The following is a 57,671-nucleotide window of genomic DNA, read 5'->3' on the forward strand; positions in this document are numbered from 1 at the left end:
CCCCAATACAGGCGAATATCCTTGCCTTTCCCAGCAGTCAGGGCATCTGTGAGCAATGCTCGGATAGGCGCGATACCCGTGCCGGTCGCCAGCAGGATGGCCTGCCCCGCTTGATCGAATGAATTTGGCCACACGCACTGACCAAATGGGCCCCGCACCGTCAACAGACCCAACGCGTGGGCTCCTTGCTCAACACGCTGGGAAAACCGCCCACCCGTGTACAACTGCACATGCAGCTCTAACCGACCATCGACCTGCATGCCAGTAGCGGGAGAATAGGCCCTGAGCGTCCCATCGTTCAGTTCGACTGTGAGGTACTGCCCGGCACGATAGCGAAGTGCGGTCGGGCCTGCGGGCTCCAAATGCAGCACTGCCACACGTGTGCTGGCCCGTGTTACAGAGGCCGCACGGTATGAATGAACCGCCAGATTCTGTTCAAGAGCGCGCATAGGGCAAACCTTCGTCCAGTAAACCCAACCGGCTCATCGGCAATGCGCCCTGATGTGCCCTAAAACGGCTTCGTTGTCCTCGATAAAGCCGAACGAACCACTTTGCTCCAGAAACGCCAGTTCGACACGCGCACACTGAAACCCAAGTTGAAGGGCCGGATACAATGCGCGATCAAAACGTCCGGCCAACACCTTGGTCGGCGGCACCAGGTGTTCGAGCAACGGCCTGAAATCGGGGATCAGTAACACTTGCCCGCCAGTGGTGAAATCAACATCGGCACCGCAAAACAGCGGATAGAGTTCGGTGTTGCGTGAACCCGGCTCACTGAACAATTTGCTAGCGTTAGCCGGGTCAAAGAACCTCACGAGGGTGGTCGCCTGAGCGAACAGACCCTGCATACGCGGCGACGTGGACACTTCGCCCTCGGCGTGCAATTGGCTGATCTGCTCCCATACGTGAGGCAGTTGCGTGGCAATGACCTGATTGATATTTTCATGGTTCTGCTGCCACATCTGCGGGCTATGCAGCGAGTTGCACAGCAGTACGGAGCGCACGAGCTCAGGCCGATCCAATGCCACCTGAAGGCTGATCAGGCCACCGTAAGAGAAGCCGAACAGATGGGCACCCTCAGGGCAAAGTTGGCTAATCAGTGCGGCGATATCAAGCACGTCCTCTGCGAAGCTGATATCGCCTAAATGATCCGGTTTATCGGAGCGCCCACGCCCATAAAGATCGACATAGATAACCCGAAAATCGCTATGCAGGGCATCAAAATGCGGGTGAAACAGAGCGTGCGAACCGGCCGGGCCCAACCCGGATAGCAACACTAGGGGCTGCCTGTCCCCTGCCTGTTCAACCCAAAGACGTTTCCCGCGCACCTCGTGGAACGCGCCGGGAGCGTGTTGTATCAGTGAAGTTGTCATGCAACCCCCTGCATATCCTGCTGAAACACCTCGGCTTCGGCCTGTCGAACAGCCTCTAAATCCTTGGCGAGTTGCTGTGGGGTGTCGTTCGCCAGTACCACGAAGCCCAGTGCCAAGGTTGCGAACAGATCCTGCGTCGCCGGCACAGCTTGACCTTCTTTGACCTGAATGCTCGCATCGACATAACTGCGCAGCGCGGCAAGGGCGTACAGCTTGTCCAGATTGCGCACGATAGAAGGCGCCAGCGCTCGGAAAAAAACCACCGTCATCTGTTTAAGAAGGGTAAAGCGCTTGGGTGGTATAAGACCTTGGGCAAAATACCTCACTGCCCGATGCACCTGGCTATCGCCCGTGGCGATGAAGCACAGCGCCGGGTGACCACCGCCATGAGGCCTGGCGCCTAATTCGATCAGCCGTGGACCATCGACTGTCTGCATGATTTCAATATGAGCGTTGCCCCAGGCAATCTCGAGCGCATTAAGCACCTGTTCGGCATAGGCAGCCAGGGTTTCAATGATCGGGTCGTCTTGGCTGACCCACTCCATCCGGTCATAGATGGCCATGCCATGGGCGTTGGCCAGCTTGGTGTATTTGCATACGCTGCACAGGGTGTGAACACCTGCATAACTAAAGGTATCAACGACGTACTCCGTGCCGGCAAGGTACTCCTGAACTAACACCCTATCGTTAACAATGCCCAAGCGGTTGGGCTTATCGAGCAGTTGGGTAAATGCCGCCTGCAGGCTGTCATCGGGGTTGACCTTGCTGACGCCATCGGTACTCGCACTTTTGGGTGGCTTGACGACTAGATGCCGGTGGGCCAAGCCATTGTCCACGCGCCAACGTTGCACGCTGGCGAAGTCATCGGTGCATATCTGCTTCATCATCGGTACGCCCGCTGCAGAAGCTGCCGCAGCCATAAAGCCCTTGTCGCGTCGTGCGAGGGCAAGCTCCAGCCCATTGCTCGCCAGGGGCAACAGCATGGGCGCAAGACGTTCTGCCAGCTCTACCCCGGACTCGCAGCCGGTCAGCACGCAGATCGGCGAGTACTCACGTAACTCGCTGGCCAACGCCTCCAAATCAGCGGCAGGCGCTACATAGACCTTGAGGAAATCCTGGGGCCGATACGACGCGGCATAAACTTGCGCAGGTTCGGCGCTCGACAGCACCGCAATCAGCCTGACGCCGTCGCGCGCAAACTCCATGGCAAACTGATTGCCGGATGAATACGGATCGACAATTACGGCGTAACGCGTAAGAGAGGACGTCATGATACGACCCTCGCCATTTCGCTGATTTTGCTGCAGTAACGCGTCCATGCGTCCTCCACCGAGGGGCTGAGCGCGCGGGCACGGATGGCGGCGTGCACCATGCCGGGTTCAATGACCAATTCGACATTAATGCCATGTCGCTGTAAGGCTTGCGCGTAGAGTTGCGCATCAATCGCCAGCGAATCTTTCTCTGCGCCCATCACGTAGGCATTGGGCAAACCGCTGAAATCGCCGGCGATCAGGGGAGAGACATAAGGGTGCGAGGTAGTCGAGGGGTCCGGCGTATAGCAAGCCGTGTAGAACTCCATTTCACCCCCGGTCAGCAACGGCGCATCATCGCCGCCATTACGCCAGCGGGTGAAATCCAGTACCGGGCTTATCAGGGCCTGGCCGGCGAGCGCAGGACCCTTACGGTCACGCGCCATCATTGCAACCACGACTGCCATATTGGCGCCCGAACTGTCGCCTGCCAGGATGATTTTTTTCCGGTCGATACCCAGGGTGCGGGCCTGTGCGTCAGCGTAGATAAGTGCGTTGTAGCAATCTTCCAGGGCAACCGGGAATGGATATTCCGGTGCCAGGCGGAAGTCCACGGCCATCACTTTGATCCGGGATTTTGAAGCGATTTCCGCCGCGACAGAATGATGAGTGTCTAGGGAACCCATGACAAACCCGCCGCCGCGAATATAAATAACCAGACCCTCGCTCATCGCCTGCGACGGTTGGTATAGCCTAAATCGCAGGTGCGCATCGCCGTGGGTGACGTTGTGTTCTGTCCAATGCACATCCAGAGGTAACTCATAAGGAAACTCGACCACCAGGCTCTGGTACAGACGGCGCTGATCTTCCATGGCATAGGTGAAAAAATCGGCAGGCATAACGGCGTTACAACGATCAACGAACTCTTCGATACCCGGTGCGTAAGTCATCGCAATGGCTCCTGTCAGCTATGGGAGGAATCTGTACTAAAAGGGATATTGGGTTCGCGCAGATCCGCGAGTATTCCGCGGCGAATAAGAGGGAATAGGCACAACGCCGTGCCGATACCGCCGACCCAGAGTGTCCATTCAAGACCGGCGTATTTAATGATCAATGAGGTCATTACGCTGCCCAGAGGAATGGCCCCCCAGATCATGAAGCGCTGCACTGAGTTGACACGACCGAGCAAGGACAACGGGGTATCAGTCTGCCTCAACGTCAGGGACGTCGGACCAAACACGCCCTCCCCTAATCCGTGCAATACGCTGGCGGCGATCAGGCCCGCGATTGATCCCGACGCACCGAAGACGGCAATCAGAAACAACCCGCTGACCGACGTTGCGGCGGCAATCACCAAAGTGCGCGCCATGCCGAAGTGGTTGAGCAACCGGGCGGCGATCAGGTTGGCAATCGGAAAACCAATGGCTGCTGCACCGATCACCAGACCAATGACACTGGGCGCAAGCAGCAGCACGTCCTTGCAATAAAGCACCAGGCTGGTTTCGATAACGGTTAGGAACAGCACGTACACAGCACCGCATAAAAAAACCGGTTCCAACTTGGGATGCGCAAACACAAACTTCAGACCGGTCTTTATATCCGCCATGATAGAGGTACGGGCCGAGGGGGCGTGATGTTGCGCAGGTGCCGCCGATGCATCGCTGATAGCCCCTAAGGTAACGATCGACATTAGGAACGAGCAGCCGTTGAAAAGAATGGCCATGGGTGGGCCAAACAACGTGATCAACGGGCCCGCCCCAACAGGCCCCAGCGTGCGAGCAATCGACTCGGAGAAAAACAATTTAGCGTTGCCTTTTTGCAGGTCGGACGCCGTGGAGTAAATTTCCGGGAGGAACGAGTTGTACGCGACTTGGAAGAACACTGTGGCAATGCCGGCGATCAGGATCAGGCCCATCAGCATTGGGAATGTCAGCATGCCGCCCATGGCCATCAACGCCACGGTGGCGTAGACCAACATCTGCACAAGGTCCGCCAGGATCATGGTTTTTCGTTTGGGCAGCCTGTCGATCAAGGCGCCGACCGGTAGGCCAAACGCCAGGAAAGGTACAAACATTAAAAATGGCAAAAGCACGGCCTGTGCCGCCGACGCGCCCACTGTTTCAACCGCCAGGAACGGCAACGCGATCACTAGAAACTGATTGCCCAGCAGGCTCAGCGACTGCCCTGACCAGAGCAAATTGAAGTTTTTGTGATCGGTGCGTAGTAGCGGATCTTTTTGCTCAGCGTTCATGCACTTTCTCCTGACTCAAGAAAACCAACGTCGCTCGAGGCCGGTCGAACGACGCGGCCGGTCAACTGGCGATATTTTCAAATAGCCGAGGGGACAGTTCCTTGCCAAAGCGAACGCCGTCACAACTAAGGTTTAGCGAGACGCGGTAATCCTGAGACTTCCTAACGTAAAGAGGGCAATCAAATAGTTGAACGGCCTGCATCCAATGCGAACGAATATTGTGAGGGTCATTGGATAAACACGTATCTTGTTTGAGAAAAAGATCAAACCAAAATACAATGCCATGAGCCAGCGCGTTGGCATCTGCGGTAAAAGCCAGTTCCAGACTGGAGTCGAAAACAAACTCGCTTTGGAAATCAACACTGTAGAACTCCACCGTGTTACTGACTAGTCGATGCGGCCAGGTCTGCAGGCGCACTGGGAAATAACCAGTGGTTTGAAAACTATTGAATGCACTGACGTCGAGACCGAAAATATCATCATAGACATAATTTAGATTGGCCACCTCCTGGCTCGATAACAAGCAAGCGTGCAGCTTCACCGACTCGGGGATGATAAGGGCGCTGGGGCTGAGCAATTCACATTTTGCGTGAGCCAGCGCGTGGCCAAACCCTTCCCCAAAAAAGCCACAATCCACCGTTTCAGAAATCATAATCTCGATATTGCGCGGTATGTCCTCACCCGATATCAGATCAGTTGACAACTTGTTAATCACGGTAATGTTATGCTCTAGGCCATTGACCCGGATAATTTCCTCTGCCTTAGCCGCCACCAGTGGGTTGGATTCACAGGTGTAAACATGTCGAGCGCCTTTTCGGGCAATCAGCATCGCCAACAGGCCTGAACCCGTGCCAATATCGAGTACTGTTTTATCGGTAAAGTCGGTTGCATCGATCGCATCAAAAAAAGCCTTATTGCGTTGCTGGTCGTTCAACATGGGAAAATGCCAACGGGGGATGCTGGCGATTATGGGATCGTTCATATTAAGGGCGGTGGCTTTAAAGACAGCCTGAGTATTATGACTCAACATGCTTAATCTCCGAAGTTTGGCGAGGCGTCCAGTTCAGCGGGAGCGATCAGACGTTATAAATAAGCCGCTCAAAATCGTGAAGCCCAACCCAGACCGTGTCCGCGTTTTCCACGAAGGCAATATCCAGGTAGTGAATTCGGCACTTCTTAGTTTTTTTGCCATGCCAGGGACAGGTCACCGACTCAACATCTTCGGTGCCATGAGTCAGCGGCCCTCCTCGATGTTTGCAGGTCATGTCCTTGAACTTTATTTGCCCCGCTTCATCGCGCTGCATCTGTATATATTTGCCAGCTGTCTTGATAACGGGAGGTGTCTGAGATCGATCAAAGGCTATAATTTGCATAGTGGCGGTAATCCCCAATGGACAAAATTCGGTATTTGCAAACGTCAGACAATACCAACGCACCGTGCAGCCTATTTTTCGCGATCACCACACACTCGCCGGGCGAGAGATCACTGAAACACTCCGGACCGTGGCAAAACCGCAGCAGGCCTTCGTCAACAATACAAAACTCGTCACCGTCATGAACGTGCGGAACAGACAGCTCACCCTTCGGCTCATTCAGGTAGGCCACCGGGATATTTTCGATATTGCCCAGCACTTTGTGTTTGATATCCATCGCCAGTTGCCGGTAGAGGGGGCGCTGGTCCATCCAAGTGATTTGGGCGCACAGATCTTCCTCCATGATCTGCTGGAGCATGCAGGACATTTCAATCCCCCGCACAAACTCGGGGTACACCGACGGTCCATAGCGCTCCGCCAAGGGCAACAGAATTTCATTGAGGGTCATGGAACCGTGGAAGTCGTCGATGTGCACATGTTCGGTGTAATAGCGCGGGTCCACACCGGAAAAGTGTTGCAGCAGTAAGTTTTTGACCCTGCCACAATAGGGCCCGAAGGAATTTTCAGCATACGTTATGGCACCGACGTATTCAAAAAAACATTCCGGGTTTCGCGTCAACTTATGGAAATAATTATTGTTGAGCAGCGAGGAGGTCAGGTAGAAATTCCAATAAGCGTGAGAGTTATCCAACAGGCCCACCGACTTCAGTGTCGCCTTGAATAGCGTACTGTGTTTGGTCTCGTGCTTGCCATAGCCATACTCGTCGAGCAACACTCTAAATACGGCGGATTGTGTATCGCCATAATCGCCTTTAGCAAACCTCGCCATGTGTGATGACTCAGGAAGGAAATCCACCGCGTGTTGCATCAGCAATAGCTTTATCATCAGTTGAGGGTCACGGGCATTCTGAATCAGGCTCAGAGAATCCTGGCCCGTTTCTCTGCGGGGTTCTAGCTTCTCAGCGAGAAAGCATTTGAACAGCTCTTTATTCCACCCCCCGCCCACGTTGACTTGCCGCTGTAAAACACCGAGAACTTTTTCCTCCAGCGGAGTAATGAGCTCATTTGCCAGTATTCTAAGTGGCGTGCTGTAAGCCGTTTTCAGGTCCTCTATAATAGTGTCGGACGCGGCAGGAAGATAGAGAAAGTCTTGTTCGTACAGCGCAGTAAGCGTTCGATTCATCGTCAGGGATGAATAGTTTAACAGTGTGTTTTGCGTGACACTGTCAAATGTCGTATAGGGGAAGGCTTGTGGTCGAAGTGGACGTTTCCAGACAGATTCGAATTCCACCCAATCCTCGCCATCTTGGTAGAGCTCTATCTCACCCAAGCGCTCCATACAGTTTTCAAAGCTTTCAGCTACCTGAGCATGCATTGCACCACTCCCAAATGATTAGGTTTTTTGATATAACCAAAACATTTATCGCTAGGCCTTTCGCATCTTGCGACGCAGCAGCCTTGCACCGCGCGACAGCACTACGGGAGCAGCGAGCGGTAGGATCAAAATATTGCAGAATATTTCGCGGAAAACTCTGTTTCTTGCTCTGATATTTTTTATATTTAAATTATTTCATACTTCAAGCAGAAAGCTTCTGCGCTATGGGGGACCGGACTGACCCATATTTTAACTACATAAAAATGACATGCACGCGAAACTAATTAGCAGTCAAATTCTGCCAAATTTAGTACTTTATTAATTGGGGACATGGCTACAACTACAGTCTAGAATCGACGTTTTTCCGCTATCAGACCCTTGCCTCGGTGTCGCCCATTGCACAGCTTCCATTCACGATAACGAGCAGGCATGCACCTGCAGCACGGGCGATAGCCAGCCAATCGAGCGGTCTGTTCATCGATAAAAAACACCCGATTTGCCACATACCCACCTTTGCTCAGCGCCCGCAACGCAGCCGGGCAGTTCAAGAGCCCATAGATTCTGCTGCCCTTGTGTCCACCAAACTGGCCCGGCCTGTGGCTGAAGACGAATTTGCCGTAGGCATTCAAGACCTTCCACCGCTTCATCACGCGCCTTACCCCGTTCAGTGTTCACAAACGGTATTGAACCAACTCACCGGCGAGGTTCATACGCCAACCTGTGCCGTGTGCATGCCCTTCTCACGCTCAATTAACTTGCGCTTACGCTCTACTCCCCACCGGTAGCCCGACAAGGACCCGTCGCTGCGCACCACCCGATGACACGGAATAGCCACCGCCAGCTTATTGGCCCCGCAGGCGTTAGCCACTGCGCGGGTCGCACTGGGCATGCCGATTCTCGCAGCGACCTGGGCATAGGTCTCGGTCGTTCCTACGGGAATATCCCTCAGCGCCTGCCACACCCGTTCTTGGAATAAAGTACCGCGTATATCCAACGGGAGCGCCAGGCCAGTATCCGGCGACTCGACAAAACCAACGACAGTGGCCACCAACGCTTCGAACTCGGCATCGCCCCCCATCAAGTTGGCGTTGGGAAACTGGTCCTGAAAGTTTTCGACCAATGTATTAGGGTCATCGCCTAACAAAATGGCACAAATGCCGCGCGTGCTTCTCGCCACTAGAATTGAGCCTAGCGAGCTTTCGCCCAGCGCAAATTTGATATCCACATTGGCGCCCCCGGCTCGATACTCGGAGGGCTTCATGCCAAGGATATGTTGTGACGCCTCATAGAATCGGCTGTTGGAGTTATAACCCGCCTCATAAAGCGCGTTGGTGATGGTGCCACTGAGTGATAGCTGGTCTCTGACGCGTGAACGTAACGAGGCGACGCTGTAGGCTTTAGGTGTCAGGCCCGTAAGCTTCTTGAAGACGCGGTGGAAGTGAAAGCTGCTCATGCCCACCTGTTCGGCCAAGTCGCCCAGATTGGGGACAGTGTCTGACGTATCTATGAGCCGACACGCTTGCGCAACGGCTGCGGCGTGCTTCTGCGCAACCACTGCCGGGTTGCTGCTGTCGCGTTTGGAGGGGCGAAACCCGGCCCTTTCGGCTTCGGCGGCGGTGTCGAAAAATACGACATTCTCCGGCCGCGGCAGCTTGGTCGGACTGAACGGCCGGCAATACACCCCGGTGGTCAGCACTGCATAGACGAAATCGAGGTCCGCATCCGCCTGGCGGTTCACCAGGATATTCCAGCGCGGGTCCTCTTCGGCCTTGCACACGGGCCGTGTGGTCTGGTCTTTAGCGCAGTCCATGGTCATGTCCTATCTTCGCAATTTGCACCAGCCTATCGCTATCGACCCGCGCTAAAACTCCGAGTCTTGCTTTCAAATTCGAACGCTCCACTGCTCCATCATTGCGCATCATGGAAGATCACCCCGAGGGTAAACCGGTTCCCAGCCCGGACCTCACTGACGCCGTGGCGCGTAAAAACAGAGTAGAAGCCCCTGACGCCTTTCACAGGCCTGCGGTTGACGGAAAAGACCACAGCATCGCCCTGGCGCAAAGGCACTACGCTGACCCTAGACTGCATCCGCGGGCGCTGCTCGGTTAACACGAATTCACCGCCGGTAAAGTCATCATCGGGCTCGGATAAAAGGATCGCCATCTGCACAGGAAACAGGATGTCGCCATAAAGATCGCGGTGCAGGCAGTTGTAATCACCTGCACCATAGCGCAGCAGCAGTGGCGTGGGGCGCTCCTGGCGGGCGGCGTGGCACTGGCTGAGAAAGTCTTCGTGGCGTTCGGGATAGGCAGGCTCGAGGCCAAGTTTATCGTTCCAATAGTTCGCCAGCGGAACCAGCTGCGGATAAACGCAGGCTCGCAATGTGGCGATTACCGGAGGCAGCGGGTAGGCGAAATATTTATATTGCCCAGAACCGAAGCCGTGCCTGCTCATATCGATACACGACCGAAAGATGTCCGGCTCGGTGTAGCTGTGAATAAGTCGTTGGCAGGCGTCTGGGTCGAGCAGATTCTCGATGACGGTAAAGCCACTGCTGTTTACCCGATGGAGATGCTCGCTCCAGTTTTCACCGGCGAGCCTTGTTTCCAGTGCCGTGTCGACCATCAGACAGTCCCTTGCGGTTTGCGTAATTTTCAACATACCGCGGGCAGATGGTGGGCGCGTCCTGTTTGTTGCTATCAAATTGATTTGGGGGGCTGGGGCTGGATTGAAGAGGATAACCGGGCAACTAGCGCCCTCCAGCGACATCGCCCAGTGTTTCGTACGCATTCACCTGATCGACCAGCACGCTCAAACCTTCGACCCCGAGCACAGTATCGAGCAGGTGCTCCGCAATGAGCTGGGCACTGTCGAGGAGGGCCGCTTTCGCCAGGTCTTCGCCAACGCGGGGCTCGACGCCAGGCTTTCTATCCGCAGCTACGACAACAACTCGCGCCATTTCAGCGCTCCGGCATGGCATACCAATCCAGCGCCGCCTGCGTGAGCGAGCGATAGCGCTCTGCCGCATCGGGGACCTTCACGGTCACGGCGGCCACCAGCGCCTCCATCACCGCCAGCACGCTTGCGTCGGAGCTGGAACCCAGCGTGCGCTCGGCTACCACGTAGATACAGGCATCGGCCATAGACGCAATGGGTGAGCGCGGGCTGTCGCTAATAGCCAGCACTTTGATCCCACGCCGCTTGGCCAGGCGCACGATGTCCACCGTTTCGCGGAAATAGCGAGGGAACACGGTGGCGATGACCAAGTCACGCTCGTCAAATTCGTGCAGCCGCATCGCAGCACCCACCGCGCCATCCACATTCGCCAGCGATTCGGTGTTGCCGCAACGCATGTTCAGCTCCGAGGCGAGGATGGCACTCAAGTGCGCGGCGCGCTCGAAGCCGACCACGAAGCGCCTACGCGATTCCACGATCATCTTCACCGCTTGCTCTAAAACAGCGGGCTCCAGCGAGTTGCGGGTTGCCTCCAGATTGCGCTCGATGCCCGCGAGCGCGGAGCCGACGATGCTGGACACCTCACCCTGGTCGTGGTGCAGGGAAGACTCCATTCGCTCCACTGAACTGAGCACTGATTCGAAGCCTTCGATGAGCGCCGAGCGGAACTCTGGGTAGCCGACGTAGCCCAGCATCCGAGCAAAGCGGTTGGCCGTTGCCACCGAAACGCCAATTCTCGCCGCCGCTTCTTGCATCGGAGCGCGCGCCACGAACAAAGGCTCGCCCAGCGTCAGCTCGGCGAACTGACGCTGCGCTTCGGGAAGCGTTGCGTACGTTCTGGCGATCCGTTCCTTGACTGATTCGTAGCTGGTAGCTGCAGCGGTATCCATATTTCTCCTGTGGCGGCCTTAGTCGATTCCTGAGCTAGACGCCCGGCAAGCGCACTTTGCCCGGAACAGGACGCCGGCCGCCGCGCTGATTTTCTTGTAGGTGCCTCTTCAGACCGCATGATTATCCATTTACATGCAGTTTGAATTTGTGTAAACCTGTTTACATCATCATGTGATGGTTGCCTACCGCCGGAAACACAGGATATCAAGGAAATGCAAGTAGCTGCGGATCTGCTCATCGAGAACGCGCTGGTGATGGTCACCATGGATGACCAGCGCCGCGAACTGGCCGGCGGCTGGGTGGCGATCACCAACGGCCTGATCACGGATATCGGCGGGCCTGACCGCACCAAGCCGCAAGCGCTACGCAGGCTCGATGCCAGCGGCTGCATCGTTACGCCTGGGTTTATCAACACCCACCATCACATGTTCCAGAACCTCACGCGCAGCAACCCGCAGTCCCACGACGGCGACTTCTTTTACTGGCTGCGCACGCTCTATCCGATGTTCGCCCGCGTCGACGAAGAGGCGGTGTACGTCTCGGCCTGGGTGGGCCTGGCCGAACTGGCCCTGGGCGGCACCACCACCACCTCGGACATGCTGTACGTGCACCCCAAACCCTTTTTGATCGATGCGGAAATCCGCGCCGCGCAAGAGCTGGGTTTCCGCTTCCATCCAACGCGGGGGGTGATGAACCTGTCGGAAAAGGACGGCGGACTACCGCCCGAATCGGTGGTGCAGGACGACGAGACCATCATCGCCGATTGCGAGCGCCTCATCGCCAAGTACCACGACCGCTCGCACGGTGCGATGGTGCGCATCGCACTCGGGCCTGCGGCTATCTTCACCGTCACGCCGCAGTTGCTCCAGCGCTTGGCGGATCTGTCGGAAAAGCACGATGTCGGCTTTCACATGCACCTGGCCGAGTCGCACTTGGAAAACGAGTTCTGCCAGGAGCACTTCGGCTGCCACCCCATCGACAACTTCAAGCGATTGGGCCTGGCGTCGGACCGTGCATGGGGCGCGCACGTCATGTACGCACGCGACGAGGACATGGCCAAGCTTGCGCAATGGGGCGTGGGCGTGGCGCACTGTCCCAGCACCGTCTTTATGATGGGTGGGCGCCACGGCACCATCACCCCCGTACGCGAGATGCGCGACGCCGGCGTGAAAGTGGGGCTGGGCTGTGACGGCTCTTCATCCAGCGACAGCGCCTCGCTCTGGCTGGAAGCACGCACCATGCTCGGCCTGCAACGCCTGCGCTCGGGCGGCAAGCGCATGGGCGGCATGGACGATCGCGAGGCTATAGAGATTGCCACCCGCGGCGGCGCGGCCATCCTGCGCCGCACTGGCGAATTGGGCGAGTTGTCGGTCGGTGCGGTAGGCGACGTGGTCTGCTGGCCGGTCGACGGCCCCTCCTATGCCGGCGCCGTCGGCGACCCGGTGCGCGCCCTCTTCATGTCCGGCCCCAATGCCCCCCGCCACACCGTCATCGCTGGCAAGGCGCTGGTGGAAAACGGCCGGTTCATGGCACCGGGCATGCAGCAGATGCTGGAACGCCACCGGCGCATCGCGCGGCGCATCCAGGGTTATGAATCTCACGAGCCACAGTAACTTTCTTAACCCGACCCTCAGCGAGTCAACGCCATGGAAAACTCAAAGCCCGTCCGGGGTTACCCGGCCCGCCCGTCCGCCGCTGCACCAGCGCGCCCCACCCGCGAGGCATGGCGGGCCGCCTTCGCATCCATGATCGGCACCACCATCGAGTGGTACGATTTCTTCATCTATAACACGGCGGCCGCGCTGATCTTCGGCGTCCTCTTCTTCCCCAGCGACAGCCCCGGCATCTCCACCGTGGTGGCGCTGGCCACCTACGGCGTCGGCTACGTCGCCCGGCCCATCGGCACGCTCATCTTCAGCCACTACGGTGACAAGCTCGGACGCAAGAAAAGCCTGGTGGTCACGCTGCTATTGATGGGGTTTGCCACGCTGATCGTCGGTATGCTGCCGACCTACGCCACCATCGGCTTCTGGGCGCCGGCATTGTTGGTACTGCTGCGTGCAGTGCAGGGCATTGCCGCAGCCGGCGAATGGGGCGGCGCGGCGCTCATGTCCATCGAGCACGCGCCCAAGGGCCGCAAGACGCTGTTCGGTACTTTCGTACAACTGGGCTCGCCCTGCGGCTCGCTGTTCGCGTCGCTGGCTTTTCTGGCCGTCACTTTGAGCTTCTCGCCCGATGAGTTCAAAGCCTGGGCCTGGCGCATTCCTTTCCTGTTCTCTGCGCTGCTGATCGCGGTGGGTCTATGGGTGCGCTTGAGCGTGTCGGAGACGCCTGACTTTCAAGAGGTCAAGCGCCAGAACAAGCAGGTCGACCGGCCCATCGTCGAGCTGCTCAAGAACCATCCGCGCGAGCTGTTGCTGGCCATCGGCATCAACTTCATGGGGGCGAGCGGCGTATTCATTGTGCTGGTGTACATGCAACTGGTGTATGCCAAGCAGATGGGCTTTACGCAGTCGCAGACGCTGCTGGCAGGCGTGGTGTTCAGCCTGAGTTCGATCATCACGTTCCCCATTTGGGGCATGCTGGCTGACCGTCTTGGCCGCCGGCGCGTGGCACTCACGGGCACGCTCTACACAATGGCGCTGGCTTACCCGATGTTCTGGATGGTGGGCTCGGGCAACCTGACCCTCTTCCTTATCGCCGCGCCCATCTGCTACCTCGGCGCCAGCTGCGCCTATGCGGTAAGCGCGGCCATGACAGCGCGGCTTTTTCCAGCCAATGTTCGCTACAGCGGGATCTCCATCGGCTACGTGGTGGCGTCCATCATCGGGGCGGGTCCGGCGCCAGCTGTCTCGGCCTGGATGGTGCTCAAATCCGGCGGAGCCATATGGCCGGTGCCAGCCTACTTGATCGGCATGGCCTGCGTGACGTTAGTTTCCCTGCTTATTTCCAAGTCCTTCTCAGTGGAAGCCGAATAACAAAACGGAAACTGCTTCTACGTTGTGTCAAAAAAATAAATACCAAAATAAGTATAAATTTACTGCCTCGATTTTCACTTCATTCATTAAATTTCTGCCACCTACATTCTGGGCCGATAGTCTAGTCACTCGGACATAGATACATCTGCCATAACAGCTATAAGGGTTGGATGATGCGTGCAGCTTGTTTTTTAGGTGGGGTAGTTACTTGTCTGGCTGTTAATCAGTCAGGGTTTGCTGATGATCTTAATGATTCGTCTTTTTTCAAAGATAGTGAAACGCAAATACTCAACAGGAATTTCTATTTTAATAGGGATTACCGCAATGCTGCGAGCACGTCTCAAAGCAAAAGAGATGAGTGGGCGCAAGGGCTCATTGCGACCTTCAGCTCAGGCTACACCCCTGGCGCCATCGGTGTCGGGGTCGACGCTATCGGTATGCTGGGGCTGAAGCTCGACAGTAGCCCAGATCGAATCAATAGCGGCTTGCTCCCTAGTAGTGGCAGTGGTCAAGTAGGGGTTGATCGTGCTCAAAACGAATATTCAAAGGCCGGCGGAGCTTTGAAGTTCAAATACTCGAATACCCTCTTGAAATACGGTGAGCAACAAGTGAATACCCCAGTGTTCGCGACGGGCGACAATCGGCTGCTCCCCGAGACTGTCGAAGGCCTGTATATTTCGAGCAGGGAGATACCGGGTCTTAACATAGAGGCTGCACATTTCACCTCGATGATGCTGAAAGAGCGTACATCCCGTGCGGCTTCTAAGTTAAAAGAGGCGGATCTCATTGGCGCGACATACCAGTTAACCAAGAGCCTGACCGCAGCTCTATATGCTTCTTCCGTCCAGGACTACTGGGATAAAAAATACCTGGGTCTGAATTGGATAAAGCCCATCGACGCTTCGCGAGCGTTGACCATGGACTTTCGTTTTTATGACCAGAAAAGCATAGGCCAAGCGCTTGGCGGCGACCTAGACAATAAGTCGTTCAGCCTGCGTGGTTCGTACGCTATAGGAGCTCATAAATTCACCTTGGCCGGCCAACGGATTCAAGGCAAAGGGGGATATACCTTCTACGTAGATGGTGGAAGTACCAACTATATGCCCAACTTCATTCAATATGCTGAGTTTACCCGTGAGGATGAGCGTTCTTGGCAAGCCCGTTACGACTTCAGCTTTGCCGGGCTCAACGTACCGGGGCTCGATTTCATGGTCCGCTATGTCCGCGGGGATAACATTAAGGTACCGGGCTACGATGACGCTCAGAAAGAATGGGAGCGAAACGTTGAACTCGGATACACGGTACAAAGCGGCCCTTTGAAGAATCTTAACTTTCGTTTGAAACACGCTAACTACCGCAACTCCTTTAATAGTGACCTCGATGATGTACGTTTCATAACGCAGTATCCCATTAATCTCTAAACGTTAGCGGGCCGCTGCGCCTACTGTGCATAGGCGCGGGACGACAGCTGGCACGTTGAACGCTGGGGGCGATTGGGTGCATAAGTGTCGGGTCACTATGAAACTGGCGAGTATTTCGCAGGTTTCATAGTGACGACGCCACTCAGCAACCTCACTCCACCGTCACCGACTTCGCCAAATTCCGCGGCTGGTCCACATCAGTACCCTTGAGCACCGCCACGTAATAAGACAGCAACTGCAACGGCACCGTGTACAAAATCGGCGCCAAGGCGTCGATGATGTGTGGCATTGCTACCACGTGTGTGCCGGGGCCATTGCTCAGGTTGGCGTCGGCGTCGGCGAAGACCACCAGTTCCCCGCCCCGTGCACGTACTTCCTGGAGGTTGGACTTGAGCTTCTCCAGCAGTTCATTGTTCGGCGCTACGGTGACCACCGGCATGTCTTTATCCACAAGGGCCAGTGGCCCGTGTTTCAATTCGCCTGCAGGGTAAGCTTCGGCATGGATGTAGGAGATCTCTTTGAGTTTGAGGGCGCCCTCCATGGCCACCGGGAACTGGGCGCCGCGACCCAGGAACAGGGTGTGCTGCTTTTCGGCGAACAGGTTAGCGATGCCCTCTACCGTGCCTTCCATAGCCAGCGCTTCGCCAAGGCGGGTTGGCAGGCGGCGCAGTTCTTCAACCAGTTCTGCTTCGACGCCCGGGGCCAGCGAGCCGCGGACTTGGCCCAGAGACAGGGTCAACAGCATCAATGCGACCAGTTGGGTGGTGAAGGCTTTGGTGGACGCCACGCCGATCTCCGGGCCCGCTTGAGTCAGCAGGGTCAGATCGGACTCACGTACCAATGAGCTGATGCCTACGTTGCAGATGGCCAGGCTGCCAAGAAAACCCAGGGGTTTGGCGTTGCGCAATGCCGCGAGGGTGTCGGCCGTCTCGCCTGACTGGGAGATGGAGACGAACAGCGTATCCGGCTGCACCACTACTTTACGGTAGCGGAACTCGCTGGCGACTTCGACCTGGCACGGGATGCCGGCCAGTTCCTCCAGCCAATAGCGGGCGACCATACCGGCGTGATAACTGGTGCCACAGGCGACGATCTGCACATTACGCACCTTGGCGAACAATTCGGCGGCGTGCGGGCCGAACGCTTGCACCAGCACTTGCTGCTGGCCCAGGCGCCCTTCCAGGGTACGCTGAACGACCTTGGGTTGTTCGTGGATTTCTTTGAGCATGAAGTGCCGGTACTCGCCCTTGTCGGCGGCTTCGGCACCCTCGTGGTACTGCACGGTTTCGCGCTGGACTGGCTCGCCCGCGCTGTTCCAGATGTGCACGCTGTCACGGCGAATTTCAGCGATGTCGCCCTCTTCCAAGTACATGAAGCGGTCGGTCACCTGGCGCAGGGCAAGTTGGTCCGAGGCGAGGAAATTTTCGCCCAGGCCCAGGCCGATGACTAGCGGGCTGCCACTACGGGCGGCTACTAGGCGGTCCGGTTGTGCGAGGCAAATAGCCGCAAGGCCGTAGGCACCGTGCAATTGCTTGACGGTGAGCTTCAGCGCTTCGGCCAGGTCCGGGGTCGTTTGCAGGGTGTGGTGCAGCAGGTGGGCAATGACCTCGGTGTCGGTCTCTGAACTAAACACATAGCCCAGCGCTAGCAGTTGGTCACGCAACGCCTCATGGTTTTCAATGATGCCGTTATGCACCACAGCCACATCGCGCCCGGAAAAATGCGGGTGGGCATTGTGTTCAGTGGGAGCGCCGTGGGTCGCCCAACGGGTGTGGGCAATACCCAGCTTGCCCATGAGCGGCTGCGCAGCCAGTGAGGCCTCCAGCTCAGCGACCTTGCCCGTGCTACGCCGCCGTTCGAGCAGGCCCGCGTTGCTTAGCACCGCTACCCCGGCGCTGTCATACCCGCGGTACTCAAGGCGCTTGAGCCCTTCTAGAAGGATGGCGGTGATGTTGCGCTCAGCAATGGCGCCGACGATTCCACACATAATTGCTACTCCTGACTGACAGCTGCGCACACCAGATTGATGCCGCGCGCCAAAATCTGATCACGGGCCTCTGCGGGCAAGCGATCGTCGGTGATAAGGGTGTTGACGCTGCCCCAAGGCAACTCCACGTTGGGGATTTTTCGGCCGATTTTGTCGGACTCCACCATCACGATAACTTCCCGTGCAACTTCCGCCATGACTCGGCTGAGCCCCAGCAGTTCGTTGAACGTCGTCGTGCCGCGCACTAGGTCGATGCCGTCGGCACCGATAAACAGTTGGTCGAAGTCGTAGGACCGCAGTACCTGCTCGGCGACCTGGCCCTGGAAAGATTCGGAATGCGGGTCCCAAGTCCCGCCGGTCATCAGCAATACCGGCTCATGCTCCAGCTCGCTCAAAGCATTGGCCACATGCAACGAGTTGGTCATGACCACCAAACCCGGGCGCTGCCCGAGTTCCGGAATCATTGCAGCCGTGGTGCTGCCACTGTCGATGATGATCCGCGCATGCTCTTTAAGGGTAGCGACGGCCGCACGGGCAATCGCGCGCTTGAAAGGTGAGACCGGCTGGGCGACCTCGCCGAGCAGCTCCTGGGGCATTGGCACTGCGCCTCCGTAACGACGCAGCAGCAAACCGCTGCTCTCCAGCGCGGCCAGGTCTTTGCGGATGGTGACTTCAGAGGTGGCAAAACTCTTCGCTAAGTTATCCACAGTCACTTCGCCCTGCTCGTTGAGGAGGGCGAGGATATTGTGGCGGCGCTGGGGAGTGTTGCGTTTTGACATGGCGGTCTATGTTTCGATTCGAAAGATAACGATCGCAATCAAAACCTAAACCGAAAGATTCGTCAAGAGAACTTGAGACATAAAGTTGAAATGGGGGTAAGCGCTAGTAGGTCGCCCAGAATGTTAAAGACTAGGTTACAAGGGTTTACAGCGCGTTTACGTCAAGTCAGCGAATACGTGTATAAACACATAAACACCCATCAGTAGGAAAAGTCATGAATACCACCCGATGGAATGTCGTCGTCTCCACTGACACTGACCAGTCGCTTCGCATGTTTCTGGCCAGTCAAGGCGGCGGCCGTAAGGGCGACCTGTCTCGATTCATCGAAGAAGCAGTGCGGGCACACATTCTGGAATTAAGCGCCGAACAGGCCAAGGCCAATAATGCCAATGTGAGTGAAGGTGAGCTGACCTCTATGGTAGATGAAGCCCTCGAGTGGGCGCGTGAGCGCTAATGCGGGTTGTATTGGATACTAATATCTTATTTAGCGCATTGATCTCACCACATGGGGCTCCAGATGCAATCTATCGGGCTTGGCGTTCGGCTCGCTTTGAGGTGGTCACGTCGCGGACACAACTCGATGAGATCCGTCGCGCCAGTCGTTACCCTAAACTTCAGGCTATCCTCCAGCCTGCCAAAGTAGGCGCCATGATCAATAACCTGCAGCGGGCGATAGTACTGGAACGCTTAACCCTCGAGATCGAAGCCGATGATCCAGATGACTCCTTCCTGCTGGCTATGGCCCTAGCTGGCGAGGCGGACTACTTGGTCACTGGCGATCGCCGCGCAGGTCTCTTGCAACGCGGGCATATCGAGCGCACACGCATTGTCAGGCCTGCAGTATTCTGTGCCGAGGTACTGTAGTCGCTAAGCGGCAACCGCGTTATTCACACGATCGCCTCCTGTGGATAACTCAAGTCTTATTCAACTTCACCGGCCGCTTCCAGCCCTCGATATTGCGCTGCCGTGCCCGCGCCACTGCCAATTGTCCCTGCGGTACCTCTTGAGTCACCGTGGAGCCTGCACCTGTAGAAGCGTTCGCCAAGATATCCACAGGGGCGACCAATGAATTGTTCGACCCGATAAACACGTCTTCGCCAATCGTGGTTTTCCACTTATTGGCGCCATCGTAGTTACAGGTGATGGTGCCTGCGCCAATATTGGTACGCGCGCCTATTTCGGCGTCGCCCAGGTAGGTCAAATGGCCGGCCTTGGCGCCCTCACCCATGTGGGCGTTCTTCAATTCGACAAAGTTACCCACATGCGCTTTGGCTTCTAGCACGGTGCCGGGGCGCAGGCGTGCGAAGGGGCCAGCGTCGCTGCCCTCGCCCATGATCGCACCGTCCAGGTGGCTATTAGCTTTGACCTCGACGCCTTTGCGCAGCGTCGAGTTTTTGATGTAGCAGTTCGGCCCAATGATTACGTCGTCCTCAATAACCACCTGCCCTTCAAGGATCACGTTGATGTCGATCAACACATCGCGGCCAACGCTCACCTCACCGCGCACATCGAAACGTGCAGGGTCGCGCAACGTCACCCCTAGCGCCATCAGGCGACGGGCTTCACGCCATTGGTAATGGCGCTCGAGCTCGGCCAGTTGTCGGCGGTCATTGGCTCCCTGAACTTCCATCGCATCCAGGGCGGTTTCGGTGGCCACTACACAACCGTCGGCTACAGCCATGGCGATAACGTCTGTCAGGTAATACTCGCCTTGGGCGTTGTCGTTGGACAGGCGCGACAGCCAGTCTGTCAGGCGTTCACCCGGCACCGCGAGGATGCCGGTATTGCCTTCTTTAATCGCGCGCTCGGCTTCACTGGCATCTTTATGCTCGACGATGGCTCTTACCTGGCCAGCACTGTCACGCACGATACGGCCATACCCCGTCGGGTCAGGCAACTCAACCGTGAGCAGCGCCAATTGGCTCGGGCTGACCTTGGCCAGCAAACGCTGCAGCGTCGCCACCTCGATCAGGGGTACGTCACCGTAAAGGATCAATACGGTATCGCCACTCAATACAGGGACTGCCTGGGCCACCGCGTGCCCTGTGCCCAGTTGCTGACTCTGCACAACGAAGTTCAAGTCATCGGCGGCCAAGCGCTCACGGACCTTTTCGGCGCCATGGCCGATGACTACGTGGATGCTGTTAGGTTGGAGCTGTCGGGCACTGTGGATAACATGCCCGAGCATGGAGTTACCCGCGACTGGGTGCAGCACTTTAGGCAACGAGGAACGCATGCGGGTGCCCTGACCCGCAGCAAGAATGACGATATCGAGAGACATGCAGACTACCCATCAGAAGTGGCCGACCGACCAGGCCACGTGGAAAGCAGAAAAGAAAAAGGGTAGCCGAGGCTACCCTTTTTCTCAATCGCACGAAGGCTGTCGGTTTAACCGCCATACTTCTTGCGGATTTGCTGGACGGTGCGCAGCTGGGCTGCGGCCTCGGCCAGACGTGCAGCAGCGGAGCCGTAGTCGAAGTCCGCGCCTTTTTCGTTCAGGGCCTTCTCGGCAGCCTTAACGGCTTCCTGAGCGGAGGCTTCATCCAGGTCGGCAGCACGTTGCACTGTATCGGCAAGTACCTTGACCATGTTCGGCTGAACCTCGAGGAAACCGCCAGAGATGTAAAACACCTCCTTCTCCCCGCCTTGCTTAGTCAGTGTGATCGGACCTGGCTTCAAGCTAGTGATCAATGGCGCGTGCCCCGTGGCAATACCCAGGTCACCGAGTTCGCCGTGTGCAATCACCATTTCTACCAGACCGGAGAAAATTTCCCCTTCCGCGCTGACGATATCGCAATGGACTGTCGTAGCCATTTGCTTGCCTCAACCTGATTAGCGCCCGTTGCCGGGCGCCGGGATTACAGTTTCTTGGCTTTCTCGATCGCTTCTTCGATGCCGCCAACCATGTAGAACGCTTGTTCTGGCAGGTGGTCGTAGTCACCGTTGAGGATGCCTTTGAAGCCAGCAATGGTGTCTTTCAGGGAAACGTATTTACCCGAAGCACCGGTGAAGACTTCAGCCACGAAGAACGGCTGCGACAGGAAACGCTGGATCTTACGGGCCCGGTTTACCAACTGCTTGTCGGTTTCCGACAGCTCGTCCATACCCAGAATCGCAATGATGTCCTTCAGTTCTTTGTAACGCTGCAGCACGTACTGAACGCCGCGAGCGGTGTCGTAGTGCTCCTGGCCAATCACGTTCGGGTCCAGCTGGCGCGAGGTCGAGTCCAGTGGATCGACCGCTGGGTAGATACCCAGAGAGGCGATGTCACGGGACAGAACGACGGTGGCGTCCAGGTGGGCGAAGGTGGTCGCTGGCGACGGGTCGGTCAAGTCATCCGCCGGTACGTATACCGCCTGGATGGAGGTGATCGAGCCGTTCTTGGTCGAAGTGATACGCTCTTGCAGCGTGCCCATCTCTTCGGCCAGGGTCGGCTGGTAACCTACTGCCGAAGGCATACGGCCCAGCAGTGCGGATACTTCAGTACCGGCCAGGGTGTAACGGTAGATGTTGTCGACGAACAGCAGTACGTCGTTACCTTCGTCACGGAATTTCTCGGCCATGGTCAGGCCGGTCAGTGCAACGCGCAGACGGTTACCCGGCGGCTCGTTCATCTGGCCATAGACCAGCGCCACTTTATCGAGAACGTTGGAGTCCTTCATCTCGTGGTAGAAGTCGTTACCCTCACGAGTACGCTCACCCACACCGGCGAACACGGAATAACCGCTGTGCTCGATGGCGATGTTACGGATCAGTTCCATCATGTTAACGGTCTTGCCGACACCGGCACCACCGAACAGGCCAACCTTACCGCCTTTAGCGAATGGGCAGACCAGGTCGATAACCTTGATACCGGTTTCCAGCAGGTCGTTACCGCCTGCTTGCTCGGCGAAAGAAGGCGCTGGGCGGTGGATGCCCCAACGTTCTTCAGTGGCGATAGGGCCAGCTTCGTCGATAGGGTTACCCAGTACGTCCATGATCCGGCCCAGGGTCGCTTTACCGACTGGAACGGAGATGGCAGCACCTGAGTCGGTCACTTGCAGGCCACGCTTGAGGCCTTCGGTGGAACCCATGGCGATGGTCCGGACCACGCCGTCGCCCAGCTGCTGCTGAACTTCCAGGGTGGTGCCAGCCGCGCTTTGTACCAACAGCGCGTTGTAAATGCTCGGTACGCTGTCGCGTGGAAATTCCACGTCGATCACGGCGCCGATGATTTGAACGATACGTCCGCTACTCATAGCTGGATCCTCTGAATATTTGAACCGTTAAACCGCGGCAGCGCCGCCGACGATTTCCGAGATCTCTTGGGTGATCGCAGCCTGACGCGCCTTGTTGTAGACCAGTTGCAAATCACTGATCAGATCACCGGCGTTGTCGGTTGCATTCTTCATTGCGATCATCCGCGCCGCTTGTTCAGCCGCGTTGTTCTCGACCACCGCCTGATAAACCTGCGACTCCACGTAACGCACCATCAGGCCGTCCAGCAGCTCTTTGGCGTCGGGTTCATACAGGTAATCCCAGTGGTGCTTGAGTTCTTGATCCGGGGTTGCCACCAACGGAATCAACTGCTCGACCGTTGGTTGTTGCGTCATGGTATTGATGAACTTGTTGGACACCACGGACAGGCGGTCAATACGGCCGTCCAGGTAGGCATCGAGCATCACCTTGACGCTGCCGATCAGATCATTGATCGATGGCTCTTCGCCCAGGTGGCTGATCGCAGCGACGACGTTACCGCCGAAGTTACGGAAGAACGCCGCACCCTTGCTGCCGACCACGCACAGATCGATCTCGACGCCGCGTTCACGGTTAGCCGCCATGTCCTTGACCAAAGCCTTGAACAGGTTGGTATTCAAGCCACCACACAAACCACGGTCACTGCTCACCACCACATAACCGACGCGCTTGACTGCACGCTCGATCATGAACGGGTGACGGTATTCCGGGTTGGCGTTGGCCAAATGCCCAATCACCTGGCGGATACGCTCCGCGTAGGGACGGCTGGCTGCCATGCGCATTTGTGCCTTGCGCATTTTGCTGACCGCCACTTTTTCCATGGCGCTGGTAATCTTTTGCGTGCTTTTGATGCTCGCAATCTTACTGCGAATCTCTTTTGCGCCTGCCATGTAACACCTATCAGGTTAGCAAGCGGGAGCCTCGCGGCCCCCGCTGCGGCTTACCAGGTTTGGGTGGCCTTGAACTTCACGATACCGGCTTTCATGCCAGCGTCGATTTCGTCATTGAAGTCACCCTTCACGTTGATCTTCGCCATCAAATCGGCGTGATCGCGGTTGAAGAAAGCGATCAGGGCTTGTTCGAAGCTGCCGATCTTGGCGATTTCAACGTCAGTCAGGAACCCACGCTCAGCGGCATACAGCGACAGCGCCATGTCAGCGATCGACATTGGTGCGTATTGCTTCTGCTTCATCAGCTCGGTAACGCGCTGACCATGCTCAAGTTGCTTACGGGTCGCTTCGTCCAGGTCAGAAGCGAACTGGGCGAAAGCCGCCAATTCACGGTACTGAGCCAGAGCGGTACGGATACCACCGGAGAGCTTCTTGATGATCTTGGTCTGAGCGGCACCACCCACACGGGATACCGAAACACCGGCGTTCACTGCTGGGCGGATGCCCGAGTTGAACATGGCCGATTCCAGGAAGATCTGACCGTCGGTGATGGAAATCACGTTGGTCGGAACGAACGCGGAAACGTCGCCAGCCTGGGTTTCGATGATCGGCAATGCGGTCAGCGACCCTGTTTTACCGGTCACTGCACCGTTGGTGAACTTCTCGACGTACTCTTCGGAAACACGCGATGCGCGCTCCAGCAGACGGGAGTGGAGATAGAACACGTCGCCTGGGTAGGCTTCACGGCCTGGCGGACGGCGCAGCAGCAGGGAAATCTGGCGGTAGGCCACTGCTTGCTTGGACAGATCGTCATAAACGATCAGCGCGTCTTCGCCACGGTCGCGGAAGAACTCGCCCATGGTGCAACCGGAGTACGGTGCCAGGAACTGCAGTGCAGCCGATTCGGAGGCACTGGCGGCAACGACGATGGTGTTAGCCAAAGCGCCGTTTTCTTCCAGCTTGCGAACGACGTTGGCAATGGTCGACTGCTTCTGACCGATGGCAACGTAAACGCAGAAGATACCGCTGTTTTTCTGGTTGATGATCGCGTCGATCGCCAGAGCGGTCTTACCGATCTGACGGTCACCGATGATCAGCTCACGCTGGCCGCGGCCAACCGGGATCATGGCGTCGACAGCCTTGTAGCCAGTCTGTACAGGCTGGTCTACCGACTTACGCCAGATCACGCCCGGTGCGACTTTCTCGACCGCGTCGGTTTCGGTGTTGCCCAGAGGGCCCTTGCCATCGACAGGGTTACCCAGTGCGTCGACTACGCGGCCCAGCAGTTCCTTACCAACCGGAACCTCCAGGATGCGGCCGGTGCACTTGGCGCTCATGCCTTCAGCGAGGGTCGTGTAAGCGCCCAATACAACGGCGCCGACGGAGTCCTGCTCCAGGTTGAGGGCCATGCCGAAGACGCCGCCAGGAAACTCGATCATTTCGCCGTACATGACGTCGGCGAGACCGTGAATCCGCACGATACCGTCAGATACGCTGACGACAGTGCCTTCGTTACGGGCTTGGGAGCTCACGTCGAGTTTATCGATGCGGCCCTTGATGATTTCACTTATTTCGGAAGGATTGAGTTGCTGCATTGCTCTGCTGCCCCTTCAAACTCAAGATTTCAATGCTTCGGCCAGGGTCGCGAGTTTGCCGCGAACCGAGCCATCGATAACCAGGTCGCCGGCGCGGACGACAATGCCCCCTATCAGGGATTTGTCTTCCACAACTTGCAGGCGCACTTCCCGGTCGAGTCGTGCACTGAGAACCTTGGCGAGTTTGTCTTGCTGTTCTTGGTTCAATGCAAAAGCACTGGTGACTTCAACGTCTACCGACTTCTCACGCTCGGCCTTGTACAGGTCGAACAGAGCGGCGATCTCCGGCAGTAGCGGGAGACGGTCGTTTTCGGCAACGACGTTAATGAAGTTCTGCACTTTTACATCGAACTTGTCGCCGCACACGTCAATAAACGCGGCGGCCTTGTCTGCGCTCGTCAGTCGCGGGGCCTTGAGCACGCGCTGCATGGTGTCGTCTTGCGACACTGCTGCAGCCAGGCCGAGCATGGCTGACCAAGAGGCCAGTTGCTGGTGGGCCTGGGCGTGCTCGAAGGCTGCCTTAGCGTAAGGTCGGGCCAACGTGGTCAATTCTGCCATGATCGCCCTCGCTTAAATTTCAGCAGCCAGTTTGTTTACCAGCTCCGCGTGCGCGTTTTGATCGATTGTGGCACCCAGGATCTTCTCAGCACCGCCAACGGCCAGAGCACCCACTTGGGCACGCAGCGCGTCTTTGACACTGTTGAGTTCCTGCTCGATCTCGGCCTGAGCCTGAACCTTCACACGGTCAGCGTCGATACGGGCTTTTTCAACAGCCTCTTCAACGATCTGGTTACCGCGTTTCTTGGCTTGCTCAATGATTTCAGCTGCCTGAGCTTTCGCTTCGCGCAGTTGTTGACCCACTTTATCTTGGGCCAACTCCAGTTCGCGAGCTGCTCGGCTGGCAGCGTCCAATCCGTCCGCGATCTTCTTCTGACGTTCTTGCAAAGCCGCGATGACCGGAGGCCACACGAACTTCATGCAAAACAGCACAAAAATGAAGAACGCAACGGACTGGCCAATCAGGGTTGCATTAATGTTCACGCCAACACCTCGCTCGTTCTTTGTCCATCACACCAATCCACTCGAGAAGTCGAGAGATTAGCCAGCGAGTTGACCAACGAAGGGGTTCGCAAAGGTGAAGAACAGAGCGATACCTACGCCGATCATGGTCACGGCGTCGAGCAGACCTGCCACGATGAACATTTTGACCTGAAGCATCGGTACCATTTCTGGTTGACGCGCAGCGCCTTCCAGGAACTTGCCGCCCAACAGGCCGAAACCAATGGCAGTACCCAGAGCACCCAGGCCGATCAGCAGTGCAACAGCGATAGCAGTTAGACCAACTACAGTTTCCATCTTTCCTCCCGACTTTTACGTCGTATTGGTTAGGTTTTTTAGATTAAAGCGGTAAAACAAATCGTCGCATGGCCCGCGAGGGCCTCCCTCCCACCGAGGCGAGAGGGGCATCAGACACGCCAGGCGAGCCTTAATGACTCTCTTCGTGCGCCATCGACAGGTAGACGATGGTCAGCATCATGAAGATAAAGGCCTGCAAGGTGATGATCAGGATGTGGAATACCGCCCACGCCCATTGCAGAACCACGCCCAGGCCACTGAGCCAGAGCAGACCGCTGCCGAACATCACGGCGATCAGGATGAACACCAGTTCGCCGGCATACATGTTGCCGAACAGTCGCAAGGCCAGGGAAATAGGCTTGGCGATCAGGGTCACGAACTCGAGCAGGAAGTTGACCGGGATCAGCAGGATCTGAACAAAAATGTTCTTGCTGCCAAACGGATGCAGGGTCAGCTCACCAATGAAGCCGCCCAGGCCTTTGATCTTGATGCTGTAGAAAATGATCAGCGCGAAGACACAGAACGCCATAGCCAAAGTGGCGTTAGGGTCGGTGGTCGAAACGGCGCGGAAAGGAATATGCGGGTCGCCCGAGATCAGGATCGCCAGTTGCGGGATCCAGTCGACAGGGATCAGGTCGACGGCGTTCATCAGGAACACCCAGACGAAGATGGTCAGTGCCAGAGGAGCAATTACGGCGCTGCGGCCACTAAAGCTGTCGCGCACGCTGTTATCGACAAACTCCACCAGTACCTCGACGAAGTTCTGCAGGCCGCCAGGCTGACCGGAGGTCGCTTTTTTAGCGGCCATGCGGAACAGCAGCACAAAGATCAGGCCTAGGGCGAACGACCAGCCGAGGGTATCGACGTGGAAAGCCCAAAAGCCCATTTCTTTGGCTTCTGCTGCGGAGTGAGCAAAGCCCCAACCGCCATCTGGTAATTGACCGAAGGTCAAATTCTGCAAGTGGTGCTGGATATAGCCCGAAGCGGTTTCTGCTGCCATGGTTGCCTCAAACGCCCTAAGGTCTCGAAAGTCTTGTTCTCATCAGCAAGGGTGCAAACCAACTGACCGATTGGGTCAGCAGGAACACGCCAAACAGCGCTATCGGCGCCAGTGGCTTCACCCCTACGAACGCCAGTGCGAACAGCACTGCCGTTAAAATCAGTTTGCCCGCCTCGCCCGCATAAAATGATCGGACGATGGCCTGGGCCGCTCTGGCGCCGGTAAACCGGAAAGCCTTGAACGCGAAATACACATTGGGCAGCCAGGCAATGAGCCCTCCGCAGAGGCCTGAATAGCCACTGACTGCGCCTTTCCACTGCCACAACGCCAATGCGCTGAGCAAAAGCACCGCAAATTGAGCCACCAACACCGGGAAAACAGGCCACTGATAGAACGGCAAGCGGTTTAGCGTGCGGGTTTCCATCGTAGAGCTCCTCCGGGGTCGGCCTGCCATAAATCAATGACTTGGCATAAAATGTGCCGACAAAATGCGCGCAGAGTATAGGGGCGCTTACTCCCCTATTCAACTGCCGGGTAGTGATTTCCGACTGCGCGCTACAAACGCAATTGTTTCAGCGGATGTGAGCGAGCACCCCTTGCAGCTCATCCAGGGAGTTATATCGGATCACCAATTGGCCTTTTCCCTTCTGGCCATGGCGTATCTGCACCGTAGAGCCTAGGCGCTCCGCCAATCGCTGCTCCAGACGGGTGATATCGGGGTCCGCTTTTACCGCTTCCACAGGCTCCGGCTTGCCATTGAGCCACTGGCGCACCAACGCTTCGGTCTGACGTACAGTGAGCCCACGTGCGACAACGTGTCGCGCCCCTTCAACCTGCTGCTCCTCGGGTAAACCGAGTAATGCCCTGGCATGCCCCATTTCCAGGTCGCCGTGGGACAGCATAGTCTTGATCACCTCGGGTAACGCGATCAAACGTAACAAGTTGGCAACCGTGACACGCGACTTACCCACAGCGTCGGCGACATGCTGTTGGGTGAGCTGAAATTCCTGCTGCAAGCGCTGCAACGCCACCGCTTCTTCCACCGGATTGAGGTCTTCGCGCTGTATGTTCTCGATCAACGCCATGGCGATGGCGGTCTCGTCGGGCACGTCGCGCACCATGGCCGGAATGGTCTCTAGCCCAGCCTGTTGCGAAGCGCGCCAGCGTCGCTCACCGGCGATGATCTCGAACCGTCCAGCGGCCACCGGCCGCACCACGATAGGCTGCATCACCCCTTGGCTCTTGATCGACTGTGCGAGCTCTTCCAGGGCCTGTGGGTCCATATCGCGCCGCGGCTGATATTTGCCACGCTCAATGAGGTCCAACGGCAAGTGCTGGAGCTCTTTGGGGTCGACCACCACCGCTTGCTCTTCGAGCGAGCTGACGGTCGAGCCGCTCAGCAGTGCGTCCAACCCACGTCCGAGACCTCGTTTCTTGACGGCCATGCAGATTCCTTAAATTGCCGGAGCGGTGCGGGGTTGGCGACGCTGGCGTCGGACCATTTCGCCCGCGAGTGCCAGGTAAGCCAGTGCACCACGGGATTGTTTGTCATAGGCCAGGGCCGGCATGCCAAAACTGGGCGCCTCGGCCAGGCGAATGTTGCGGGGGATCACAGTGTCGTACAACTGATCGCCAAAATGTTCTTTCAACTGAGCCGACACATCGTTAATCAAGCTCAGCCGCGGATCGTACATGGTTCTGAGCAACCCTTCGATCTTCAGATCGGGGTTGAGCAGCTCGGCGATTCGCTTGATGTTATCCACAAGGTCGCTAAGCCCTTCCAGGGCAAAGTATTCACACTGCATGGGAATGATCACACCATCGGCCGCCACCAACGCGTTGAGGGTCAGCATCGACAGAGACGGTGGGCAGTCGATGAGGATGTAATCGTAATTCTCTCGCACTGGCGCCAGCGCCGTGCGCAACCTGCTCTCCTTCATCTGCATTTCCAGCAGCACTACTTCGGCAGCGGTCAGATCGCGGTTGGCAGGCAGTAGTTGATAACCACCATGTTCGGAAAAGTGAATGGCTTGATTCAAGTCGCACTCACCGATCAACAAATCGTAGACCGAGTTTTCCAGAGCATGTTTATCCACACCGCTACCCATGGTGGCGTTGCCCTGTGGATCAAGATCGATCAGCAGCACGCGGCGCTTGGTGGCCACCAACGAAGCTGCGAGGTTGATACAGGTGGTGGTCTTACCCACACCACCTTTCTGGTTCGCTATTGCGAATACCTTAGCCATTATTGCTTTTGTTCCCTGTCATGCCGTGCGGCGCAGTATCAGCAGATGGCGTTGGCCTTGGCAACCGGGGACCGCCAGGGCGTGCTCGCTATCGAGATGAAAATCGGACGGCAATGCTACCAGTTCGTCAGCCGGATGCAGCCCTTTCATTGCCAGCCAACGCGTATCCGGGCCACCGAGGTGGCGGGTCCAGTGGCTGAAGTCTTCCAGACTGCTGAAAGCACGGGACACGATCCCGGAAAAAGGCACCTCTGGCTGATAGGCTTCAGCTCGGCTGTGGATAACTTGCAGGTTGGCGAGCTTCAACTCCAGCTTGACCTGGGTCTGAAAACGGGTCTTCTTACCGTTGCTGTCCAAGGTGGTGATCTGTTTGTCGGGAAACATGATCGCCAGAGGAATACCCGGCATCCCCCCGCCGCTGCCGACATCCAGCCAGCTCGGGCTGTCACCGATATACGGGAGAATGCTCAAGCTGTCGAGCAAGTGCCGGGACACCATTTCGTCAGGGTTACGCACAGCGGTGAGGTTGTAGGCTTTGTTCCATTTGATCAACAGCGCCAGGTAGGCCAGCAACAGATCATGCTGGACCTCGCTGAGCTTCACGCCCAGTTCACGGGCACCTGTGTATAACTCTATGGAGTGCTGGGGGGTCACCATGGAACTCAAGCGCTCTGCTCCAACTCGCGGCCAGCGCCGCGTTTTTTCAAGTGAATCATCAACAGGGAAATAGCGGCTGGGGTCACGCCTGGAATCCGTGAAGCCTGGCCCAGGGTTTCTGGCCGAGCCAGGTTCAGCTTGCTCTGGATTTCCTTCGACAGCCCGGAAATACCGGTGTAGTCGATATCCACAGGCAAGCCGATACTCTCACTCGCGCGCAGGCGGGCAATCTCATCCTGCTGGCGGTCAATGTAACCCGCATATTTGGTTTTAATCTCGACCTGCTCCGCGACTTGCGGATCCTCGGCACCACCCCCGGTCACCTGCATCAGGCCAACGTAATCAATTTCCGGCCGGCTTAGCAGGTTCAGCAAGTTGTACTCGTGGGTCAATGGCGTACCGAAGCGTTCAGCGATGGCATCACCGTTGGCTGTGTTGGGCCGTACCCAAGTCGCTTTCAAGCGCTGCTCTTCAAGTTCGATGGCTTCGCGTTTTTTGCTGAAAGCCGCCCAGCGCTCGTCGTCCACCAGGCCCAGCTCTCGGCCTTTCTCGGTCAGGCGCAAATCGGCGTTGTCCTCCCGCAGGATCAGCCGATATTCGGCGCGCGAGGTGAACATACGGTATGGCTCCTGCGTCCCCAGGGTAATCAGGTCATCGACCAGCACCCCGATGTACGCTTCATCGCGCCGTGGGCACCAGCTTTCGCGGCCCTGGGCACGCAACGCCGCATTGGCACCGGCCAATAGGCCTTGCGCCCCGGCCTCTTCGTAACCGGTAGTACCATTGATCTGGCCTGCAAAAAACAACCCGGCAATCACCTTGGTTTCCAGGCTGTACTTCAGGTCGCGGGGGTCGAAGTAGTCGTATTCGATGGCATAGCCCGGGCGAACGATGTGGGCGTTTTCCATGCCGCGAATCGACCGCACGATCTGCAACTGCACGTCGAATGGCAGCGAAGTCGATATCCCGTTCGGGTAGAGCTCGTGGGTGTTCAACCCTTCAGGTTCGATAAATACCTGGTGGCTCTCTTTATCGGCAAAGCGGTGAATCTTGTCTTCGATCGAAGGACAGTAGCGCGGGCCAACGCCTTCGATAACTCCCGAATACATAGGTGAGCGATCGAGGTTGGCCGCAATGATTTCGTGAGTACGCGCGTTCGTGTGGGTGATCCAGCAACTGACCTGACGCGGGTGGAGTTCTTTTGAACCCATGAACGACATGACAGGGATTGGCGTATCACCCGGTTGTTCGCTCATCAACGAAAAATCCACCGAGCGGCCATCAATGCGTGGCGGCGTGCCTGTCTTGAGTCGACCTACACGCAGTGGCAACTCACGCAAACGACGTGCGAGGGCAATGGATGGCGGATCGCCCGCACGACCGCCTGAATAATTTTCCAAACCTATGTGGATAAGTCCACCGAGGAAGGTCCCGGTCGTCAACACCACCGAGTCGGCCATAAACCGCAGGCCCATTTGGGTGACCACGCCCTTGACCTGGTCCTGTTCGACGATCAAGTCATCGCACGCCTGCTGGAATATCCACAGGTTGGGCTGGTTTTCCAAAATCTCACGCACAGCGGCTTTGTACAGAACGCGGTCGGCTTGCGCTCGGGTAGCCCGTACGGCCGGGCCTTTGCGGTTATTCAAAACGCGAAACTGAATGCCGCCTTTATCGGTGGCCAACGCCATAGCGCCGCCTAGCGCATCAATCTCTTTGACCAGATGGCTTTTACCAATGCCGCCAATGGCAGGGTTGCAGCTCATTTGCCCGAGGGTTTCCACGTTGTGGGTTAGCAGCAGGGTTTTGGCGCCCATGCGTGCTGACGCCAGTGCAGCCTCGGTTCCAGCGTGTCCGCCGCCGATGACGATCACTTCAAAACGGGAAGGGAAATCCACCACGCACCTCGTGCCTGTTTTTGATGGGTAATTGGGATAGGCGACAAGTATAGGGACTTCCACCCTCCTAAAGAAACCTTTTGCACAAAAAATAACCAGCTACGCAGAACCTCTGCACAATAGAAATTAAAAGAGAGAGATTTATTAAAGCTTTGTTTTTATGTTTATGTTTATAGGGCCTAATATCTGTGGATAAGGTTCTGATAGCCTTACTTAGCAAGGTGTACAGAGAACCTGAAGGTTGTGGTCAGGTGGCCAGGAGCGCAGTGGATAACCGATTGTAACCTGTGGATTAAACAGGTCTTTACCCACAGGGGGGTTTATCTTCAAGTTTCGAGGGGGTTTATCAACTGAGCTGAGGCGTGGTTTTCCACAGGGCTTATTCAAGGAAATCAGGGATCAGTGAGGGGATACAAAGCTTCGTGGGGGCAATCCACTGGGAACAACGTCGGGGCGACGCCGTTTACACCTGGCCCGCATTGCACGGGCCGGTCATAAGAAGCAGTCAGGCTCTTGGTTTTATTTACCAATACAGAAGCTGGAGAAAATGCGCCCCAGCAAATCGTCCGAGCTAAAAGCTCCGGTGATCTCACCCAGGGACTGCTGAGCTAACCGTAGGTCTTCGGCCAGCAGCTCTCCAGCACCCGCCAGGGTGAGCTGGTCACGCCCGTGCTCAAGATATCCACTGGCTTGGCGCAGCGCCTCCAAATGGCGCCGGCGGGCACTGAAGCTGCTTTCAGACGTTTGCTCGTACCCCATGCAGGCCTTGAGGTGCTCCCTGAGCAGTTCCAGCCCCCGCCCATTACCCTTGGCTGTAAGACTGATGGTGATCGAGCCGTCAGCACTCTCCTGAACCCCGATCGCCTCGCCTGTCAGGTCGATTTTATTGCGGATCAAGGTGACCTTGGCCATTTCTGGACGCTGTTCCAGAAACTCCGGCCACAAGGCGAACGGATCGCTGGCTTCCGGGGCGCTGGCGTCGACTACGAGTAGCACCCGGTCCGCTTCATTGATGGCCTTCAACGCGCGCTGTACACCGATCTGTTCGACCTGGTCATCAGTGGTGCGCAAACCTGCTGTATCCACAACATGCAGGGGCATACCATCGATGTGGATATGTTCGCGCAGAACATCCCGGGTAGTGCCCGCAATCTCGGTCACGATGGCGGCCTCGCGTCCAGCGAGCAAATTCAACAGGCTAGATTTACCAGCGTTGGGACGGCCCGCGATGACTACCGTCATACCGTCTCGTAACAGTGCGCCCTGCCCAGCCTCACGTAGCACTGTGGATAAATCCATGCGTACGTCATCCAGCTGTTTCAGGACGTGGCCATCTGCGAGAAAGTCGATTTCTTCTTCAGGAAAATCGATGGCTGCCTCAACGTAGATGCGCAGGCCAATCAAGCTCTGCGTCAAGTTATCCACACGGCGCGAGAATTCTCCTTGCAAGGACCTCACGGCGTTGCGCGCAGCCTGGGCCGAGCTCGCCTCGATCAAGTCGGCAATGGCCTCAGCTTGGGCCAGGTCTAACTTGTCATTGAGAAAAGCACGTTCGCTGAATTCACCAGGGCGCGCCAGCCTGCACCCCAGTTCCAGACAGCGCTTGAGCAGCATGTCCATGACTACTGGGCCGCCATGCCCTTGCAGTTCGAGTACGTCTTCACCCGTAAACGAGTTCGGCCCCTGAAAGTAGAGCGCCAGGCCTTCATCCAAAACACTTTGATCGCCGGCCAGCATGGGCCCGAAGTGCGCGTACCTGGGGATAAGTTCGCGACCGACAATAGCCTGTGTCGCCGCCCGGGCCAGGGGGCCAGAAATACGCACAATGCCTACACCACCTCGGCCCTGGGCGGTAGCGATAGCAGCGATGGTTTCTCGCGGGAAGTTCATTCAGTGGCCCTCGGGCTGAAGTGGCGGACAGCAAAACGCCCCACGAGGGGGCGTTTTATCCACAGGTCGAGCGATAAACCTGTTTTATGCAGCGGCTTTTTTCGCAGCCGCTTCGATGTTGCGAGTGATGTACCACTGCTGCAGGATCGACAAGGTGTTGTTGGTCACCCAGTACAGCACCAGACCTGCAGGGAACCACAGGAAGAAGAAGGTAAAGATGATTGGCATCAACTTCATCACCTTCGCCTGCATGGGATCCGGCGGTGCAGGGTTCAGACGCTGCTGAATGAACATGGTTGCACCCATGATAATCGGCAGAATGAAGTACGGGTCTTTGATCGCAAGGTCATAGATCCAGAACATCCAAGGTGCCTGGCGCATCTCCACGCTTTCCAGCAATACCCAGTACAGCGAAAGGAATACCGGCATCTGCACCAGAATCGGCAGACAGCCCCCTAGCGGGTTGATCTTCTCTTTCTTGTACAGCTCCATCATCGCCTGGGACATCTTCTGGCGATCATCACCGTGTTGTTCCTTCAATGCGGCCAGCTTAGGCGCAACCGCTCGCATGCGCGCCATGGATTTGTAGCTGGCGGCGGACAAGGGGAAGAACAGCAGTTTAATCAGGATGGTCAGGCAGATGATCGACCAACCCCAGTTACCCAGGATGCTGTGGATATGTTTCAGCAACCAGAAGATAGGCTGAGCGATGAACCACAAGATACCGTAGTCGACGGTCAATTCCAGGCCTGGGGATAACGCTTGGAGTTTATCCTGGACCTTAGGGCCGGCGTACAGTTTGGTGTCTGTCTCTATCTTGCCGCCTGGAGCAACGTTCAGCGCAGGCCCAGTGAAGCCAACAATGTAGTTACCCTGGTTATCCTTGCGGGTCATTACCGAGTTGGCGTCAGCGTTGCTGGGGATCCACGCGGTCACGAAGTAGTGCTGCAGCCAGGCAACCCAACCACCTTGAACGCTTTCTTTAAAGGCACCTTTGTCCATATCTTTCATGGACACTTTTTTGTACGGCTCACCACTTGTCCACAGGGCAGCGCCCAAATAGGTAGCGGTGCCGGTCGCGGTGCTTGAAGACGGATCTGAGCTGCCATCGCGTTTCAACTGGGCGAACAGGTTACCCGACCACGGTTGAGCACTCTGGTTGTCGATCAGGTAAGAAACTACCAGGTCGTATTCGCCGCGCTTGAAGCTGAAGCGCTTGATGTAATTAACCCCATTGGCACTGAACTTGAGGTCCACAACCAAGGTGTCCTGGCCATCAGCCAGTTGATAACTTTTCTGCTCGGTGGCGTACAGAGGCCGACCCGACGAACGGGCGTCTGGTCCATTGGCACCGGTCAGCCCACTTTGCGCCAGGTAAGTACGTTCACCGCCATTGTCGAACAGCTGGAAAGGAATATCCGGCATGTCCTGACGACGTGGGTACTTGGGCAAATTCAGCTGCACGATGTCGCCACCGACAGGGTCGATAGCCAGGTCGAAAACGTCAGTCTTGACGCGAATCAGGTCCTTGCTAACCGCAACGGGTGCGCTAGCGGGAAGATTGGCATCAGGATTGGCGCTGGGTACATCGGCACTGTTTTGCGTATTGGTGCCTGGCACGGTGTCCGGCAAAGATGGCGCCGGCGTGGTGGCAGCAACATTCTGAGTCGGTAAGGCAGCCTGGCCATAGTCCTGGTTCCATTTCAGGACCATGACGTAAGCCACGATTGCCAGGGCGACGATCAGGATCGTGCGTTTAATATCCATGATTACTCGGCTATCGAAGAATTACGGGGTGAGGGGGCAGTCGGAACCGGGTCGAACCCCCCAGCGTTCCATGGGTGGCAGCGGCCAAGACGACGGAGCGTCAGCCAGCCGCCGCGTAATACGCCATGATTTTCTATGGCTTCATACGCGTAGCAAGAGCAACTGGGATAGAAACGACAATGGCTGGCCATCAAAGGACTAATGGCGTAGCGGTAGAACTGGATCGGAACGAGCGCCAGTTTACGCATTTTGACTGTCTACCCCTGCAGATTCGGTGGTGACCACTGGCACTGGAGCGGGCCGACTGCGTGCAAGGCGCTTCCAGAGTTTGCCAAAGTGCTCATGCAATTCTGGGTTTTGTACATCGCCCAAGCCTTTGCGCGCGACGATTACGATGTCCCAACCTGCAAGTATTGCTTGGTGCAAGCGGAAAGAGTCACGCATTAGACGTTTGAGTCGATTGCGCTGAACGGAGAGTTTGACACTCTTTTTCCCGATGACCAGGCCAAGCCTTGGGTGATCGAGCCCGTTTTCACGCGCAAGGAGCAGGAGATTTTTTCCTGGGACCTTGCCAGACGGCGAGTCAAAGACTGATTTGAAGTGTCGAGCTGTCAGCAGACGCTTTTCTCGACTGAAATCCTGACTCACCACCTGTGCCGAAGGATCAAACTGCCAGACGCTTGCGGCCCTTGGCGCGGCGACGCGACAGGACAGTACGGCCGTTCTTGGTGGCCATGCGTGCACGGAAACCGTGAGTGCGGGCGCGTTTGATGGTGCTCGGTTGGAAAGTACGTTTCATGGCGTGTTACCTGGTTCGTCCACAACGGGCCGGAATGGCCCCCGTTTTAAGAGACCGGCGATTCTAGTGAAAGCAAGCTCCCAGGTCAATTTCCAACCAGCTTTTCCTTTGATTCATTTACTCGACGGTTAGCTAGCAGACAAAGGCTCTCTGCGAGGTGGCCTAGGGCGAAGATCATCAGCCGATAGATATAAGAATAAAGAAGGGACTTATTTTAAAGCTTTTTTATAGTGCTTATAGATCTTATGCAGGCCTCTATCTGTGGATAACCCCTTCCAGGCCAAGCAGCATGAGGTTTACGGCGTTTCAAAAGGTTGTCCGCAAGCGGTGATGCACCTGTGTGAAGGGCTAGGAGAAGCTGTGCATGAAACAGCATGTTATCCACAGGGCCGTTATGCACAGGTTTTAGGTCCTACTTGCCCCAAGGCCTTAGGGGCGGTTATCCACAGTGCTTATATTCCTGAGAATGCCTGCCGATTTCGCCATAACCACCTGATTTTCAATCCCTACATCGCTACCTACATGTGGATAAGTAACGGGTACGCCGGTACAATGGCCGCTTGTTTTGGCCTCACCGGCTACCAACTCAGGGGATGTCCGTGTCAGTGGAACTTTGGCAGCAGTGCGTAGAGCTTTTGCGCGATGAACTGCCTGCCCAGCAATTCAACACCTGGATCCGCCCGTTACAGGTCGAAGCCGAAGGCGACGAGTTGCGCGTGTACGCGCCTAACCGGTTCGTGCTGGATTGGGTCAACGAAAAGTACCTCAGTCGTCTGCTTGAACTGCTCGGTGAGCACGGAAACGGCTTAGCGCCGGCTTTGTCCTTATTGATAGGCAGCCGTCGCAGTTCGGCAGCCCGCGCCGCGCCCAATGCACCCCTTGCTGCCGCCGCGGCAGCTTCGCAGGTGCCTGTGGTTGCGCCTGCTGCTCCGGCCCCCGAACCGGCGACCCCCGCAGCCCCCGCTTCGACGGCGCCCAAGGCGGAGGTTCATCAAGAGCCATCGCGTGACAGCTTCGACCCTATGGCCGGCGCGGCATCCCAACAAGCCCCAGTACGTGCTGAACAGCGTTCGGTGCAGGTAGAAGGTGGGCTCAAACACACCAGTTACCTGAACCGCACTTTTACCTTTGAAAATTTTGTCGAGGGTAAATCCAACCAGTTGGCCCGTGCGGCGGCATGGCAGGTGGCAGACAACCCCAAGCATGGCTACAACCCATTGTTCCTTTACGGCGGTGTTGGCTTGGGTAAGACTCACTTGATGCACGCTGTGGGTAACCACCTGCTCAAGAAGAATCCGAACGCCAAGGTCGTGTATCTGCATTCCGAGCGTTTCGTGGCAGACATGGTCAAAGCGCTTCAGCTCAATGCTATTAACGAATTCAAGCGTTTCTACCGTTCGGTGGATGCGTTGCTCATCGACGATATTCAATTTTTCGCCCGAAAAGAACGTTCTCAAGAAGAGTTCTTCCACACCTTCAACGCCTTACTGGAAGGTGGTCAGCAGGTTATTTTGACCAGTGACCGCTACCCGAAAGAGATCGAGGGCTTGGAAGAGCGTCTCAAATCCCGCTTCGGTTGGGGGCTAACGGTCGCAGTGGAGCCTCCGGAGCTGGAAACGCGGGTGGCGATTCTTATGAAAAAGGCCGACCAGGCCAAGGTCGACCTGCCCCATGACGCGGCCTTTTTTATTGCCCAACGCATTCGCTCCAACGTTCGTGAGCTTGAAGGTGCACTCAAGCGGGTTATCGCCCACTCTCACTTCATGGGGCGGGATATCACCATTGAGCTCATCCGTGAATCATTGAAGGACTTGCTCGCGCTGCAGGACAAGCTGGTCAGTGTGGATAACATCCAGCGCACTGTGGCTGAGTACTACAAGATCAAAATATCCGATCTGTTGTCCAAGCGACGCTCCCGTTCGGTTGCTCGGCCTCGACAAGTGGCGATGGCGCTGTCCAAGGAATTGACCAACCACAGCTTGCCCGAAATCGGTGATGTGTTCGGCGGGCGCGATCACACCACTGTTTTGCACGCTTGCAGGAAGATCAACGAACTGAAGGAATCCGATGCGGACATCCGCGAGGACTACAAGAACCTGCTGCGTACTTTGACCACCTGATGACGTCAGCACAGCTTATTAAGGCAAGGGACTAGACCATGCATTTCACCATTCAACGCGAAGCCTTGTTGAAACCCCTGCAACTGGTCGCAGGCGTCGTCGAGCGCCGTCAGACCTTGCCGGTGCTTTCAAATGTGCTCTTGGTCGTCGGGAGCCAACAGCTTTCACTGACTGGCACCGACTTGGAAGTAGAACTCGTTGGCCGAGTTCAGCTCGAAGAGCCGGCAGAGGCTGGCGAGATTACCGTCCCTGCGCGTAAGCTCATGGACATCTGCAAGAGCCTGCCTAACGATGCCATGATCGATATCAGAGTCGATGAGGAGAAGTTGATCGTAAAGGCAGGTAGAAGCCGGTTCAGTTTGTCGACTCTGCCAGCGAACGATTTCCCCTCTGTTGAAGAAGGTCCAGGGTCTTTGACTTGTAGCTTGGCACAGAGCAAATTACGTCGCTTGATCGAGCGCACTAGCTTTGCCATGGCCCAGCAGGATGTTCGTTACTACCTCAATGGCATGTTGCTTGAAGTTTCCCCTGGCGTGATCCGCGCAGTGGCGACCGATGGACACCGTTTGGCAATGTGTTCTATGCAGGTCGATATCGGCCAGGCTGACCGTCACCAAGTCATTGTTCCACGCAAGGGCATCCTCGAACTGGCCCGGTTGCTCAACGAGCCAGACGGTCAAGTCAGCATCGTTCTAGGCCAACACCACATTCGTGCCACCACCAGCGAGTTCACCTTTACCTCTAAGTTGGTAGACGGCAAATTTCCCGACTACGAGCGCGTGCTGCCCAAAGGCGGCGATAAGCTGGTATTGGGTGATCGTCAGGCTTTGCGCGAGGCGTTCAGCCGTACCGCTATTTTGTCCAACGAAAAGTATCGCGGCATTCGTTTACAGTTGGCGGATGGGCAGCTCAAAATCCAGGCTAACAACCCTGAGCAAGAAGAAGCCGAAGAAGAAGTGGCTGTCGATTACAACGGCGGTGCGCTGGAGATCGGGTTCAACGTTAGCTACCTGCTCGATGTGTTGGGCGTCATGACCACTGAGCAGGTGCGTCTGATTCTGTCGGACTCCAACAGCAGCGCGTTGGTACAGGAGTCGGACAACGACGACTCTGCCTACGTCGTCATGCCGATGCGTCTGTAAATCAACCAGCAGAGCGTCGATGTCCCTTAGCCGTATATCGGTCACCGCGGTGCGTAATTTGCAGCCGGTGACCCTCTCCCCCTCCCCCCGTATCAACATCCTCTACGGCGCCAACGGCAGCGGTAAAACTAGCGTGCTTGAAGCCGTTCATCTACTCGGCCTCGCACGTTCTTTTCGCAGTGCCCGGCTAACGCCTGTTATCCAGTATGAACAGCAAGCGTGCACGGTGTTTGGCCAAGTGGAGTTGACGCAGGGTGGGCATAGCAGTCTTGGCGTGTCACGCGAACGCCAGGGCGACTTTACCATCCGCATAGATGGGCAAAATGCGAAGAGTGCGGCTCAGCTTGCTCAAATTCTGCCGTTGCAGCTCATCAACCCAGATAGCTTCAGATTACTCGAAGGCGCACCGAAGATCAGACGGCAGTTTCTGGACTGGGGAGTGTTCCACGTGGAACCTCGCTTTCTTGCAGCTTGGCAGCGCCTGCAGAAGGCCCTCAAGCAGCGTAACTCTTGGTTGCGGCATGGTACACTTGACGCCGCTTCGCAAGCAGCCTGGGACCGGGAACTATGCCTGGCCAGCGCGGAAATTGATGAATACCGTCGTACTTATATCAAGGCCCTGAAGCCGGTTTTCGAGCAGACCCTTGCCGAGCTGCTGACACTTGAGGGCCTGACCCTGAGTTACTATCGCGGTTGGGATAAAGACCGTGAACTGGCCGAGGTGCTCGCTACTTCCGTGCAGCGAGATCAGCAAATGGGGCATACCCAAGCTGGGCCTCAGCGTGCCGACCTGCGTTTGAGGCTCGCCTCGCATAACGCGGCGGACATATTGTCCCGCGGCCAGCAAAAGCTGGTTGTATGTGCACTGCGGATTGCTCAAGGGCACCTCGTCAGCCAGGCGCGCAGGGGGCAGTGTATTTATCTTGTGGATGATCTGCCGTCAGAGCTCGACGAGCATCACCGCCATGCGCTTTGTCGCTTGTTAGAAGAATTAGGCTGCCAAGTGTTTATCACTTGTGTGGATCACGAATTATTGAGGGGAAGCTGGCAGACGGAAACGCCAGTCGCCTTGTTCCACGTGGAACAAGGCTGTATCACCCAGACCCACGATCATCGGGAGTGAAGGCATGAGCGAAAATCAAACGTACGATTCCTCCAGCATTAAAGTGCTGAAGGGTTTAGATGCCGTACGTAAACGTCCCGGCATGTACATTGGCGACACCGATGACGGCAGCGGTCTGCACCACATGGTCTTTGAGGTGGTCGACAACTCCATCGACGAAGCCTTGGCCGGTCATTGCGACGACATCACCATTACCATTCACCCAGATGAATCCATTTCCGTTACCGATAACGGCCGTGGCATCCCGGTTGATGTGCACAAAGAAGAAGGCGTTTCTGCGGCAGAAGTCATCATGACCGTGCTGCACGCAGGCGGTAAATTCGATGACAACTCCTACAAGGTATCCGGTGGGTTGCACGGTGTAGGCGTATCGGTAGTGAACGCGCTGTCTGAATCTCTGCTACTCACCGTTCGCCGTAGCGGCAAGCTGTGGGAGCAACACTACGTTCACGGCGTTCCACAAGAACCGATGAAAATCGTTGGTGACAGTGAAACCACCGGCACCAAGATTCATTTCAAACCGTCTGCCGACACCTTCAAAAATATTCATTTCAGCTGGGATATTCTGGCGAAGCGGATTCGTGAGTTGTCGTTCCTCAACTCAGGCGTGGGCATCCTCTTGCGCGATGAGCGCAGCGGTAAAGAGGAGCTGTTCAAATACGAAGGTGGCCTGCGGGCATTCGTTGAATATCTGAACACCAACAAGACAGCCGTGAACCAGGTCTTCCACTTCAATATTCAGCGTGACGACGGCATTGGCGTTGAGATCGCATTGCAGTGGAACGATAGCTTCAACGAAAACCTGCTGTGCTTCACCAACAACATTCCGCAGCGCGATGGCGGTACGCACTTGGTGGGCTTCCGCTCGGCCCTGACGCGTAACCTGAACAACTATATCGAGCAGGAAGGCCTGGCCAAGAAACACAAGGTCGCGACAACGGGTGACGATGCTCGTGAAGGTTTGACGGCAATCATCTCGGTCAAGGTACCGGACCCCAAGTTCAGCTCCCAAACCAAAGACAAGTTGGTTTCCTCGGAAGTCAAAACCGCGGTAGAGCAAGAGATGGGCAAGTACTTCTCTGACTTCTTGCTAGAGAACCCCAACGAAGCCAAAGCCGTTGTAGGCAAAATGATCGATGCTGCTCGCGCCCGCGAAGCGGCTCGTAAAGCCCGAGAAATGACTCGGCGCAAAGGCGCTTTGGACATTGCCGGCCTGCCCGGTAAATTGGCCGACTGCCAAGAAAAGGACCCTGCCCTTTCCGAACTTTATCTGGTCGAGGGTGACTCAGCCGGCGGTTCTGCCAAGCAGGGTCGCAACCGTAAGACCCAAGCTATCTTGCCGTTGAAGGGCAAAATCTTGAACGTCGAAAAGGCTCGTTTCGACAAGATGATTTCGTCTCAAGAAGTTGGCACGCTGATCACTGCTTTGGGCTGCGGGATTGGTCGCGACGAATACAACATCGACAAACTGCGTTATCACAACATCATCATCATGACCGATGCTGACGTTGACGGCTCGCACATCCGTACCCTGCTGCTGACCTTCTTCTTCCGGCAATTGCCTGAATTGATCGAGCGCGGTTATATCTACATCGCTCAACCACCGCTCTACAAAGTCAAAAAAGGTAAGCAGGAGCAATACATCAAAGACGACGAGGCCATGGAGGAATACATGACCCAGTCGGCCCTTGAAGATGCCAGCTTGCACTTGAACGAGTCGGCGCCCGGAATTTCCGGCGAGGCCCTCGAGCGCTTGGTCAACGACTTCCGCATGGTCATGAAAACCCTCAAGCGCTTGTCGCGCCTGTACCCACAGGAACTGACCGAGCACTTCGTGTATTTGCCGGCCGTTTCTCTGGAAGAGCTGTCGGACCACGAAGGCATGCAAGCCTGGTTGGCCAAGTTCGATGCACGCCTACGCACCACTGAGAAGTCTGGGCTGGTCTATAAGGCTAGCCTGCGCGAAGATCGCGAACGTGGTGTGTGGCTGCCTGAGGTGGAGATCACGTCCCACGGCTTGGCTAACTACATCACCTTCAACCGCGACTTCTTCGGCAGCAACGACTACAAGACGGTCACCGCACTGGGCGCCCAACTGGCGACGTTGCTGGATGAAGGCGCCTATGTACAACGTGGCGAGCGCAAAAAGCCTGTCGTGGAGTTCAAGGCAGCGCTGGAATGGTTGATGGCAGAGAGCACCAAGCGCCATACCATTCAGCGTTACAAAGGCCTGGGCGAAATGAACCCGGACCAGCTGTGGGAAACCACCATGGACCCCACTGTACGCCGGATGCTCAAGGTAACCATCGAGGACGCGATCGGCGCCGATCAGATCTTCAACACCCTGATGGGCGATGCGGTCGAGCCACGTCGTGACTTTATCGAGAGTAACGCACTGGCGGTTTCCAACCTGGATTTCTAATCCACGGTGATGCTGACCTAAACAGAACCCCAGCCGCCGCGCTGGGGTTTTGCTATCAAATACCGAACTATTCAGCGCATTCCAGCCCGCCTGGTTCTTGGCGTACCTAGCACTGAACGATAACTTCACCCGCCAATATCTGACGAATGAGAATAATTCCGCTACTCTAGCCGCACTTTTCTCAGGCACCTGGTCGAACCCTGTTCGCTCAAGCAGCTCTCTCAAACGTTACGGACCTCTTTCGATGCGCTCACTCAAACACCTCGCCGCCGGTGTTAGCCTGCTTCTTGCGGGCCAGACGCTTGCCCACGCCACCACTTACCCAGTGACTGTGACCGATGTTGCGAATCGGCAAGTTGAAATCGCCCACGAGCCCAAGCGGATTGTGTTGCAGGATGGGCGTGATCTCTTCACCTTGGCGCTGTTGGACCGTGAGGATCCTTTCCAGCGGATCGTGGCGTGGAACAACATCATCAAGCGTTCGGACGCCAATACCTGGAATGTGTTTGCCAATCGTTGGCCGCAAAGTGCCAATAAGGCCACCGACATGCAGTTCGGCGATGAAGGTGATCTGAACCTGGAAGCGGTCGTGGCCGCGCGGCCTGACTTGTTGGTCTTCCAGACCCGTGCCAGGGCTTCGTTGGAGAATGCCGGTGTGGCGAAGAAGTTGGCCGCCCTGAATATCCCGGTGGTGTTTGTCGACAGCGACCTCGACCCTGTGGTCAACAGCCAAAAAACCGTAGCGCTGCTGGGCAAGGTGCTGAACCGCGAGAACGAAGCCAAAGCCTACCTGGATTTTTACCAGAACCGCTTGGCCAAGATTGACGGCATTACCCAACAGCACAGCAAAAAGCCGGTGGTTTTCGTTGAGGCCAAAGCCGGTCAAGGTGGGCCTTCGGCGTGCTGCTTTACCCACGGTGATGTGTATTGGGGCAAGTTGGTGCAGGCGGCCGGGGGGGTGAACTTGGGTTCGCAGCTGGTACCGGGAGCCACTGGTGAAGTGACATTGGAGACCCTGCTGGGTAAGCAGCCAGACGTGTACGTCATGACCGGGACGCAGTTCTCGGGCAACACCTCGGTGGCGCCACCGTTTGGCTTCGGCGAACGGGTCCAGCGCAGTGCGGTGGACCGCGCGCTGAGCCTGCTGCAGAAGCGTCCAGGTTTCGCTCAGTTGCAAGCCAGCCAGAATGGCCGCGTGTATGGTATTTATCACCAGTTCTATGCCAGCTCCTGGAATATTCTGGCACTTGAATACCTCAGCCAGTCGTTTTATCCAGACGCCGCACACCAGTTGGACACTACCGCCAGCTTGAATACGCTGTTTGGCCTCACAGGGCTCAAAGCAGTGCCCGCAGTGCTCTACGCCCCCGCCCCCGCCAATCAATGAATGACGTAACCATGACCCGCGAATCTGCACTCCCGCCGAGTGCCTATCAAACCCGTTATGCGCAAACCGTGTGGCGCCGCAGCGCATTGCTGGTTGGTCTGCTGGTGATCGCCGGAGGCGCTTTTGTCGCTGACTTGATCGTCGGCTCCGGTACGTTAACGTTTGCACAGGCCGTCAACGGTTTGCTGCAGCCCGACAGTGTCGACGCCAGCACCCGAGTCATCCTATGGGAACTGCGCATGCCCATGACCTTGATGGCGGTGCTCGCCGGCACCTGCCTCGCGCTGGCCGGTTTGATGATGCAGACGGTGCTGGATAACCCACTGGCGGAGCCCTTCACCTTAGGCATTTCCTCGGCAGCAGGTTTTGGCGCATCCCTGGCCCTGGCTTTCAACTTTTCTTTGGGGCAGAGCTTGCCGGGTTTTGGTGGCGATCTATTGGTCACCGCCAATGCTTTCCTTTTCTCGTTGCTGACGGTCGGCATCATCCTGCTGTTGACCCGCGGGCATGTGGGTTTACAAGCCATCACCCTGCTCGGCATCGCCGTGCATTTTGTTTTCAGCTCGCTGTTGGGGCTGGTGCAGTACGTGGCCAGCGTCGACCAACTGCAGAGCATCGTATTCTGGCTAATGGGTTCGTTGATGCACGCCACCTGGAACAAGGTGGCACTGTGTGCGGTGATCGCAGTCATTGCGCTACCCGTGGTGCTGGTCCAAGCGTGGGCGCTTACCGCGTTGCGCAGCTTCGGCGAACAAGCGGTAGTGTTTGGCGTACCGGTACGCAGGCTGCGGACGATCATGTTGATGTTGGCTGCGCTGCTGGCCGGGGCCGTAACCTCCGTAGTGGGCATCATCGGCTTCGTCGGCTTGGTTGCACCCCACGTGGCGCGGTTGCTGGTGGGTGAAGATCAGCGGTTCACCATTGGTGTGACGGTGGCGTGCGGGATCATCTTCGTCACCTTGGCGTCACTGGCTAGCAAACTCATCGTACCGGGCGCCGTGTTACCCATCGGCATGGTGACTTCACTGATCGGCTTGCCGTTTTTCATCATCCTTATTCTTCGCGACAAAAGGCTGACTTCACGATGAGCTTCGCCACTGCTGATTACCGCGTAACCCTCGGTGGCAAGCCGATCCTCAAGGGCTTGGCTGTCGAAGCCACGCAGGGCCGTACCCTAGCGTTGCTGGGCGCCAACGGCGCGGGTAAATCGACCTTTATGAAAGGCTTGTGCGGCCTGACTAAAGCACAGGGTTCGGCGACCATCGATGGCATCGATCTGCTGAGTGCCACGCCAGTAGTGCGTGCGCAGCTTATTGGCTATGTCGCGCAAGACCTGGCTCACCTTGATGTGCGCCTCAGCACCTATGAGCTGCTGCTACTGGCGCAACAGGGCAGTTCACGGGGCTGGGCGACCGGTAAAGATGCGCAGCGTAAAGCCAGTGAGATGCTTGAGTTGCTCGGGCTGCAACGTTTTGCCGAGCGTCAGCCAGGCGAATTGTCTGGCGGCGAGCGGCAGATGATATCGCTGGCCCTCGCCCTGGTGCGCAGCCCTCGCCTGCTGTTGCTCGATGAGCCCACATCGGCGCTGGACCTGGCCAACCAGCTGCAAATTCTGGAAGCCGTGAGCACCTACACTCGGCAGCAGAACATCGTGACCCTGGCCATCTTTCATGACATGAACCTGGCCAGCCGCTACGCTGACGACACCTTGATGTTGCACCACGGCCATGTCCACTGCAGTGGGCCCACGCGCACCACCTTGACCCCAGAAAACCTGGCCCAGGTCTATGGGGTGGACTGTCGTGCGCTCAGTGTTGATGAGGGCACTTACACCGCGATCTATCCGGTGTCGGTGTTGGAGTCGATGCGCGGTCAGGCCATCACTACGGCATGATTGCAGGGTTTTTCTTGATGTGGCCGCCTTGAACGTTTCTTAGGCGTTCTACCAGGAAATCCCTGAAGGCGGCCACGGCGGGCGGTAAATTGCGCCCAGCCATACTTTGCAATTCGACTCGGCGCGCGTGCATGTCGGTATCAACAATGGGGAGCGCACACAGTTCCTTGTGCGCCACCCGATCGTGCAGGGTCAACTCGCCCGACAGGCTGATCCCTCCTTCATCCATGACGAAGCGGTACAGCGTGCCGAAGTAATTGCTGGTCAATACCGGGTCAAAGTACAACCCCTGAGTGGCACAGCAAATGTCGAAGAGTTGGCGCAAAGTGGTGTCCGGCATCGGCAGTGCTATGGGGTATTCCTGAAGTTGCGCCAGCGACACCGAGGTGCAATGGGCCAAGGGATGCTGGTTGGAAACGATGGCCTGGATGACGCCGGTGATCGCGTATTCGACTTTAATTTCCCGTTCCGGGCTCAAGCTATAAGTCAGGGCTAAGTCGACATCGCCGTTGCGGGTTTTGGCCGATGCCATGATCGGTGGGAAGACTTCAAGGGTGAAGTGAATGCCGTCGTATTCACGGCGGAAGTCGGCAATGGCTTTCGGCAGAAACTCCATGGCGAACCCTTCGGAGCAACCGATCCGCACGAGCCCGCGCTGCAGGCCATGCAGCTCTTTGATTTCGGAGATCACCTGTTGGGCTTCGAGTTCAGACTTGCGAGCGTAGGCCGCGAGGCGTGTTCCGGCCTCACTCAAATGCATGCCACGGGCACGGCGCTCGAACAAAATGCTGTCCACATCACGTTCCAGCTTAGCGATCTGCCGGCTGACCGCGGACGCGGCGACGTTCAAGCGCTCCGACGCCTCGCTGATGGAACCGCAACGCGCGACCTCGAGGAAATAGCGCATGGCGGTGGATTGAACGCCGTAAAGTTGCATCGCTGCTCCCAGGTTTGCCTTTTTGGCAATGAGACATTCGAAAGAAGGTGCTTGTGGCATTGATACGCTTTGCCTAGGATCTTGTCGAGAGCCTATAAAAAGATCGGTCACCTTCTTCTACGCATTTGCGCCCCCTGCCCTTTGATCCAAAATCACTCGCCACGGAGACGACGGCATGGGTATCAAAGGTTTCGCTCACAGTGCCTTACTGTTGGGCATGCTCCTCTCGGCTTCAGCCTTCGCTAACAAAGCCAACGATACGCTGGTCTTTGCTTCAGACAGCGAACCGGAAAACATCAGCCCCTATCACAACGACCTACGCGAAGGCGTGGTGCTGGCGCGCTTGGCCTGGGACAACCTGGTGTACCGCGACCCCGACAGCGGCCAATACAAGCCCATGTTAGCTACCGCCTGGAAACAGGTGGACGACACCACGCTGGAGTTCGATATTCGTCAGGGCGTTAAATTTCATGATGGCTCGCCCCTGACCGCCGATGACGTGGTGTTCACTTTGAACCTGGTGGTGTCGCCTGAGGCCAAGGTGGTGACCGTACAGAACGTCGACTGGATTGCCAGTGCCGAAAAGATCGGTGATTTCAAAGTCCGCCTGCACATGAAAAAGCCCTTCCCGCCCGCCCTGGAATACCTATCCAACGCCGTGCCTATCTACCCCAAAGCCTACTTCGAAAAAGTCGGCCTGGCCGGCTACAGCAAAAAGCCTATTGGCACCGGCCCTTATAAGGTGACTTCGGTCGTCGCTGGCCAGGGCGTGACCCTGGAGAAAAACGATGACTATTTCAAGGACAGCCCCCAAGGCATGCCACACATCCGGCATGTGCAATTCAAGGTAATTGCCGACGCGGAGACCCGTACCGCCGAGTTGATGACCGGCGGGGTCGACTGGATTTGGCGGGTGGCCCCGGACCAGGCTGAGCAACTCAAGCAGATGCCCAACCTGACGGTGGTCAGCGGCGGCACCATGCGTATTGGGTTTTTGATTCTCGATGCCCGAGGGACATCCTCGGAAAACTCGCCGATGAAGAACCTCAAGGTTCGGCAAGCGATTAACCACGCCATTAACCGTGAAGGGCTGGCTTCGCAACTGGTGGGGGGTGAAAGCAAGCCTCTACAGGTGGCCTGCTACCCGGCGCAATTCGGTTGCGATGAAAGCGCCGCGACGGTTTACAACTATGACCCGGCCAAAGCCAAAGCGCTGCTCAAAGAAGCCGGCTATGCCAACGGGTTCGAGACCGAGATCTTCGCCTACCGAGACCGCGACTATGTCGAAGCGATCATTGGCAACCTGCGTGCCGTCGGTATCAACGCCAAGCTTCGCTACCTCAAATACGCCGCCCTACGTGACCAGCAGCGTGGCGGCCATGTGCCTATCTCGTTCCAGGCCTGGGGCTCGTTCTCGATTCTCGACACATCGGCCTCCGCAGGCACTTGGTTCAAAGGCAACCCGGACGACAACATCAAGGACCCCGAGGTGCAAGGCTGGCTGAAAACCGCCGACAACGCCCTGGACCCGGAAGTACGTAAGGAAAACTACCGCAAAGCCTTGCGGCGCATCAGTGAGCAAGCCTATTGGGCTCCCCTGTTCAACTACTCGTTGAACTACGCCTACAACCACGAACTGCAGTTCAAGCCGTATCAGGATGAATTGCCTCGTTTCGTATTGTCACGCTGGAACTGATGAGCATGCTACGCCGGGCCTGACGACCTGGCGTGGCTCTGCCACGCGCCAAAGGTATACGCCATGTTTGGATTTCTCCTACGCAGACTAGGTATCGCTGTATGCGTTGCCATTACCGTCTCGATCATCAGTTTCTCGCTGCTGCATCTGTCCGGCGATCTGGCGACAGCCATCGGCGGGCCGGAAGCCAGCAGCGAACAGATTGAGCAGATTCGCGTGCAATACGGTTTGGACAAACCGCTACCGACTCAATACCTGAGTTGGCTCGGGGACGTTGCGCGGCTGGACCTAGGCGACTCATTCTTTTTTCAGGAATCGGTCTACGACCTGATCGCCTCTCGGCTGTCGATCACCTTGAGTCTGGGCGCGTTGGCCTTGAGCATCGCGCTATTGGTGGCGATCCCCTTGGGCGTGTTGGCAGCGGTGAAGCGTGACACGTGGGTCGACCGGCTAGCCCTGAGCATTGCGGTGCTGGGCCAAGCCATGCCGAGTTTCTGGTTTGCCTTGATGCTGATTGTGGTGTTTGCGGTAACCCTGAAATGGCTGCCGGTGTCTGGAAACGCCACCTGGTCGCATTTCGTTATGCCGGCCATCGCGCTGGGTTATTACGCAACCCCAGCGATCATGCGCCTGACCCGCGCCGGCATGCTCGATGTGCTCGCTTCCGACTATATCCGTACCGCCCGGGCCAAAGGGTTACGGCCAGGGCGCGTGTTGTTCAAGCACGCCCTGCGTAATGCGTTGATTCCCGTGGTGGCGCTGGCCGCCGTTGAGTTCGGTTTTATGCTCGGCGGCTCGGTGGTGATCGAAACGGTGTTTTCCCTGCAAGGGGTAGGTCAACTGGCCTGGGATGCTATTGCCCGCGATGATTTTCCAGTGGTCCAGGCGGTGGTCCTGCTGATCGCCCTGATCTACATCGTCCTCACGTTGCTGGCCGACCTGCTCAACGCAGTGCTCGACCCGCGCATCCGTGTGCGCTAGGAGGCCTCCCCCATGAGTACCCCAATTACTTTGACGGTCAACGACTACCTGCCGCCGCCGACCGGCGTCGGTCGCTTGCTGCGCAAGTGCCTGGGCCACCGTGGCTTCGCCATCGGCGCCGGGTTATTGCTGCTGATCGTTCTCGGTGCCCTGTTCGCACCGCTGCTGGCCCCCCATGACCCTTATGCCCAAGACGTCATGCAACGCATGAAACCCCCGGTCTGGATGGCCAAAGGCAGTTGGGACAACCCGTTGGGCACCGACAAGCTGGGCCGCGATTATCTGTCGCGTTTGTTGTTCGGCGCACGTATCTCGTTGTTCATCGGCCTGGCGGCGGCCGTCATCTCCGGGCTGATCGGTACGGTCATGGGATTATTGGCGGGTTATTTCGGCGGCAAGGTGGATGCGTTGATCAGCTATCTGATCACCACCCGCCTGGCGATGCCGGTGGTGATGGTGGCCTTGGCATCGGCGTCGCTGATGGGCGGTTCGCTTAAAGTAGTGATCGTCCTGTTGGGCTGCCTGCTGTGGGACCGTTTTGCGGTGGTGGTGCGTGCGGCGGTGCAGCAGATTCGCGATGCCGAGTATGTGGCGGCGGCGCAGGCGCTGGGTTGCTCGACCTTGCGGATTCTGGCTAGCGAGATCCTGCCCAATTTGCTCGGCGCCCTCATCGTGGTCGCCACGTTGGAGATGGCCCATGCCATTTTGCTGGAGTCGGCGTTGTCATTCCTCGGTGTGGGGGTGCAGCCGCCAATACCCTCGTGGGGCCTGATGATCGCCGAAGGTAAACCCTACATGTTCTTCTCACCCTGGGTGATTGCGATCCCGGGGGTAGCCCTGATGTTACTGGTGCTGGCAATCAACCTGCTGGGCGACGGTATTCGCGACTTGGTCCTGCCCGACGGGCGCAACTAGGAGGCTTGAACCATGGCGCTTTTGCATGTGGAAAACCTGCGTATCGATATTCCTTTAGAACACGGCACCCTACACGCCGTGCGCGGTTTGGACTTTCAAGTCGAACGCGGTGAAATGCTGTGCATCGTCGGTGAATCCGGCTGTGGCAAATCCCTCACCTCCCTGGCCTTGATGGATCTGCTACCGCGCAAAGCCCAGCGTACGGCGACCCGCCTGACGCTAGATGGCATCGACCTGTTGACGCAAACCGAACAGCGTATGTGTGACCTGCGTGGCAACCGCTTGGCGATGATCTTCCAAGAGCCAATGACTTCCCTTAACCCGGCCTACAGCATTGGCGACCAACTGGCTGAGGTGCTGCGCCAACATCGCAAAGTCTCCCGTCGTGAAGCCTGGCAAAAGGCTGGAGAAATGCTTGAGAAGGTAGGCATCAGCAATCCTGTCGAGCGCTTACGCCAGTACCCTCACCAACTCTCGGGTGGTCTGCGTCAACGGGTGGTGATTGCTATGGCACTCATGTGCGAGCCCGACCTGATCATTGCCGACGAACCCACCACCGCACTCGACGTGACCATTCAGGCGCAGATCCTGCGGCTGCTGCGTGACATTCAAAAGGCTACCGGCACGGCCGTCATCTTTATCACCCACGACCTGGGCCTGGTGGCCCGCATTGCCGACCGGGTAGCGGTCATGTATGCCGGCGAAATCGTCGAAGCCGCGCCCGCGCGGGCGCTGTTTGAACACCCGCAGCATCCTTATACCCAAGGGTTGTTGGCGAGTATCCCAATCCCGGGGCGTACTCGCCCCGGCCAGCCATTGGGATCGATCCCAGGGCTGGTGCCGAGCCTGGTGGGTGAGCAAACCGGCTGTGCCTTTCGTAACCGCTGCAGCCAGGCTGTCGATGCGTGCGCGGCGCCGGTGCCGGAGCAATCGGTGGCAGGGCATCGCGTGCGCTGTATCAATGCCCACTTGGCTGAGCAGGCACCCATGCGGGTTAATGGAGGTGGCCGATGAGCCGCGATATTGCGTTGGAGTTGTGTGACATTCGCCGTGAATTCACCATCAGCCGGGGTATGTTCAAAGCGCCCGCCACGCTGAAGGCGGTCGACGGGGTTTCGCTGCGTTTGATGCGCGGTGAAACCCTGGGCCTGGTCGGTGAGTCGGGTTGTGGCAAAAGTACCTTGGCGAAAATGCTGCTGGGCTTGCTGCCCCCCACCAGTGGTGATGTGCTGGTCAATGGCAAGCACTTGACCGCAGCCGATCGGCGCCTGATGTCCCGGCATATCCAGCCGATCTTCCAGGACCCCTACTCCTCCCTGAACCCGCGCAAGACCCTGCGCCAGATCGTAACCTTGCCGTTGATCGTGCATCGGTTGGGCACGGCCAAGGAACAGCGCCAGCAGGTAGAACGCATGTTCGACATCGTCGGCCTGCCCAAGCGAGTTATCGACAGCTATCCAGGCCAGTTGTCGGGTGGCCAGCGCCAGCGCGTGGCGATCGCTCGTGCGTTGATCATGCGCCCCGATGTCTTGATCTGTGACGAGCCCACCTCGGCGCTGGACGTATCGGTGCAGGCGCAAATTCTCAACCTGCTGCTGGAACTCAAACAAGAGTTTGGCCTGACCTACCTGCTGATCAGCCATAACTTGGCGGTCATCGAGCATTTGGCTGACCGGGTAGCCGTGATGTACCTGGGGCGGATCGTTGAACAGCGCAGTCGCGAGGCGCTATTCGCGCAACCTGGGCACCCCTACACCCGCGCCTTGCTCGACTCGGTGTTAACACCGGACGCCAGCTTGGGGATTCCTGATATCGGCCTCAGCGGTACGTTCCCCAACCCGATTTCGCCGCCCAGTGGTTGCGCGTTCCACCCCCGTTGCCCGAAAGCCTTCGCCCCGTGTGCCAGCTTAAGCCCCGCCAGTAGCCCAATCGCTGGCGGCCGCGTCGCGTGCCATTTAAATGCAGCGCCTACCCAACCTTTGGAGTTAATCGCCTCATGAGTCGCAATCAGGCCATCGATCATGCCGCTGAACATTTCGACAGCGGGCGCTTTCTCGAACGACTAAACCGCAGCGTGGGCCACCCCACTGAAAGCCAAAACCCAGAGCGCCTGGGCGAGTTGTATCGCTACCTGGAAAGCTTCATCAAGCCCTATGTCGAAGGCATGGGTTTTACCGTCACCATCCACGACAACCCGGTGGCGGGCCGTGGCCCCTTGATGATTGCCACGCGCATGGAAAACTCAGCACTACCGACGGTCCTGAGTTACGGTCACGGCGACGTGGTGCGCGGTTACGACGCGCAGTGGCGTGAGGGCTTGGCGCCGTGGCAGGTCGTGGTCGAAGGGGATCGTTGGTATGGCCGCGGTACTGCAGATAACAAAGGCCAGCACCTGATCAACCTGGCGGCACTGGAACAAGTGATCAAGGTGCGCGACGGTACGCTGGGCTTCAACGTCAAACTGTTATTGGAGATGGGCGAAGAAGACGGGTCGCCAGGCTTGAGCCAGTTCTGCGCTGAACACCCGCAAGAGCTGGCCGCCGATGTGTTTATCGCCTCAGACGGCCCGCGCTTGTCGGCTGCAAGGCCCACGTTATTTCTAGGTTCGCGCGGTGTGTTCAACTTTGAACTGAGTGTCACCTGCCGCGAGGGGGCTCACCACTCGGGGAACTGGGGCGGGCTGCTGGCCAACCCGGGCATCATTCTGGCTAATGCCTTGGCGTCGTTGGTCGACCAAAAAGGCCAGGTCAAAGTCGCGGCGTTGAAGCCCAAGGCTATTCCTGCAGCGGTCAAAGCGGCCTTGGCGGACATCGAAGTGGGCTCGGGCCCTGGTGACCCGGCGATCGACCCGAACTGGGGCGAGCCGGGGCTCAGTGGCAGTGAAAAAGTATTTGGCTGGAATACCCTAGATGTTCTGACCTTTAAAACCGGCAATCCAGAAGCGCCGGTGCATGCGATCCCCGGCCGCGCTTGGGCGCTGTGCCACATCCGCTTCACGGTGGACAGCGACTACCAAACCTTTATTCCGGCGATCCGTGCGCACCTCGATGCCCATGGCTTTGACCAGGTGCAGGTGCAAGGCACCAAGATGGACGTTATGCATGCAACGCGGCTAGACCCCAACAGCCCCTGGGTGCGTTGGGCGTCCGATTCCCTGGCCCGTACTACCGCCAAGCAACCCGCCTTGCTGCCTAACCTGGGAGGCTCTTTGCCCAACGATGTGTTCGCAGAAGTGCTGGGCTTGCCCACCGTATGGATCCCGCATTCATACCCGGCGTGCTCCCAACATGCGCCGAACGAACACCTGCTCGCCCCTGTGGTGCGGGAAAGCCTGCAAATTATGGCGGGCATTTTCTGGGACCTTGGTGAGGACGGTCCGCGCCTGGTCAAGGAGTGTGCCTAATGGACGCCGCCCTGCATTGGCTGGCGGAGCAAGGCGAGGCGATGCAAGCGCTGTTGGCGACGTTGGTCAATATCGATTCCAATAGCTACGACAAATCCGGCGTGGATGCCGTGGGCGCTGCTTTGCTGGAGGAGCTGTCAACCGACGGTATCCAAGTGGTGCGTACCCCGGTCGAAGGGTTCGGCGACCTGCTGTTGGCCGAGCTCCCCGGTGGCCCCGGCAAACCGGTGCTCCTGATGGGGCATCGCGATACAGTGTTTCCTCAAGGCACCGTGCAAGCCCGTGGTTACCGCCGCGAAGGTGACCTGGCTTTTGGGCCTGGTGTGGCGGATATGAAAGGGGGGCTGGTACTCGACTGCTTTGCCCTCAAGGCGTTGCGGCGTGCCGGGCCACTGCCCTTCCCGGTCCAGGTGCTTTATACCGGTGACGAAGAAATCGGCTCTGCCAGCGCCCGCTCAACCATCGAACGGGTCGCCTCGCAGGCGCGCGCGGTACTCAACACTGAACCGGGGCGAGCCAGTGGCAATGTGGTTAGCGCGCGTAAAGGGGGGGCTTCGCTCACCATCGAAGTCACTGGGCGTGCCGCTCATTCCGGGGTCAACCATGCCGACGGCGCCAGCGCGATCGAGGCTCTGGCGCGCAAAGTCGTCAAGCTCCACGGCCTGACTGACTATGCACGGGGCATCACCACTAATGTGGGGCTGATCTCTGGGGGAACATCGAGTAATACCGTCGCGCCTTTCGCCTCGGCCAAGCTGGACATTCGCTTCGTAGAGCTGGCGCATTGGCAAGGTATCCGCGAGCAGGTGGAGGCCATCGTCGCCGAGCCCGAGCTGCCAGGCACCCAGGCCAAGGTCGTCGAAGGCACGACGTTCCTGCCCATGGAAGCGCAGCACAGTGCAAGCCTGCTGGCGCTTTATCAGAAAGAGGCCCTGGCATTGGGCTTCGCGGTTGAAGGCGAGTTTACCGGTGGTTGCGCCGATTCAGGTTTCACCGCCAGCCTGGGCATACCCACGCTATGTGGCTTGGGCCCGGTAGGCGGCAAAGTGCACACAGACCGCGAGTACCTGGAGCTCAACACCTTGGTACCGCGAGCCCAGGCGTTGGTGGGCACGATCCTGCGTCTGGCCGAGCAAGCCTGATGGCCGCTGGCCCCGCCCGGCTTTCGCCAGCCGGGGCCAGGTGGTTATCAGCCGTTGCGGAACAGATAGCTATAAGCGTTCAGCGCGGGCACGCCACCCAAGTGGGCATACAGCACTTTCGAGCCTTCAGGAAACTCACCGTTACGGACCATATCGATCATGCCTTGCATCGACTTACCTTCGTAAACGGGATCGGTGAGAACGCCTTCCAGGCTTGCGCAGAGGCGAATCGCTTCCAGCGTACCTTCGCTGGGGAGGCCGTATTCAGGGCCGCCATAGCGGGTGTCGAGGACCACGTCGTCTGCGGTGATCGGGCGGCCCAGGTCGACCAGCTCAGCGGTGTGGCGGGCAATGCGCAGCACTTGCTCGCGGGTCTTCTCGGGTTTGGCCGAAGCGTCGATACCGATGACCCGCTGGGAGCGACCGTCGGCCGCGAAGCCCACGATCATCCCGGCCTGGGTACTGCCGGTCACAGAGCACACTACGATGTAGTCAAATTTGAAGCCCAGCTCCTGCTCCTGTTGGCGAACTTCTTCGGCAAAGCCGACAAAACCCAGGCCCCCGTAAGGGTGTTCGGAACAGCCGGCGGGGATGGGAAACGGGTTGCCGCCACTCTCGCGGACATCGGCCATGGCCTTCTCCCAGCTGGGGCGAATACCAATATCGAACCCAGCCGCATCCAGACGCACATCGGCACCCATGATGCGCGACATCTCGATGTTGCCCACCCGGTCATACACGGCGTCCGAGTAGTTCACCCAGTTTTCCTGTACCAGGACGCACTTCATACCCAGGTGAGCGGCTACGGCGGCCACTTGGCGAGTTTGGTTGGACTGGATACCACCGATGGACACCAAGGTATCGCAGCCCTGCTCCAAGGCATCAGGGATGAGGTACTCGAGCTTACGCGTCTTGTTACCGCCAAATGCCAGGCCGCTATTGCAGTCCTCGCGCTTGGCATACAGATCTACCTTGCCACCCAAATGCTCGCTTAGGCGTTTCAAGGGCGTAATGGGCGACGGGCCAAACGTCAGGGGGTAGCGCTTGAATTTTTCGAGATTCATGGGGGAGGCTCCTGATGGGTTGGAGGGTCGGCGGGCATGCAATGCATCGCCCCGATGGATAAATAGCTTAGGAGAAAGGGCTAAATATCGGGTTGCAAAGAGTTGCTTAATTTTGGCGATTAATTAACTAATAAAGCGCTTTGCCTAATTTGTGGAATGCGAGGGCCTGCATGAAAGCAACAAATGAACGTGTGCGAAGCAAAGATGGCCGTGCCAGCGTTGCTGAGCTTGATCGAATCGACAGGGCTATTCTCAAGGCTCTGCAGGCTGACGCTTCGGTGTCCAACTTGGCGCTATCAGAGAAAGTGAAGTTAAGCGCACCGGCTTGCTTACGCCGGGTAGAACGTCTCAAGGCGGCCGGCCTGATCCGTGGGATTGTCGCCCTGCTCGACCCGCAGGCGCTGGACATCGGCATGGTGGTGATCATCGGCGTTGTGCTGGACCGTTCCACGCCGGAGTCTTTCACCCATTTCGAAG

The 57,671-nt window shown here is 57.3% G+C and carries 56 protein-coding genes (2 of these 56 running past the window's edge); 21 read left to right on the plus strand and 35 right to left on the minus strand.

Annotated elements, in window-relative coordinates; all coding sequences use genetic code 11:
- From QCL65_RS00550 to QCL65_RS00600, 11 genes are all read right to left on the minus strand, one after another.
- Positions 1-449: the 5' end (the start) of an FAD-binding oxidoreductase gene (locus tag QCL65_RS00550; protein WP_407313826.1), read on the minus strand. 655 nt of this gene lie to the left of the window's left edge; the window shows 449 of its 1,104 coding nt (coding positions 1-449); the start codon lies at positions 447-449; its stop codon lies beyond the left edge, outside the window.
- 33 nt (positions 450-482) lie between these two features.
- On the minus strand, positions 483-1,328 hold the full coding sequence (locus QCL65_RS00555; RefSeq protein WP_407316597.1) for an alpha/beta fold hydrolase: 846 nt from the start codon (positions 1,326-1,328) through the stop codon (positions 483-485).
- A gap of 41 nt (positions 1,329-1,369) precedes the next feature.
- Positions 1,370-2,644 (minus strand): ATP-grasp domain-containing protein, encoded by a 1,275-nt coding sequence (locus tag QCL65_RS00560; protein WP_407313828.1) that lies wholly within the window; start codon positions 2,642-2,644, stop codon positions 1,370-1,372.
- A complete protein-coding gene (locus QCL65_RS00565; RefSeq protein WP_407313830.1) occupies positions 2,641-3,573 on the minus strand; it encodes an alpha/beta hydrolase in 933 nt (310 codons plus the stop codon). Before QCL65_RS00565 ends, QCL65_RS00560 begins: the two co-directional genes overlap by 4 nt.
- A gap of 14 nt (positions 3,574-3,587) precedes the next feature.
- Entirely contained in the window at positions 3,588-4,874 is a 1,287-nt protein-coding gene (locus QCL65_RS00570; RefSeq protein ID WP_407313832.1) for an MFS transporter, read from the minus strand.
- A 61-nt stretch (positions 4,875-4,935) separates the two neighbouring features.
- Complete coding sequence (locus tag QCL65_RS00575; RefSeq protein ID WP_407313834.1) at positions 4,936-5,904, minus strand: 50S ribosomal protein L11 methyltransferase; 969 nt, start codon at positions 5,902-5,904, stop codon at positions 4,936-4,938.
- A gap of 46 nt (positions 5,905-5,950) precedes the next feature.
- Entirely contained in the window at positions 5,951-6,247 is a 297-nt protein-coding gene (locus QCL65_RS00580; RefSeq protein ID WP_407313836.1) for a Rieske 2Fe-2S domain-containing protein, read from the minus strand.
- A complete protein-coding gene (locus QCL65_RS00585; protein ID WP_407313838.1) occupies positions 6,228-7,622 on the minus strand; it encodes an iron-containing redox enzyme family protein in 1,395 nt (464 codons plus the stop codon). The genes QCL65_RS00580 and QCL65_RS00585 overlap by 20 nt, the downstream gene beginning before the upstream one ends.
- 347 nt (positions 7,623-7,969) lie before the next feature.
- The gene (locus tag QCL65_RS00590; protein WP_407313840.1) at positions 7,970-8,269 is read right to left on the minus strand and encodes an Ada metal-binding domain-containing protein; all 300 of its coding nucleotides are present in this window, start codon (positions 8,267-8,269) and stop codon (positions 7,970-7,972) included.
- A gap of 59 nt (positions 8,270-8,328) precedes the next feature.
- Positions 8,329-9,432 carry a bifunctional DNA-binding transcriptional regulator/O6-methylguanine-DNA methyltransferase Ada gene (ada, locus tag QCL65_RS00595; protein WP_407313841.1) on the minus strand — a complete coding sequence of 368 codons (1,104 nt, stop codon included), beginning with the start codon at positions 9,430-9,432 and terminating at the stop codon, positions 8,329-8,331.
- Positions 9,433-9,530: 98 nt separating this feature from the next.
- Positions 9,531-10,247 (minus strand): 2OG-Fe(II) oxygenase, encoded by a 717-nt coding sequence (locus QCL65_RS00600; protein WP_407313843.1) that lies wholly within the window; start codon positions 10,245-10,247, stop codon positions 9,531-9,533.
- Positions 10,248-10,350: 103 nt separating this feature from the next.
- Between QCL65_RS00600 and QCL65_RS00605 the strand changes: the two genes are divergently transcribed.
- Positions 10,351-10,626, plus strand: coding sequence for a hypothetical protein (locus QCL65_RS00605; protein WP_407313844.1), 276 nt, complete (start codon positions 10,351-10,353; stop codon positions 10,624-10,626).
- Here QCL65_RS00605 and QCL65_RS00610 read toward each other — a convergent pair.
- The gene (locus QCL65_RS00610; protein ID WP_407313846.1) at positions 10,583-11,467 is read right to left on the minus strand and encodes a MurR/RpiR family transcriptional regulator; all 885 of its coding nucleotides are present in this window, start codon (positions 11,465-11,467) and stop codon (positions 10,583-10,585) included. The genes QCL65_RS00605 and QCL65_RS00610 overlap by 44 nt on opposite strands.
- 213 nt (positions 11,468-11,680) lie before the next feature.
- On the opposite strand from QCL65_RS00610, the gene QCL65_RS00615 reads away from it, so the two are divergent.
- The 3 genes from QCL65_RS00615 to QCL65_RS00625 all read left to right on the plus strand — a co-directional run bounded on the left by QCL65_RS00615 (position 11,681) and on the right by QCL65_RS00625 (position 15,867).
- On the plus strand, positions 11,681-13,081 hold the full coding sequence (locus QCL65_RS00615) for an amidohydrolase family protein (protein WP_407313849.1): 1,401 nt from the start codon (positions 11,681-11,683) through the stop codon (positions 13,079-13,081).
- Between the two features lie 33 nt (positions 13,082-13,114).
- Entirely contained in the window at positions 13,115-14,446 is a 1,332-nt protein-coding gene (locus tag QCL65_RS00620; RefSeq protein ID WP_407313851.1) for an MFS transporter, read from the plus strand.
- Between the two features lie 170 nt (positions 14,447-14,616).
- A complete protein-coding gene (locus QCL65_RS00625; RefSeq protein ID WP_407313853.1) occupies positions 14,617-15,867 on the plus strand; it encodes an OprD family porin in 1,251 nt (416 codons plus the stop codon).
- Positions 15,868-16,018: 151 nt separating this feature from the next.
- On the opposite strand, the gene glmS is transcribed toward QCL65_RS00625, so the two are convergent.
- Both glmS and QCL65_RS00635 read right to left on the minus strand, forming a co-directional pair.
- Complete coding sequence (gene glmS, locus QCL65_RS00630) at positions 16,019-17,854, minus strand: glutamine--fructose-6-phosphate transaminase (isomerizing) (RefSeq protein WP_407313856.1); 1,836 nt, start codon at positions 17,852-17,854, stop codon at positions 16,019-16,021.
- A gap of 5 nt (positions 17,855-17,859) precedes the next feature.
- On the minus strand, positions 17,860-18,633 hold the full coding sequence (locus QCL65_RS00635; RefSeq protein WP_407313858.1) for a DeoR/GlpR family DNA-binding transcription regulator: 774 nt from the start codon (positions 18,631-18,633) through the stop codon (positions 17,860-17,862).
- Positions 18,634-18,848: 215 nt separating this feature from the next.
- Here QCL65_RS00635 and QCL65_RS00640 point away from each other — a divergent pair, with 215 nt between their 5' ends.
- A complete protein-coding gene (locus tag QCL65_RS00640) occupies positions 18,849-19,088 on the plus strand; it encodes a ribbon-helix-helix domain-containing protein (RefSeq protein WP_407313859.1) in 240 nt (79 codons plus the stop codon).
- Entirely contained in the window at positions 19,088-19,498 is a 411-nt protein-coding gene (locus QCL65_RS00645; RefSeq protein WP_407313861.1) for a putative toxin-antitoxin system toxin component, PIN family, read from the plus strand. Before QCL65_RS00640 ends, QCL65_RS00645 begins: the two co-directional genes overlap by 1 nt.
- Positions 19,499-19,547: 49 nt before the next feature.
- Here the strand turns inward: QCL65_RS00645 and glmU are convergent, their stop codons facing one another.
- The 19 genes from glmU to rpmH all read right to left on the minus strand — a co-directional run bounded on the left by glmU (position 19,548) and on the right by rpmH (position 36,968).
- Complete coding sequence (gene glmU / locus QCL65_RS00650; protein ID WP_407313863.1) at positions 19,548-20,915, minus strand: bifunctional UDP-N-acetylglucosamine diphosphorylase/glucosamine-1-phosphate N-acetyltransferase GlmU; 1,368 nt, start codon at positions 20,913-20,915, stop codon at positions 19,548-19,550.
- Between the two features lie 107 nt (positions 20,916-21,022).
- Positions 21,023-21,448 (minus strand): F0F1 ATP synthase subunit epsilon, encoded by a 426-nt coding sequence (locus QCL65_RS00655; protein ID WP_407313865.1) that lies wholly within the window; start codon positions 21,446-21,448, stop codon positions 21,023-21,025.
- 44 nt (positions 21,449-21,492) lie between these two features.
- On the minus strand, positions 21,493-22,872 hold the full coding sequence (atpD, locus tag QCL65_RS00660; RefSeq protein ID WP_407313867.1) for a F0F1 ATP synthase subunit beta: 1,380 nt from the start codon (positions 22,870-22,872) through the stop codon (positions 21,493-21,495).
- Between the two features lie 27 nt (positions 22,873-22,899).
- Positions 22,900-23,760, minus strand: coding sequence for a F0F1 ATP synthase subunit gamma (atpG, locus tag QCL65_RS00665; RefSeq protein WP_407313869.1), 861 nt, complete (start codon positions 23,758-23,760; stop codon positions 22,900-22,902).
- Between the two features lie 50 nt (positions 23,761-23,810).
- Positions 23,811-25,355, minus strand: coding sequence for a F0F1 ATP synthase subunit alpha (gene atpA, locus QCL65_RS00670; protein WP_407313871.1), 1,545 nt, complete (start codon positions 25,353-25,355; stop codon positions 23,811-23,813).
- 21 nt (positions 25,356-25,376) lie between these two features.
- Positions 25,377-25,913 (minus strand): F0F1 ATP synthase subunit delta, encoded by a 537-nt coding sequence (locus QCL65_RS00675; protein ID WP_407313873.1) that lies wholly within the window; start codon positions 25,911-25,913, stop codon positions 25,377-25,379.
- A 12-nt stretch (positions 25,914-25,925) separates the two neighbouring features.
- Positions 25,926-26,396, minus strand: a complete 471-nt coding sequence (locus QCL65_RS00680; protein WP_407313875.1) for a F0F1 ATP synthase subunit B — start codon at positions 26,394-26,396, stop codon at positions 25,926-25,928.
- A gap of 57 nt (positions 26,397-26,453) precedes the next feature.
- Positions 26,454-26,711: a F0F1 ATP synthase subunit C gene (gene atpE / locus QCL65_RS00685; RefSeq protein ID WP_002555987.1), complete on the minus strand. Its 258-nt coding sequence runs from the start codon at positions 26,709-26,711 to the stop codon at positions 26,454-26,456.
- Between the two features lie 130 nt (positions 26,712-26,841).
- Positions 26,842-27,711 (minus strand): F0F1 ATP synthase subunit A, encoded by an 870-nt coding sequence (atpB, locus tag QCL65_RS00690; RefSeq protein ID WP_407313894.1) that lies wholly within the window; start codon positions 27,709-27,711, stop codon positions 26,842-26,844.
- 16 nt (positions 27,712-27,727) lie between these two features.
- The gene (locus QCL65_RS00695) at positions 27,728-28,135 is read right to left on the minus strand and encodes a F0F1 ATP synthase subunit I (RefSeq protein WP_407313896.1); all 408 of its coding nucleotides are present in this window, start codon (positions 28,133-28,135) and stop codon (positions 27,728-27,730) included.
- Positions 28,136-28,283: 148 nt separating this feature from the next.
- A complete protein-coding gene (locus tag QCL65_RS00700; RefSeq protein ID WP_407313898.1) occupies positions 28,284-29,156 on the minus strand; it encodes a ParB/RepB/Spo0J family partition protein in 873 nt (290 codons plus the stop codon).
- Positions 29,157-29,165: 9 nt separating this feature from the next.
- On the minus strand, positions 29,166-29,957 hold the full coding sequence (locus tag QCL65_RS00705) for a ParA family protein (protein ID WP_407313900.1): 792 nt from the start codon (positions 29,955-29,957) through the stop codon (positions 29,166-29,168).
- 18 nt (positions 29,958-29,975) lie between these two features.
- On the minus strand, positions 29,976-30,614 hold the full coding sequence (gene rsmG, locus QCL65_RS00710) for a 16S rRNA (guanine(527)-N(7))-methyltransferase RsmG (protein WP_407316599.1): 639 nt from the start codon (positions 30,612-30,614) through the stop codon (positions 29,976-29,978).
- A gap of 5 nt (positions 30,615-30,619) precedes the next feature.
- The gene (mnmG, locus tag QCL65_RS00715; protein WP_407313902.1) at positions 30,620-32,512 is read right to left on the minus strand and encodes a tRNA uridine-5-carboxymethylaminomethyl(34) synthesis enzyme MnmG; all 1,893 of its coding nucleotides are present in this window, start codon (positions 32,510-32,512) and stop codon (positions 30,620-30,622) included.
- A 519-nt stretch (positions 32,513-33,031) separates the two neighbouring features.
- The gene (gene mnmE, locus QCL65_RS00720; protein WP_407313904.1) at positions 33,032-34,402 is read right to left on the minus strand and encodes a tRNA uridine-5-carboxymethylaminomethyl(34) synthesis GTPase MnmE; all 1,371 of its coding nucleotides are present in this window, start codon (positions 34,400-34,402) and stop codon (positions 33,032-33,034) included.
- Between the two features lie 84 nt (positions 34,403-34,486).
- The gene (gene yidC, locus QCL65_RS00725; RefSeq protein ID WP_407313906.1) at positions 34,487-36,169 is read right to left on the minus strand and encodes a membrane protein insertase YidC; all 1,683 of its coding nucleotides are present in this window, start codon (positions 36,167-36,169) and stop codon (positions 34,487-34,489) included.
- Between the two features lie 2 nt (positions 36,170-36,171).
- A complete protein-coding gene (gene yidD / locus QCL65_RS00730) occupies positions 36,172-36,417 on the minus strand; it encodes a membrane protein insertion efficiency factor YidD (RefSeq protein ID WP_407313908.1) in 246 nt (81 codons plus the stop codon).
- On the minus strand, positions 36,410-36,820 hold the full coding sequence (gene rnpA, locus QCL65_RS00735; protein ID WP_407313910.1) for a ribonuclease P protein component: 411 nt from the start codon (positions 36,818-36,820) through the stop codon (positions 36,410-36,412). Before rnpA ends, yidD begins: the two co-directional genes overlap by 8 nt.
- Before the next feature lie 13 nt (positions 36,821-36,833).
- Positions 36,834-36,968, minus strand: a complete 135-nt coding sequence (gene rpmH, locus QCL65_RS00740) for a 50S ribosomal protein L34 (protein ID WP_043192020.1) — start codon at positions 36,966-36,968, stop codon at positions 36,834-36,836.
- A gap of 599 nt (positions 36,969-37,567) precedes the next feature.
- Here rpmH and dnaA point away from each other — a divergent pair.
- The 7 genes from dnaA to QCL65_RS00775 all read left to right on the plus strand — a co-directional run bounded on the left by dnaA (position 37,568) and on the right by QCL65_RS00775 (position 47,056).
- The gene (dnaA, locus tag QCL65_RS00745) at positions 37,568-39,088 is read left to right on the plus strand and encodes a chromosomal replication initiator protein DnaA (RefSeq protein ID WP_407313913.1); all 1,521 of its coding nucleotides are present in this window, start codon (positions 37,568-37,570) and stop codon (positions 39,086-39,088) included.
- Positions 39,089-39,126: 38 nt separating this feature from the next.
- A complete protein-coding gene (dnaN, locus tag QCL65_RS00750; protein WP_407313915.1) occupies positions 39,127-40,230 on the plus strand; it encodes a DNA polymerase III subunit beta in 1,104 nt (367 codons plus the stop codon).
- Between the two features lie 19 nt (positions 40,231-40,249).
- A complete protein-coding gene (gene recF, locus QCL65_RS00755; RefSeq protein ID WP_407313917.1) occupies positions 40,250-41,353 on the plus strand; it encodes a DNA replication/repair protein RecF in 1,104 nt (367 codons plus the stop codon).
- A 4-nt stretch (positions 41,354-41,357) separates the two neighbouring features.
- Positions 41,358-43,775 carry a DNA topoisomerase (ATP-hydrolyzing) subunit B gene (gyrB, locus tag QCL65_RS00760; RefSeq protein ID WP_407313920.1) on the plus strand — a complete coding sequence of 806 codons (2,418 nt, stop codon included), beginning with the start codon at positions 41,358-41,360 and terminating at the stop codon, positions 43,773-43,775.
- Between the two features lie 244 nt (positions 43,776-44,019).
- Complete coding sequence (locus tag QCL65_RS00765) at positions 44,020-45,162, plus strand: ABC transporter substrate-binding protein (RefSeq protein WP_407313922.1); 1,143 nt, start codon at positions 44,020-44,022, stop codon at positions 45,160-45,162.
- Positions 45,163-45,173: 11 nt separating this feature from the next.
- Positions 45,174-46,250, plus strand: a complete 1,077-nt coding sequence (locus tag QCL65_RS00770; RefSeq protein WP_407313924.1) for a FecCD family ABC transporter permease — start codon at positions 45,174-45,176, stop codon at positions 46,248-46,250.
- Positions 46,247-47,056 (plus strand): ABC transporter ATP-binding protein, encoded by an 810-nt coding sequence (locus tag QCL65_RS00775; RefSeq protein WP_407313926.1) that lies wholly within the window; start codon positions 46,247-46,249, stop codon positions 47,054-47,056. Before QCL65_RS00770 ends, QCL65_RS00775 begins: the two co-directional genes overlap by 4 nt.
- Here the strand turns inward: QCL65_RS00775 and QCL65_RS00780 are convergent.
- Positions 47,046-47,993: a LysR family transcriptional regulator gene (locus tag QCL65_RS00780; RefSeq protein ID WP_407313928.1), complete on the minus strand. Its 948-nt coding sequence runs from the start codon at positions 47,991-47,993 to the stop codon at positions 47,046-47,048. The genes QCL65_RS00775 and QCL65_RS00780 overlap by 11 nt on opposite strands.
- Before the next feature lie 175 nt (positions 47,994-48,168).
- On the opposite strand from QCL65_RS00780, the gene QCL65_RS00785 reads away from it, so the two are divergent.
- The 7 genes from QCL65_RS00785 (at position 48,169) to QCL65_RS00815 (ending at position 56,130) form a co-directional block, all read left to right on the plus strand.
- Entirely contained in the window at positions 48,169-49,689 is a 1,521-nt protein-coding gene (locus QCL65_RS00785; RefSeq protein ID WP_407313930.1) for an ABC transporter substrate-binding protein, read from the plus strand.
- A 63-nt stretch (positions 49,690-49,752) separates the two neighbouring features.
- A complete protein-coding gene (locus QCL65_RS00790) occupies positions 49,753-50,670 on the plus strand; it encodes an ABC transporter permease (RefSeq protein WP_407313932.1) in 918 nt (305 codons plus the stop codon).
- 12 nt (positions 50,671-50,682) lie between these two features.
- Complete coding sequence (locus tag QCL65_RS00795) at positions 50,683-51,585, plus strand: ABC transporter permease (protein WP_407313934.1); 903 nt, start codon at positions 50,683-50,685, stop codon at positions 51,583-51,585.
- 12 nt (positions 51,586-51,597) lie between these two features.
- Positions 51,598-52,599 (plus strand): ABC transporter ATP-binding protein, encoded by a 1,002-nt coding sequence (locus QCL65_RS00800; RefSeq protein ID WP_407313936.1) that lies wholly within the window; start codon positions 51,598-51,600, stop codon positions 52,597-52,599.
- A complete protein-coding gene (locus QCL65_RS00805) occupies positions 52,596-53,585 on the plus strand; it encodes an ABC transporter ATP-binding protein (RefSeq protein ID WP_407313938.1) in 990 nt (329 codons plus the stop codon). Before QCL65_RS00800 ends, QCL65_RS00805 begins: the two co-directional genes overlap by 4 nt.
- On the plus strand, positions 53,582-54,988 hold the full coding sequence (locus QCL65_RS00810) for a M20 family metallopeptidase (RefSeq protein ID WP_407313940.1): 1,407 nt from the start codon (positions 53,582-53,584) through the stop codon (positions 54,986-54,988). Before QCL65_RS00805 ends, QCL65_RS00810 begins: the two co-directional genes overlap by 4 nt.
- Positions 54,988-56,130, plus strand: a complete 1,143-nt coding sequence (locus tag QCL65_RS00815) for a M20 family metallopeptidase (protein ID WP_407313942.1) — start codon at positions 54,988-54,990, stop codon at positions 56,128-56,130. The genes QCL65_RS00810 and QCL65_RS00815 overlap by 1 nt, the downstream gene beginning before the upstream one ends.
- A 47-nt stretch (positions 56,131-56,177) precedes the next feature.
- Here the strand turns inward: QCL65_RS00815 and QCL65_RS00820 are convergent, their stop codons facing one another.
- Positions 56,178-57,194, minus strand: coding sequence for a 1-aminocyclopropane-1-carboxylate deaminase (locus QCL65_RS00820; RefSeq protein WP_407313944.1), 1,017 nt, complete (start codon positions 57,192-57,194; stop codon positions 56,178-56,180).
- 170 nt (positions 57,195-57,364) lie between these two features.
- Between QCL65_RS00820 and QCL65_RS00825 the strand changes: the two genes are divergently transcribed.
- Positions 57,365-57,671: the 5' portion of an Lrp/AsnC family transcriptional regulator gene (locus QCL65_RS00825; RefSeq protein ID WP_407313947.1), read on the plus strand. 203 nt of this gene lie beyond the right edge of the window; only the first 307 of its 510 coding nucleotides appear in the window; it begins with the start codon at positions 57,365-57,367; the stop codon falls past the right edge of the window.

Origin of the sequence: Pseudomonas sp. nanlin1, from assembly GCF_045571515.1 — a bacterium.
In the GTDB taxonomy this organism is placed as follows: domain Bacteria; phylum Pseudomonadota; class Gammaproteobacteria; order Pseudomonadales; family Pseudomonadaceae; genus Aquipseudomonas.

Coding starts and splice junctions, on each gene's coding strand:
- QCL65_RS00810 (WP_407313940.1), top strand. CDS start 53,582: ATGAGTCGCAATCAGGCCATCGATCATGCCGCTGAACATTTCGACAGC.
- QCL65_RS00800 (WP_407313936.1), top strand. CDS start 51,598: ATGGCGCTTTTGCATGTGGAAAACCTGCGTATCGATATTCCTTTAGAA.
- QCL65_RS00700 (WP_407313898.1), bottom strand. CDS start 29,156: ATGGCCGTCAAGAAACGAGGTCTCGGACGTGGGTTGGACGCACTGCTG.
- QCL65_RS00790 (WP_407313932.1), top strand. CDS start 49,753: ATGTTTGGATTTCTCCTACGCAGACTAGGTATCGCTGTATGCGTTGCC.
- mnmE (WP_407313904.1), bottom strand. CDS start 34,402: ATGAACTTCCCGCGAGAAACCATCGCTGCTATCGCTACCGCCCAGGGC.
- QCL65_RS00645 (WP_407313861.1), top strand. CDS start 19,088: ATGCGGGTTGTATTGGATACTAATATCTTATTTAGCGCATTGATCTCA.
- atpG (WP_407313869.1), bottom strand. CDS start 23,760: ATGGCAGGCGCAAAAGAGATTCGCAGTAAGATTGCGAGCATCAAAAGC.
- QCL65_RS00640 (WP_407313859.1), top strand. CDS start 18,849: ATGAATACCACCCGATGGAATGTCGTCGTCTCCACTGACACTGACCAG.
- QCL65_RS00620 (WP_407313851.1), top strand. CDS start 13,115: ATGGAAAACTCAAAGCCCGTCCGGGGTTACCCGGCCCGCCCGTCCGCC.
- atpE (WP_002555987.1), bottom strand. CDS start 26,711: ATGGAAACTGTAGTTGGTCTAACTGCTATCGCTGTTGCACTGCTGATC.
- recF (WP_407313917.1), top strand. CDS start 40,250: ATGTCCCTTAGCCGTATATCGGTCACCGCGGTGCGTAATTTGCAGCCG.
- QCL65_RS00815 (WP_407313942.1), top strand. CDS start 54,988: ATGGACGCCGCCCTGCATTGGCTGGCGGAGCAAGGCGAGGCGATGCAA.
- QCL65_RS00565 (WP_407313830.1), bottom strand. CDS start 3,573: ATGACTTACGCACCGGGTATCGAAGAGTTCGTTGATCGTTGTAACGCC.
- QCL65_RS00570 (WP_407313832.1), bottom strand. CDS start 4,874: ATGAACGCTGAGCAAAAAGATCCGCTACTACGCACCGATCACAAAAAC.
- glmS (WP_407313856.1), bottom strand. CDS start 17,854: ATGTGTGGAATCGTCGGCGCCATTGCTGAGCGCAACATCACCGCCATC.
- QCL65_RS00600 (WP_407313843.1), bottom strand. CDS start 10,247: ATGGTCGACACGGCACTGGAAACAAGGCTCGCCGGTGAAAACTGGAGC.
- ada (WP_407313841.1), bottom strand. CDS start 9,432: ATGGACTGCGCTAAAGACCAGACCACACGGCCCGTGTGCAAGGCCGAA.
- QCL65_RS00675 (WP_407313873.1), bottom strand. CDS start 25,913: ATGGCAGAATTGACCACGTTGGCCCGACCTTACGCTAAGGCAGCCTTC.
- QCL65_RS00780 (WP_407313928.1), bottom strand. CDS start 47,993: ATGCAACTTTACGGCGTTCAATCCACCGCCATGCGCTATTTCCTCGAG.
- QCL65_RS00795 (WP_407313934.1), top strand. CDS start 50,683: ATGAGTACCCCAATTACTTTGACGGTCAACGACTACCTGCCGCCGCCG.
- QCL65_RS00770 (WP_407313924.1), top strand. CDS start 45,174: ATGACCCGCGAATCTGCACTCCCGCCGAGTGCCTATCAAACCCGTTAT.
- QCL65_RS00590 (WP_407313840.1), bottom strand. CDS start 8,269: ATGAAGCGGTGGAAGGTCTTGAATGCCTACGGCAAATTCGTCTTCAGC.
- glmU (WP_407313863.1), bottom strand. CDS start 20,915: ATGTCTCTCGATATCGTCATTCTTGCTGCGGGTCAGGGCACCCGCATG.
- QCL65_RS00585 (WP_407313838.1), bottom strand. CDS start 7,622: ATGCATGCTCAGGTAGCTGAAAGCTTTGAAAACTGTATGGAGCGCTTG.
- QCL65_RS00785 (WP_407313930.1), top strand. CDS start 48,169: ATGGGTATCAAAGGTTTCGCTCACAGTGCCTTACTGTTGGGCATGCTC.
- QCL65_RS00615 (WP_407313849.1), top strand. CDS start 11,681: ATGCAAGTAGCTGCGGATCTGCTCATCGAGAACGCGCTGGTGATGGTC.
- atpB (WP_407313894.1), bottom strand. CDS start 27,711: ATGGCAGCAGAAACCGCTTCGGGCTATATCCAGCACCACTTGCAGAAT.
- QCL65_RS00820 (WP_407313944.1), bottom strand. CDS start 57,194: ATGAATCTCGAAAAATTCAAGCGCTACCCCCTGACGTTTGGCCCGTCG.
- atpD (WP_407313867.1), bottom strand. CDS start 22,872: ATGAGTAGCGGACGTATCGTTCAAATCATCGGCGCCGTGATCGACGTG.
- gyrB (WP_407313920.1), top strand. CDS start 41,358: ATGAGCGAAAATCAAACGTACGATTCCTCCAGCATTAAAGTGCTGAAG.
- QCL65_RS00695 (WP_407313896.1), bottom strand. CDS start 28,135: ATGGAAACCCGCACGCTAAACCGCTTGCCGTTCTATCAGTGGCCTGTT.
- QCL65_RS00655 (WP_407313865.1), bottom strand. CDS start 21,448: ATGGCTACGACAGTCCATTGCGATATCGTCAGCGCGGAAGGGGAAATT.
- QCL65_RS00635 (WP_407313858.1), bottom strand. CDS start 18,633: ATGTCAAAACGCAACACTCCCCAGCGCCGCCACAATATCCTCGCCCTC.
- QCL65_RS00625 (WP_407313853.1), top strand. CDS start 14,617: ATGATGCGTGCAGCTTGTTTTTTAGGTGGGGTAGTTACTTGTCTGGCT.
- QCL65_RS00805 (WP_407313938.1), top strand. CDS start 52,596: ATGAGCCGCGATATTGCGTTGGAGTTGTGTGACATTCGCCGTGAATTC.
- QCL65_RS00775 (WP_407313926.1), top strand. CDS start 46,247: ATGAGCTTCGCCACTGCTGATTACCGCGTAACCCTCGGTGGCAAGCCG.
- yidC (WP_407313906.1), bottom strand. CDS start 36,169: ATGGATATTAAACGCACGATCCTGATCGTCGCCCTGGCAATCGTGGCT.
- QCL65_RS00765 (WP_407313922.1), top strand. CDS start 44,020: ATGCGCTCACTCAAACACCTCGCCGCCGGTGTTAGCCTGCTTCTTGCG.
- QCL65_RS00560 (WP_407313828.1), bottom strand. CDS start 2,644: ATGACGTCCTCTCTTACGCGTTACGCCGTAATTGTCGATCCGTATTCA.
- yidD (WP_407313908.1), bottom strand. CDS start 36,417: ATGCGTAAACTGGCGCTCGTTCCGATCCAGTTCTACCGCTACGCCATT.
- atpA (WP_407313871.1), bottom strand. CDS start 25,355: ATGCAGCAACTCAATCCTTCCGAAATAAGTGAAATCATCAAGGGCCGC.
- rpmH (WP_043192020.1), bottom strand. CDS start 36,968: ATGAAACGTACTTTCCAACCGAGCACCATCAAACGCGCCCGCACTCAC.
- dnaN (WP_407313915.1), top strand. CDS start 39,127: ATGCATTTCACCATTCAACGCGAAGCCTTGTTGAAACCCCTGCAACTG.
- QCL65_RS00705 (WP_407313900.1), bottom strand. CDS start 29,957: ATGGCTAAGGTATTCGCAATAGCGAACCAGAAAGGTGGTGTGGGTAAG.
- QCL65_RS00580 (WP_407313836.1), bottom strand. CDS start 6,247: ATGCAAATTATAGCCTTTGATCGATCTCAGACACCTCCCGTTATCAAG.
- QCL65_RS00610 (WP_407313846.1), bottom strand. CDS start 11,467: ATGGATACCGCTGCAGCTACCAGCTACGAATCAGTCAAGGAACGGATC.
- QCL65_RS00575 (WP_407313834.1), bottom strand. CDS start 5,904: ATGTTGAGTCATAATACTCAGGCTGTCTTTAAAGCCACCGCCCTTAAT.
- rsmG (WP_407316599.1), bottom strand. CDS start 30,614: ATGGTGACCCCCCAGCACTCCATAGAGTTATACACAGGTGCCCGTGAA.